Consider the following 55,197-nt stretch of genomic DNA (forward strand, 5'->3'; position numbering starts at 1 on the left):
GGCCACACCCGCCGGCGCCGATGCGGCCGCCGCCGGGTCCGGCGACGCCGCGGCACCGTCCACCGGACGCAGATCGGCATGCACGGACAGGTTGGCACGCAACGCCGAAGGGCTGAACAACTGCGGGTTGATGTGCTCGCCGTTGACGAGCAAGTGGGTAAACGGCACCTTGCCGAACGGCGTCAGGTCCGCCTCGGCGCGGCCGCGCAGGCGGTCGCCGCTGGCGTCCACTTCCGCGCGCAAGGCGGCGAGCGAGCCATGCACATTGGCGCTGATATCGAACGACTCCTTCTGCCAGCTGCCTTCGAGCAAAGCCGCGCCGCTCAGCGCGAACGGCGCCTGCGCGGCGATCTGCGCGCTGGCGGCGAGCTTGCCGTAGGGCGTGACCAGCCGGTCGATGCTGAGGCGGTGGCGCTGCCCGTCGGAATGGAGCGCGCCAGCCAGGTCGGAAAACACCATCTCGCCCGGCGTGGCCGGCGGGCCCTGCAACAGCGCCAGACGCGCCAGCGTGAGCACATCCACATCCACCGCGAGCGGCAGTTCGAGCGACTTCGGCAGCGTGGCGGGCGCGCTGTCCGGCTCGGACGGCGGCAGGCGCAGCGTCACCGCGCCGATGCGCAGCCAGTTCACGTGCAGCCGCGCCGGCGACCAGCCGAGCGACCAGTCGCCCTCGACGCGGTCCACCGTCACGCGTGTCTCGCCGCTGGCGAAGACCACATCGCGCAGGCGCAGCCCGTGCGCCACCGTGCCGCCCTCCAGCTTGCCGGACAGGGTGCCCGCCGACAGCCGCGTGGCCAGCGACCACAGCTGGCGCGTGCCGGGCTCGGTGCGCAACGCCAGCACCGCCGCCAGCACCACGGCCGCCAGCGCCAGCAACAGCAGCGCCGCCAGCCAGGCCAGCCAGCGCCCCAGGCGCCGGCGGCCCGGGCGCGGCGGCGGCGGCGCATTGTCGCGGGCGGGCACCGGAGGCATGTCGGGAATGCTCATGCGGCGGGTCCTTTGCGGCCGGGTTCGCGCATCGCCATCAGAATGCGACCCCCAGCGAGATATGCGGGCGGAACTGCTTCTCCTGGATGCCGTAGGCTACGTCGAGCTGCACCGGGCCGACCGGGCTGCGCCAGCGCGCGCCGATGCCCACGCCGTTGTAGAGCTTGACGCCGCTGAGGTTGTCGGTCGCGGTGCCGGTGTCCCAGAACACCGCCATGCCCCAGTCGTGCAGGAACCAGTACTGGTATTCCAGGCTGGCCGTGCCGAGGTACCTGGCCGGCAGCACGCTGGCACCGTTGCGGGTGCCGATGGACTGGTAGCTGTAGCCGCGGATCGAGTCCGTGCCGCCGGCGCGAAAGCGCAGCGAGGCCGGGATCTTGGTCACGTCGCCATGGGTGATGTCGGCGCCCAGCTCCAGCCGCGCCACCACCAGGTCGCGCTTGCCCACCGCGATGTACTGGCGGATGCGGCCGTAGACGCGGAAGAAGGTCTCGTCGCTGAGCACGTGCTTGGCGGCCACGCCCAGCTGCGTGTTGATGACGTTGCCGCGCCGGGGAAAGACCGGGTTGTCCACGTCGCGCCGCGCCCAGGCAAAGGCCGGCACCAGCGCATGGCTGAGCTGCTGCGGCTGGCCGAACGGCTGCAGGTTGTCGTAGTAGTAGTCCAGCGAGAGCGTGGTGTCGTACTTCTCGCGCGAGCGCGAGCGCTTGAGGCCGGTGCGCAGGCTGGTCAGGTCGGTGCTTTCCACGTCGATGGTGCGCTCGTAGCTGCCGTAGACGCTGTTGCGGTAGGTCCGGCTGTCGGGCGGCATGGCGACCTCGGCGAAGGCGTACTGGCGCTTTTGCTCGAGGCGCCCCTGGGTGTCGAGGACCCAGGCGCGGTTGAACAGGTTGTAGTACGAATAGCGGCCTTCGACCTGGGCGCCGGTATCGGTGGTGTAGCCCGCGCCGGTCGACAGCCGGTGGGCCGGATACTCGCGCACCCGCACATACACCGGCGCGACGACGCGCTCGGCGTTCTGGTCGACCTTGTTCTCCTGGCCCTGCACGGCATCGCCCTGCTCGCCGAGGTCGATCTGCACATTGGAGAAGTACGGCTGGTTCTGGATCGCGCGCTGGAACTCCAGCAGCCGCTCGACACGATAGGGCTCGCCCTCGCTCAAGGGATTGACGTTGCGGATGATCTGCTCGGGGTAGCGGCGCAGGCCGCTGATGCGCAGCGGCCCCAGGCTGTAGGCCGGGCCGCTGGCATAGCGCGCGCTCAGGTCGGCAGCCTGCTCGTCGGGGTCGACGCGCGCCTGCGAGCTGGCCAGCCGCGCGCCGTAGTACGTGTGGCTCTGCAGCTCCACGAGCGCGTCTTCCTTGGCCTTGGCCCAGTCCGCCTGGCGAAACGGCTCGCCCACCGGCAGGCCCCACTTGGCACGCAGCTCGGCCACCTGCGCGGGCGACTGGGTGGCGGCAGGGCCGCTCACGCCGACCTCCACCGCGCGGATCAGCGTGCGCGCGCCGGGATCCACGGTGAGATGGACGGTGCGCTCGTCGCCGCTGCCCTCCACCCGCGTGGTGGTGGCCGGGTCGAAATAGCCTTCGGTGGAGGTGAACTGGCGAACCTGCTCGGCCACGGTCTCGACCATGTAGTCGAACTGGTCCGGCGAGATATCGTCGCGCGTGCGGTAGCGCGAGAGATCGAGGTGCTCCTCGAGCATTTCCTTGATGGGCTTGGGCGCGTCCACCTCGACCTTGTAGCTGGCCGTGGCCGGAAGCGCGCACAGGGCCAGTGTCGCCAGCGCCGTCGCGGGCAGCAGCCGCGGCCATCCTGGCCGGCGGCACGGGGCGGACGGCTTCCCCGGCGTCTGGCCGGAGGGCGCGGCGGGCAGCGTGCGCTCGTTGCCTGGATCCATCCTCATCGATCGGTGCACAACATGCGAAGTCGACATTTGACCACACCCGCGCGCCCGGCCTGCCGCGGCAGGCGAAAAAGTCCCGCGTGCACGCCCGAAATCCGGCATCGGCGGGCAAAACCGCGCGCAAACCCCTGCCCGGGGCTGCCGATACGGTAAAATCCCGGCTGTTCTCCAATCTCACCTACTTTCCCCGCCATGGCCTACGAATCGGATATCACCCAGTTCCTGAAGTCGCTCAAGGAAGAACGTCCTTCCCTGGAGGCCGAACAGCGCCAGGGCCGCGCCCTGCTGTGGGACAAGACCCCGATCAACCTCGAGGAAAGCGAGCGCGCCGGCGCCTCGCGCGTGGCGCAAAAGCCGTACGTCTACTCGCTGGACTAAGGCACCCGGTCCGCCGCCCCCGCCCCCGATGAACCAGAGCGAGCAGGACAAGCTGTCGCCGCCGGTCGAGCTGCCCGGCGTCGCGCCCGGCCAGGACTCCACGCCGGCGGCAATCGACGGCATGGCCTTCGCCCGGCTGTACGGCGAGCCGCTGTTCAAGCTGCCGCAGGATCTCTACATCCCGCCGGATGCGCTCGAAGTCTTCCTCGAGGCTTTCGAAGGGCCGCTGGACCTGCTGCTGTACCTGATCCGCAAGCAGAACTTCAACGTCCTCGATATCCCCATGGCGCAAGTGACGCGCCAGTATCTTTCGTATATCGAGCAGATCCGCAAGAGCAACCTGGAACTGGCCGCCGAGTACCTGCTGATGGCGGCCATGCTCATCGAGATCAAGTCGCGCATGCTGCTGCCGGTCAAGAAGAGCGACAGCGACGAGGAAGCCGAGGATCCCCGCGCCGAACTGGTGCGCCGCCTGCTGGAATACGAGCAGATGAAGCTGGCCGCCCTGCGCATCGACCAGGTGCCGCAGCTCGGCCGCGACTTCCTGCATACGCAGGTCTATATCGAGCAGAGCCTGGCGCCGCGCTTTCCCGACGTGGAAATGTCGGACCTGCAGGCCGCGTGGGCGGACGTGCTCAAGCGCGCCAAGCTCAACCAGCATCACAAGATCTCGCGCGAGGAATTGTCGGTGCGCGAGCACATGAGCCACATCCTGCGCCGCCTGCAGCATGCGCGCTTCATGGAGTTCACCCAGCTCTTCGATGAGGCCGTGCGCTCAGGCAAGGGCGTGCCGGTGGTGGTGGTGAACTTCATCGCCATGCTCGAGCTGGCGCGCGAAGCGCTGGTCGAGATCACCCAGGCCGAGCCCTTTGCGCCGATTTATGTGCGATTGGCGTACATTCCCAACTAGGCCGCGCCGATAAGCGCCGTCCGAACGGCGCCACATGCTCTACAATCCGCCGACAGCGGGCGCCAAGAAGCGCGCCGGACGGGCGCGCCGGGCACACTCCTACCACGACCAGCACACCAACTTCATGAAAGTCATTTCCTCCATTCACGAGTTGCGGGACCAGTTGCGCGGACAGAACCGGGCGGCCTTCGTGCCGACCATGGGCAATCTGCACGAAGGCCACCTGTCGCTGATGCGGCTGGCGCGCCAGCACGGTGACCCGGTGGTCGCCTCGATCTTCGTCAACCGGCTCCAGTTCGGGCCCAACGAAGACTTCGACAAGTACCCGCGCACGCTGCAGGATGACATCGAGAAGCTGCAGAAGGAAGGCGTCTACGTCCTGTTCGCGCCCACCGAGCGCGACATGTACCCCGAGCCGCAGGAATACCGCGTCGAACCGCCGCACGACCTCGGCGACATCCTCGAAGGCGAGTTCCGCCCCGGCTTCTTCAAGGGCGTGTGCACCGTCGTGATGAAGCTGTTCTCGTGCGCGCAGCCGCGCGTTGCCGTGTTCGGCAAGAAGGACTACCAGCAACTGATGATCGTGCGCCGCATGGTCAACCAGTTCGCCTTGCCGATCGACATCGTGCCGGCCGAGACCGTGCGCGCCGACGACGGCCTGGCACTGTCCTCGCGCAACCGCTACCTGCAGCCCGACGAGCGTGCCGAAGCACCCGTGCTCTACAAGACCCTGCACCAGGTGCGCGACACCGTGCTGGCGGCCAACAGCGCCAGCGCCGACCTGCTCGCCATCGAGGCCGGCGCGGTCTCCGCCCTGGCAGCGCGTGGCTGGAAGCCGGACTACGTGTCGATCCGCAAGCGCGTGGACCTGCAGGCGCCCAGCCGCGACGAACTGGTCGCCGGCGAGCCGCTGGTGATCCTGACCGCGGCCAAGCTGGGCGCGACCCGGCTGATCGACAACCTCGAAATCTGAACCCGGTCCTGCCGGCACGAAAAAGGGGCGTCCTTGGACGCCCCTTTGCTTTGGCACGCTGACGCGATCGCTGCCGCGCCGGTCTCAGGCGCCCAGCTTCACCTCTTCCTTCTGCGTCGCCTTCACCCCGACCCTGGCCCGCGCCATCGTCCGCACCATGTGGCGGCGGTGGCCGCGCCGCCGCTTCCACCAGATCAGGAAGCCGGTCACGCCGAACATCAGCGGCACCAGGCCGAATACGGAGATAAACACCCGACCGGGCAGCCCGAAGGCCTCCCCGGTGTGCAGCGGATACATCCAGTTGAGGAAGGTGTCGCCGGCGGGTGCGTTCATCGGATCGCGCACCGCCACGCGCTGGCCGGTATGCGTGTCGAGCCAGAGACGGGTGGCGCCGGTGTCGCGGCGGACCTCGCCCGGCTGGCGCAGCCGCACTTCGAAAGGATCGCCGGGCTTGCGCGGGAAGCTCAGGCGGGTGACTTCCGCGGCAGGATAGAGCGCCTGCGCCGCGCTGACCGCCTGCGCCGCGCCGAGCAGCGGCGTGCCGGCCGGCGCCGGCGCCGACACCTGCTTGACGGGCGGCGTCACCGTCATCACGCTGGCCACGATGGGCGTCACCCACTTGGGCAGGTTCAGGTACCAGCCCGAGAAAGCCATGGTGGCCAGCACGGGGGCTGCGAAAATGCCGCCGGCCCGGTGCAGCGAGTAGTTGAAGCGCGACCATGAGCCGCCGTGGCTGACGCGGAACGCGTGCAGCAGCGCACGCGGCCTGAGCTTGGGCCACCACAGCGACACGCCAGCGATGATCATCACCAGCAGCATCATGCCGGTCACGCCGAGGATGGTGCGGCCGGTCTCGCCCGACAGCAGGTAGTGATGCAACTGGAACAGGGTCGGCATCAGCAGCGGGCGCGACAGGCCTGGCTCGCCCCAGACGCGTTCGCCCTTTACCGCCAGCGTGACCGGATCGACCATGACCTGGCGCGAGCGGCCCTCGCCGCCCGGTCCCTTGACCGGGTACCAGGCGATGAAAACCTGGCGCGGCGAGGATGGCAGCATCAACATGCGCGGGCGGCCGTAGTGCGGATCGGCCTCGAGGCGGTCGGTCACCGCCTTGACCGTGGCCGGGGCCAGCGGCATCGGCGCGTCGGCCGTGGCCGTGAGCAGCTCGGGGTTGATCAGCGCATCCAGTTCGTCGCGCCAGGCAATGGTGGTGCCGGTCAGGCCCAGCATGATGAACAGCAGCCCCAGCGACAGGCCGATATACAGGTGGATCTTGACGATGACGACGCGCAGGCGGCCGGTGACCATGGGAACTTGGACCAGTGTGGGGGTTGGGTACGGCGCATCGCGTGCCGGCAGAAGCACGCCGCGCGCTGCCGACAAGATGAGAATGCGAAAGATTCGCGATTCTATCAGGACGGCCCGCAGGACGGGCGTCCGCAGCGCATCAACGCCGGCCTCCACCGCGCTTGCGGCAAAATGACGATCCACGGCCCACGGCGGCCGCCAGGACTGTTGCACCGACCATGACCAAGACGATCGAACTCACGCCTGCCGGCCCGCAAGACGCCGCGCTCGTCGCCAGCCTGCATACGCGCAGCTGGCAGTACACCTACCGCGGCCTGCTGCCCGACAGCTACCTGGCGAGCGAGGCACCGGCCCAGCGCCTGCGCGCCTGGCACGCGCGCCTGGTGGAAGGGGCGGAGGCACCGCTGGAAGTCACGCTGGCGCGCGTGGACGGCGAGCCGGCAGGCTTCTCCTGCCTGCTGCCGGCGTCGGAGCCGGAATTCGGCATCTATCTCGACAACCTCCATGTGATGCCGGAGTTTCATGGCGTTGGCCTGGGCAAACGCCTGTTCGCCGCTTGCGCGCGGCGTGTCGCCGCGGGCTGGCCGGGGCAGCCGCTGTTTCTGTATGTACTGGATGGCAATGCGCAGGCGCGCGAGTTCTACCGGCGGCTCGACGGCATCGAGAGTGAACCCTTCGACGATCTGTTTCCCGGCACGGACCTGACCGTGGCAGTGCGCCGCGTCACTTGGAAAGACGTGGGCGCGCTGCTTGCCCGGCTTGGCGCCTAGCCTGCCGGCGCGTTGCGTGCGGCCGACGCACGGGCCGGCTCGAGCCAGCCGATGATCGGCTGCCATTGCTCCCAGTCGCGCGCCACGCGCGACGGCGCCACATCCCACAAGGTCAGGCCATGCGCGGCCAGCTGCACATAGTTCTGCGTGTCGCGCAGGAAGCCCAGCACCGGCAGCTCCAGTCCCGCCACGAAGCGCTGCAGCTGCTCGGCGGCGCGCGTGCGCAGGTCCACCCGCATGCCGATCACGCCGACTTCCACCTCGCCATGACGCACGCGCTTGTCGTCGGCCAGGCGCGTCAGGAAATCCTGGGTGGCAAGGATATCGAACAGGGAAGGCTGCAGCGGCACCACCACGCGGTGGGCCAGCTTCATCACGTCGTTGAAGCGCCAGCCGTGCAGGCCGGCCGGGGTGTCGAGCACGACGTGGGTGATGCCCTTGGGCGGGCGCGCGATATGGTCGGCGCCGATCTCCCAGGTCTGGATCGCGGGCGCCGTGGGCGGACGCAGGCCCAGCCAGGCGCGCGAGGATTGCTGGCGGTCCGTGTCGCCCAGCATCACCGCGTGGCCGGCGCTGGCGAAGTAGCCAGCCAGGTTGGTGGCCAGCGTGGTCTTGCCTACGCCGCCTTTGGGATTGGCGATCACGACTACGGGCATGGGCGCTCTCCGTAAGCGATTTCCATGGCGGCCGCCATGGGACGCGCCGCACCGGTTCCGCCGTGGCCGTTCTCGCGGTGGCCAGCCTGGCCGCCACTGCGCCGGGCCCGCGGCGGCGCGGGCCCGCGTGCGAGTTTAGCAGTTGCCGCCCGCCCTGTGGCTCAGCCGGCGGGTACTTGCAGCGGTGCCAGCAATGCGTCCAGGTCGAGGTGCGCGGCCAGGGTGTCGGCCAAGCGTTCCAGCGACGCCTCGCGCAGCGCGGCCAGGTCCACGCCGCCGGCGCGCGCCAGCCCGGCCCAGCGCAGCAGCGCGCCACAGGCGGCCGGCTGGTCGAACAGGCCATGCACATAGGAAGCCAGCACCTGGCCGTCTTCGGACTGCGCTCCGTCCGGGCGCCCGCCGTCGAGCCACAGTGCCGGACGCGCCAGCGCGGGGCCGCGGGTCACGCCCATGTGGATCTCGTAGCCGCCGACCACGGCGTCCTGCGCCTCCAGCGCCAGGCGCCCCGCCACCACGCGCAGCTGCTTGTGTGGTGCCAGTTCGGTGTCGTAGTCCAGCAGGCCGAAGCCATCGCTGCCGCCGGCCGGGCCTTCGTGGCCGGCCGGATCCTCCACGCGCCGCCCCAGCATCTGCATGCCGCCGCAGATGCCGATCACCTTGCCGCCATAGCGCAGGTGCCGCCGCAGCGCGGGTTCCCAGCCGTTGGCGCGCAGGAAGGCCAGGTCGGCGCGCACGCTCTTGCTGCCGGGCAGCACGATCAGGTCCGCCGGCGGAATCGGCATGCCGGGGCCGACGAAACGCAGGTCCACCTGCGGGTGCGCGCGCAGCGCGTCGAAATCGGTGTGGTTGGAAATGCGCGGCAGCACCGGCACGATCACGCGCAACAGTTCGCCCTCCTTGGCCGCCTGCGCGCCGATGATGGCGTCCTCCGCATCCAGGTGCAGGCCGTGCAGGTAGGGCAGCACGCCCAGCACCGGCTTGCCAGTGCGCGCCTCCAGCCAGTCCAGGCCCGGCTCGAGCAGCGCGATGTCGCCGCGAAAGCGGTTGATGATGAAGCCCTTCACGCGCGCGCGCTCGGAGTCGGACAGGCAATCCAGCGTGCCCACCAGGTGGGCGAACACGCCGCCCCGGTCGATATCGGCCACCAGCACCACCGGACAGTCCACCGCCTCGGCAAAGCCCATGTTGGCGATGTCGCGGTCGCGCAGGTTGATCTCCGCCGGGCTGCCGGCGCCCTCCACCAGGACCACCTCGTAGGCCTCGGACAGGCGCCGGTGCGACGCCAGCACCGCCTGCATCGCCACCGGCTTGTAGGCATGGTAGGCGCGCGCGTTCAGGTCCATGCGCGCCTGGCCGTGGATGATGACCTGGGCGCCGGTGTCGCTGCTGGGCTTGAGCAGCACGGGGTTCATGTCGGTGTGCGGCGCCAGCCCGGCCGCTTGTGCCTGCAGGGCCTGGGCGCGGCCGATCTCGCCGCCGTCGGCGGTGACGGCGCTGTTGAGCGCCATGTTCTGCGGCTTGAAGGGCGCCACGCGCACGCCGCCGCGCGCCAGTACGCGGCACAGGCCCGCCACCAGCGTGCTCTTGCCCGCGTCGGAGGTGGTGCCCTGCACCATCAGGGTACCGCGCAAGCCACCCGGCAGCCCGCCGGCGCCAGCTTTGGAGAGAGGTTTTTGCATCGCGGGATTATCGCATCGGTGCATGGCGGGCTGGCGCCATCGCAGGGCGTGCGATCCCCGGATGCGCCCGCTACAATACCCGGATGACTTCGGCCCACGCATCCGCCACCGCTACCGAGCCTGCCAGCACCTCGGCCACCACGCCGCAGGGCGAACGCTCCCCCCGTGCCGCCGCAGCGCCGCATGCGGCCGCCGCGGCCGGACCCGCGCGCCAGCTCACGCTGGTGCTGGGCGGCGCGCGCTCCGGCAAGAGCCATTTCGCCGAGCAACTGGCCGCCGACCACGCGGCGGCCACCGGCGGCCCGGTCACCTATATCGCCACCGCGCGCCATGACGACGACAGCGCCGACGAGGAAATGCAGCTGCGCATCGCGCTGCATCGCGCCCGGCGCCCGAACGAATGGGGCCTGGTGGAGGCGCCGCTGCAACTGGCCGACGCCCTCTACGCCAACGCCACGCACGACGGCTGCATCCTGGTCGACTGCGTCACGCTGTGGCTCAACAACCTGATCTTCCTCGATGCGCGCAGCTATCCCGAGCACGGCCTGGTGACGCCGCCGGCCGCCTTCACGGAGGAAATCGACGCGCTGCTGACCGCGCTGCCCACCCTGCCCGGACACGTGATCCTGGTTTCCAACGAAATCGGCTTCGGCGTGGTGCCGATGGGCGCCATCACGCGCTTCTATGTCGACGAACTGGGCCGCCTCAACCAGAAGCTCGCGGCCGCGGCCGACCGCGTGCGGCTGGTGGTGGCCGGCATTCCCATCAGCGTGAAAGGCGCCGATCTGGCGTGCTGATGCTGTCCTTGCCTGCGTTTCCCCTTGCGCTTTCGTCCTGGTGGACATTTCCCGCAATCCCCTGGCCGGCCTGCGTGGCCGCGGCCGTGGCCGGCGTGCTGCTGGACCAGTGGCTGGGCGAGCCGCGCCGCTGGCATCCGCTGGTGGGCTTCGGCAACCTGGCCGCCGCGCTTGAGCGCCGCCTGAACCGCGGAGGCGCGCCGCTGCGCCGGCGCGCCAGCGGCTTGGCAGCCTGGACACTGATGGTGGTGGTGCCTGCCGCGCTGGCCGCCGTGCTGGTGCAGGCGGCAGCGCAACTGAGCGTGGCGCTGGCCTGGCTGCTGCACGCGCTGGCGTTGTACGCGGCGCTTGGCGCGCGCAGCCTGGCCCAGCATATCGCGCCGATCGCCGAGGCCCTAGCGCAAGACGATCTCCCGGCGGCGCGCGACCTGACCGCGCGCATCGTCTCGCGCGACACCGCCGGGGCAGACGCCGAAGCCTTGGCCCGCGCGGCCTGCGAATCCGCGCTCGAGAACGGCAACGACGCCGTCTTTGGCGCGCTGTTCTGGTTCCTGCTCGGCGGCGCGCCGGCCGTGATCGCCTTTCGCCTGGCCAATACGCTGGACGCCATGTGGGGCTACCGCACGCCCCGGCTGCTGTATTTCGGCTGGGCCGCCGCCCGCCTGGACGACCTGCTCAACCTGATTCCCGCACGGCTGACCGCGCTGTCGTACGCGCTGCTGGGCCACACCAGGCAGGCCCTGCGGTGCTGGCGCGCGCAGGCGCCGGCCTGGTCGAGCCCCAACGCGGGTCCGGTCATGGCCGCCGGCGCCGGCGCCGTCGGCGTTGCGCTGGGCGGTCCCGCGCGCTACCACGGCGAATGGGAGGACCGTCCGCCGCTGGGCGCTGGCACGCGCCCCGGATGCGCCCAGGTACGCGCCTGCCTGCGGCTGGTCCAGCGCACGCTGTGGCTGTGGCTGGCCGCCGCCTGCGCCAGCGCCGCCGTCCCCTGCCTCCTGCATTACGCCATCGCATGACCACCCAGATCCGCCACGGCGGCGACCTGCTCGCCGCCGTGCGCCGCTACGGCCGGCCCGCGGCCGGATGGCTCGACCTTTCCACCGGCATCAATCCCGACGGCTATCCGGTGCCCGCCCTGCCCGCCGAGGCGTGGCAGCGCCTGCCGCAGGACGACGACGGCCTGGCCGCGCTCGCCGCGCAGGCCTATGGCGCCCCGCGCGCGCTGCCGGTGGCAGGCTCGCAGGCTGCCATCCGCGCCCTGCCGCTGCTGCTCAGGCCCGGGCGCGTAGGCGTGGCCGCGCAGGGCTACAGCGAATACGCGCCCGCCTTCGCGCGCGCCGGGCACGACGTGGTGCCCCTGGCCGAGGCGGATTTCGCCCAAGCCGGCCTCGCCGCGCGGCTCGATCACCTGGTGGTCGTCAACCCGAACAACCCGACCGCGCGCACGCTTGCCCCGGCCACCTTGCTGGCCTGGCATGCCGGGCTGGCCGCGCGCGGCGGTACGCTGCTGCTCGACGAAGCCTTCATGGATTGCACACCGGCGCTGTCGCTGGCGGCACTGTCCGGCCGGCCGGGCCTGGTGGTGCTGCGTTCGCTCGGCAAGTTCTACGGACTGGCCGGCGTGCGCTGCGGCTTCGTGCTGGCGCGAGCGGACCTGCTGGCCGCGCTGGACGCGCATCTGGGCCACTGGACCGTGGCCGGCCCTGCCCGCGCGGTGGCACGCCTGGCGCTGGCCGACACCGCCTGGCAGGACGCAACGCGCGCCCGCCTGCAGCAAGCGGGCGACCGGCTCGCAGCGATGCTGCGCGCGCATGGGCTGGTGCCGGCGAGCCATCCCTTGTTCAGCTGGGTGCCGCACGCCGACGCGGCAATCCTGCACGACGCGCTGGCGCGGCAAGGCGTGTGGACGCGGCTGTTCGAGGCGCAGGACGGTGTCCTGCCGAGCCTGCGCCTGGGCCTGCCGCCGGCATCGGCGCAAGCCTGGCAGCGGCTCGATGCCGCGCTGGCAAGCGCATGCGCCACCCACTTTTCCGACCGCACCCTGGATTCCCGATGAATGAAACCCCGCTGGCCGCCCGCATCCTGCTGACACTCATCACGCTGCTGGGCGGTGCGCACTGCGCCGACGCCGGCGCCGCCGTCTCGGTGGTCGACGATGCCGGGCAGACCGTCACGCTGGACCAGCCCGCGCGGCGCGTGATCTCGCTGGCGCCGCACGTCACCGAGCTGCTGTTCGCGGCCGGCGGCGGCGCGCGTATCGTCGGCACCGTGAGCTACAGCGACTACCCGCCGCAGGCACGCGAGATCCCGCGCGTGGGCGACAACAAGGCGCTCGACCTGGAGCGCATCGCCGCGCTCAAGCCGGACCTGATCGTGGTGTGGCGCCACGGCAATGCGCAGAAACAGACCGACCGCCTGCGCGCGCTCGGCCTGCCGCTGTTCTTCAGCGAGCCACGCAAGCTCGAAGGCATTCCCAGCAATATCGAGCGCATGGGCGTGCTGATGGGCACGGAGGCCACCGCCAGCGGCGCCGCCGCGAGCTTCCGCCAGCAGGTCGACAAGCTGCGCCAGGCCTATGCCGCGCGGCCGCCGGTGACGGTGTTCTACCAGGTCTGGCAACAGCCGCTGATGACCCTCAGCGGCCAGCACCTGATCAGCGACGTGCTGGCGCTGTGCGGCGGGCGCAACCTGTTCGCCAGCGAGTCCCTGCTGGTGCCCACGGTATCGGTGGAAGCGGTGGTGGCGGGCAATCCCGAAGTGATGATGACGGCGGCCATCGGGGCCACGCGCTCGGACCGCCCCCTGCCCGATTTCTCCATGTGGGAGCGCTGGAAGCAGGTCACGGCGGTGGCGCGCGGCAACCTGTACGCCATCGATGGCGACCTGGTCAACCGTGCCGGGCCGCGCCTGGCGCGCGGCGCGGAAATCATCTGCAAGGACCTGGACAACGCGCGAGCCAAGCGGCCGGCGCAGTAGCGCCCTGGCGGCACCTCACACGCGGTTCCACCACCGCAGGCGCGGCGCGCCCTTGCCCAGTGTGAAGCGGCAGCTGGCGCCGAACGCGAGATCCCAGCCCAGCGTGGTGGCCAGCGGCACGCCGAGCCAGTGCGCGGCCAGCATGCGCATCGGGCCGGCATGCGTGACCACCCAGATGCAATCGCGCGACTCGGCGGGCAGCGCATCGGCCCACGCCACCACGCGCGCCATGGCCGTGGCGGCGCTTTCGCCACCGTGCGGCCTTGCGTTGAGCAGGTCGGCCGCCCACGCGTCCAGCTCCGCGCGCGGCACCGCGTCCCAGGCAAGGCCTTCCCAGCTGCCGAAATCCAGCTCGCGCAGGCGCGCGTCCGGCTCGGGCACGAGCGCGGCTGCCAGGCCTTCGGCAAGCAGGGATGCGGTGGCGCGCGCGCGCGCCAGCGTGCTGCAGAGAATGCCCTGCGGCCGCAGCCCTTCCAGCGCCGCCAGCATGCGCGCAGGCGCCGGCGAGACAGGCTCGGCCAGCGCCAGGTCGAGCGCGCCGTAGCAGATGCCTGGCGCCACCTGCGGCTGCGCATGGCGGATCAGGACCAGGTCCATGCCGCCGCCACCAGGTAGATCAGGATCTCGGCCAGCTGCTGCGCCATGCCGAGGCAGTCGCCGGTATAGCCACCGATGCGCCGCACGAAATAGCGGCCCAGCAGCACGCGCAGTACCAGCAGCGCGGCCAGCGCCGACCCTGCAAAGGCGGGCGACACCAGCACCAGCGGCACCGCGCCGCACGACAAGGCAAAGACCAGCCCGATGCCGCCCAGGCGTTGCGCCACCGGCTTGGCCTTGCCCTCGGGCCGCACGTAATCGAGCGTGGCGAGATAACTCACCGCCATCGCGCGGCTGGCCGCATGCGCGGCCACCAGCACCAGCAGCAGTTCCGCCATGCCGCCGCGCGCGGCGATCGCTACCAGCAACTGCCACTTCAGCAGCAGCGCCACCACCAGGGCGATGGCGCCGAACGCACCGATGCGCGAGTCATGCATGATGCGCAGCACATCCTCGGGCCGGTAGCCGCCGCCGAAGGCGTCCACGCAATCGGCCAGGCCGTCTTCGTGGAAGGCGCCCGTGGCCAGCAGGGTCACCGCCATGCCGAGCAGCAGCGCCACGCCGGGCGGCCACCATTGCAGCGCGCCCCAGCTCGCCAGCGCGCCGAGCCCGCCCACCAGCAGGCCCACCAGCGGGAAGTAGCGCGCCGCCGCGTTCAGGTAGTGCGGCGCAAACCCGACCCAGCGTGGCACCGGCACCCGCGTGAAGTAGCCGACCGCGGTCAGGAAGTAGCGAAGTTCATCGAGCATGGGCCGGTACGAGAGAGAGGTCCGCCGCAGTCTACGCCGATGCCGTGCTGACGCCCGCGCCGCCGAAGGTGGCCATCTCGCGCAGGAAGGCAGTGGCGGACACCAGCAGCGGATAGGCCAGCGCGGCGCCGGTGCCCTCGCCCAGGCGCAGGTCCAGCGCCAGCAGCGGCTCGGCGCCGAAATGCGCGAGCAGGCTGCGGTGGCCGTGCTCGTGCGAGCAATGCGAGAACACGCAGTAGTCCAGCACCTCGGGCGCCAGGCCCTGCGCCACCAGCAGCGCGGCCGAGGCGATGAAGCCATCGACCAGGATCACCATGCGGCTGGCCGCCGCGGCCAGGAAGGCGCCGGTCATCATGGCGACCTCGAAGCCGCCGAACGCGGCCAGCGCATCGAGCGGCTCGACCGCATCGGCATGCAAGGCCAGCGCCTGCGCCAGCACCGCGCGCTTGTGCGCCAGGCCGGCGTCGTCCAGCCCGGTGCCGCGGCCGATGCATTCGTCGATCGGCGTGCCGGTGAGCCGGCTCGCCAGGCAGGCGGCGGAAGAGGTATTGGCGATGCCCATCTCGCCGAAGGCGATCACATTGGTGCCTTCCTGCGCGTGGCGCAGCACGCGCGCCATGCCGGCCGTGAGCGCGGCCTGTACCTGCCCGGCGCTCATCGCGCGCTCCTGCGCGAAGTTGCGCGTGCCCGCCGCGATGCGGCAGTTGACCAGCCCGGGCGCGGCCGGCAGCGGCGCGCGCACGCCGGCGTCCACCACCTCCAGCGACAGGCCGTGCTGGCGCGAGAACACATTGATGGCAGCCCCGCCACCGAGGAAGTTGAGCACCATCTGCGCTGTCACCTCGGCCGGATAGGCGCTCACGCCGGTGTCGGCGATGCCATGGTCGCCGGCGAAGACGATGACCGCAGGGCGCTTGAGTTCGGGCGCGGTGCTGCCGGTGATCAGGCCGATCTGCAGGGCCAGCGCCTCGAGCCTGCCAAGCGCGCCCAGCGGCTTGGTCTTGGCGTCGATGGCGGCCTGCAGGGCGGGGCGCAGGGAGGCATCCAGGGGAGCAATGACGGGAAACTGCATGATGTTCGAGACCACGGTTACGGTTGGGTTGATCGATAGCGCGAGCGGCGCCTACATTTCGATGCCGCGCTGTGCCTTGATGCCCTGCTTGAACGCGTGCTTGACCGGGGTCATCTCGGTCACGGTGTCGGCCGCGTCGATCAGCGCCTGCGGCGCGCCGCGGCCGGTGATCACCACATGCTGCATCGGCGGGCGGGCGCGCAGGTCGGCGATCACGGTGTCCACGTCCAGGTAGTGCAGCTTGAGCGCGATATTGAGCTCGTCCAGCAGCACCAGCTCGACGGCCGGGTCGCGCAGCAGCCCGCGCGCCACCTCCCACGCGGCTTCGGCCTTGGCCACGTCGCGTGCGCGGTCCTGGGTCTCCCAGGTGTAGCCCTCGCCCATCACGTGGAAGGCGCAGTGTTCCGGAAAGCGGCGCAGGAACATTTCCTCGCCGCTGGGGATCGCGCCCTTGATGAACTGCACCACGGCGGCCTGCATGCCGTGGCCGAGCGCGCGCACCACCATGCCGAAGCCGGAGCTGGACTTGCCCTTGCCGTTGCCGGTGGTGATGACGATCACGCCGCGCTCGTCCCGGGCGGCGGCGATCTTGGCGTCCACCACGTCCTTCTTGCGCGCCATGCGCGTCTTGTGGCGTTCGTCGCGGCCGGCGTCGCCGGTTGCGGGATTGGCGTCGGATGCGGCGCCGGATGCGGCGCCGGATGCGGCGCCGGATTGGGGTTCGTTCATGATGAGGTTCCGTCTTGTCCGGTAGGTCCGCCATGCAGCGGATGAAAGGCGCCGTGCGCGATCAGCGCGGTATGCCGGCCGTCGCTGACGCTGACGATGGGGGTGCGCAGCGCATGCGAGCAGTTCGCCGGCGTGAGGACGTCGGCCGCGGGGCCATGCAGGCACAGGCCGTCCTCGGCCAGCAGTAGCGCGTGGGTGGCATAGCGCCGCGCCAGGTTGAGGTCGTGCAGGATCACCACCACGGCGTGGCGGCCGGCCCGCGCCAGGCCGGCCAGCGTGTCCAGCACCATGATCTGGTGGCGCAGGTCCAGGTGCGCGGCCGGCTCGTCGAGCAGCAGCAGCGGCGCCTGCTGCGCCAGCGTGGCGGCCAGCGAGACGCGCTGGCGTTCGCCGCCGGACAGGGTCAGCACGTCGCGCGCGGCCAGCGCATCGAGATCCAGCTCGCGCATCACCGCGGCGACCACGGCGTCGTCCTCGCGGCGTGCCCAGCCCCAGCCCGAGAGATGCGGGTGGCGGCCCACCGCGACCGCATCGCGCACGGTCATCGAGAAGGTATCGCTCACCGCCTGCGGCAGGTAGGCGCGCTGCAGCGCGAGCGCCGCCGGCGCGATCTCCGGCGGCGCGCGGCCGTCGAGCAGCACGGCACCGCCGTCGGGCTTGCGCAGCCCGGCCAGCACCGACATCAGCGTGGACTTGCCGACCCCGTTCGGGCCAACCACGCACCACAGCTCGCCGGCATGCACGGACAGGCTCAGGCCATCGAGCAGCGCGCGCGCGCCCGCCCGCAGCTGCAAGGCCTGCAGCGCCAGCGTGGGACAGTTCGAGGCAGGTTCGTTCCAGGTCGGCATGAGCGTCAGCGCGGCCTGCGCAGCAGCAAGAAGAGGAAGGTGGGCACGCCCAGCAGCGCCGTGATCACGCCCACCGGCAGCTGCGCCGGCGCGATCACCGTGCGCGCCACCAGGTCGGCCGCCATCAGCAGCGCGCCGCCCAGCAGGGCCGACGCGGGCAGCAGCAGGCGCTGGTCGTTGCCCCACGCCAGCCGCACCAGGTGCGGCACCACCAGGCCGACGAAGCCGATCGAGCCGGCCGCGGTGATGGCCACCGCGATCGCCACCGAGGACAGCACGAATACCGCCATGCGCACCGCGCCCACGCGCACGCCGAGCGCCTGCGCCACGGTCTCGCCCATCAGCATGGCGTTGAGCGAGCGGGCCAGCGGCATGACCAGCAGCACCGCCAGCACCAGCGCGCCCAGCACGAGGCCATAGCTGGCGGTGCCGCCGAGATCGCCGGTGAGCCAGAACAGCATGCCGCGCAGGCGCGCCTCGGGCGCCACGCTCAGGATCAGCGTGATCAGCGCGCCCCAGCCAGCGGCCAGGATCACGCCGGTCAGCAACAGGCGCGAGCCCGCCTCGTGATGGCCGCCCTGTACCTGCGGATGCAACAGGTCGCGCCGCGCCAGCGTGGCCACCAGCACCATCGAGAACAGCGCGCCGCCGGCGGCGCCGGCCTGCACCGTCCACAGCGGCCACGTCATCAGCATGGCGCCCAGCGCGCCGGTGGCCGCGCCGCCGGACACGCCCAGCACATAGGGTTCGGCCAGCGGATTGCGCAGCAGCACCTGCATCAGGGCGCCGGTGAGAGCCAGCAGGCCGCCACAGGCGAAAGCCGCCGCCGCGCGCGGCAGGCGCAGCTCGCGCACGATGGCGCTGGCGGTATCGGTGCTGCCGCCGGCCAGCGCACCCCACACCTGGGCGCCGCTGAGCGACACGCTGCCCACTGCCAGCGACAGCAGGAACACCGCCACGCCGGCGGCGGCGAGCATCAGCCAGACGGCAAGCGCGCGCCGCATCTCAGGCCGCCGCCATCAGCGCTGGCGCCATCCCAGCGTGATAAAGCCGGCGCGCCCCTGCGTGTTGTACGGGTAGGCGAGCTGGTAGTTCTTGTCGAACAGGTTTTCCACACGGGCGGCGACGAACCATTGCTTGTCGATGTTGTAGCGGGCATTGAGGTTGACGATACCGTATCCGCCCAGGGTGCGCGAGCCGCTGTCCATGCGCGCCGACGAAATGATCCACTCCCCGCCGAAGCGGAAGTCACCGAACTGGCGGCCCACGTCGAACGCGGCATGGCGGCGCGCGCGGCGCAGCAGCTGCGTATTGCTTTGCTCGTCCACCGGGTTCTGGAACGTCACGCTGGCGCCGACATCGGTGCCCATCAGCCTGGCGCGCCACGAGGCTTCGATGCCCTGCACCTTGGCCTTGTTGATATTCTGCGCCAGGAACAGGCCGTTGGGCTGCAGCGCCGAAGTGATCAGGTTGTCGTAGCGGGTCTGGAACGCGGTCACGCGCAGCAGGCCGGCGCTGTCGGTACTGTACTGCGCGCCCAGCTCGACCGACTTGGCACGCTCGGGGTTGATGCCGGGCTGGCCAAAGTTGGGAAAATAGAGCTCGTTGAAGGTGGGCGCGCGGAATGCGTTGCTGGCATTGGCAATCAGCTTGAACGCATCGGTCAGGTTATAGCCGTAGCCCGCGAAGTAGCTGGCCTGGCTGCCGAAGTCCGAGTAGTGATCGTTGCGCACATTGAGCTGCAGCTGGTGCTTGCCCAGGCGGCCATCGTAGCCGCCAAACACCGAGGCGATATTGCGCACGGGCGCGGTGTAGGCGCTGGAATCCAGTTCCTGCTGCGCGTACTCGGCGCCGAACAGCAGCGTATGCGTGGGCGCCAGTGCGTACTCGTTCTGCCAGGTGTACTGGCGGTTGCGCGTATTGAAGCGGCTGTCGAACAGGCCGTTCTTGGTGGTGTTGCTGCGGTCCTCGCTCTGCGCCACCTTGAAATGCGTACTCCAGTCCCGGCCCAGCTTGCCGTTAACGAAACCCGATACCGTGTACAGCTCGCTGTTCATCCACCAGACGTCGGTGGGCTTTCCCGTGGTGCTGTCGTAGGACAGCTTGCTCTTTGAATAGTAGGCCGTCACTCCCGCATCCCAGTCGCTGGTGAAGCGGTGCTTGACCTGGCCCGATACGCTCTTGTTGTCGTACGGGTTGTCGTTGGGATTGGCCTTGGGCTGCTGCTGGGTGTTGACCGACGAGAAGCCGTCGGTCTTGATGGCCGAGCCGGTGATATTGAACGAGGTATCGCCGATCTGGCCGCCGTAGCCCGCCGTGCCCTGCCGCGTATTGTTGCTGCCATACTCGATCTGCGCATTGGCCGCCGGGGGCTGCCCGGCGCCGCTCTTGGTAAAGATCTGCACCACGCCGCCAATGGCGTCCGAGCCGTAGAGCGCCGACACATTGCCCCGCACCACTTCGATATGGTCGATCTGGTCGGGCAGAATATTGGCCAGCTGGGCCGTGCCGCTGCTGACCGAGGAAACGCGCACGCCGTCGATCAGGATCAGCGTCTGGTTGGAGTTGGCGCCGCGCATGAACAGGCTGGTGTTGGCGCCAAGGCCGCCGTTGGTGGCGAACTCCACGCCGGCCTGCGAGCGCAGCAGCGTGCGCAGGTCCAGCGCCTGCGAATTGACGATGTCCTGCTGCGTCACCACGGTGGTGTGCGGCAGCGCCTCGGTCAGCGACTGGGCCGTGCGGGTGGCGGTGACCACTACCGGCGTCAGCTGCGCGGCGGCAGGCTGCGCCGCGGGTTCCGGCACGGGCTCCGGGGCGGACTGGGCATGGACAAGGCCGGGCGCGCCGGCGGCGAGCAAGGCAAGCAGCGCGACGGGCAAAGGCCGTAGGACAAGTGCGTGGGTGGACTGGCGGGACGCCGGCAATGCCGGGCGGCTCGACCTGGAAGACGATGAGCGCATGATGCGAAGAGGGAGAGAGCAGCCTGGTCCGTTCCCCCGCGGACCGTCTGGCGATGAAGCGCGCCACTGCTCCTGCGGAAAGTGGCGCACTCTCGTTCAGGCCGGTATCCGGGCTGGCGACACTGGTCCGACCGCCTTCCCGGACCTTGCGGTTCAGTGGCAGATGGGCCGGCCCTGCGATTCTTGCGATCGCGGTCGCTTACCGTTGCGGGGGCAGCACAGGTTGGCACGCCTGCGCCCTGGCGGCGCAGGCTGGCTCCCTGTTTCCCGTTGAACTGCAACCCTGTAGTGAACAGAACTGCGAGCACCTGGAACGTGCGCGAGTGTAGGCAGTTTCAAGGCGAGCGTCAATGACGCCCGCCGGCATCCCCCAAGCCAGGCGCAAACGCGCGGAAGCGGGCAGAAAATGGCCGCCACGGCGCCCGTTGGGCGACGTTGCGTGCAACTTCGGCGCGCTGGCCCGGTCACACCGGGCTGCTTTCGCCATCCGCCCGATAGCGCTTGGGCTAGAATCCCAAAACCCGAGACCCTAGATATGACAGGCTCCATGCTCAACGAACTCGAACAACTCGCCGCCAAGATCGGACGCGTGCTGCACCACGCCGACACCCTTGCCGCCGAGAACCAGCGCCTGCGCGAGGAGATCGAACGCCTGCAGGCCGAAGCCAGCCAGCTGCGCGGCGATCGCGAGGCCATGGCAGCCGACCGCGAGCTGCTCAATATCAAGATCGAGGAAGCGCAGCTGCGCATCCAGTCGATCCTCGACAAACTCCCCACCGCCAGCGACGCCCGCCAGCTCGACCTGCTGGGCGACGGCGACTCGGCCGGCCACGCGGCCAGCGCCCATACCGCTGACAGCGCCCACACCAAGGCACCCGGAGAAAACGCATGAGCAACAAGCAAGTCGAAGTCAACATCGCCGGCCAGTCCTACCGCTTCGCCATCGCGCCCGACAACGAGGCCGCGCTGCTCGAGGCCGTCGCCCTGGTAGACGACCAGATGACCCGCCTCAAGGGCGGCGTTTCCGCCAAGGGCGTGGAACGTGTCGCCGTGATGGCCGCGATCAGCATCGCCTCGGACCTGCTATCGCTCAAGCGCAAGCAGCAGGAAGACGGCACCATCCCGGTGGACGCCGTGCGCGCGCGTATCCGCGAGCTCAACGAACGCGCCGACGAGGCCCTGCGCCAGTACGCCCACGTGGGCACCAACGCGCCGGTCTCGCGTGGCTGAACGCGGGTTCGGGTGCGCGCCCGCATGGCGCGGTGCCCCGCACGGCACAGGTATTGCGGCAGGAACGCCACGATGTGCCCGAGGTGCCGCGCGCGCCGGCAAAATGTAACGACGCGCCAAGACGGGCTTGGTATGAAAAGCCCAGAGGTGTATAGTGGAGCCAAGTCGCGCAAAGCCACATAGTCGCGACACCTTAGGTCGGGTTATCGCGCCTGACCGCCGTTTTCATCCCATCCAAGTTAGAAACGGCAAACGTCTGACAGCCTGCGGAAGTATCTGGTCCGGCAGCAAAAAAAGTCAGACGTTTGACAGTTTCCCTGCCTGGTTCGTCAGGATCATATTCCTTGAACCGATAAGCATTTGTTGGTGCGGGACAATGCCGTGTGGGCGAGCGCGTCGCTTGGTTCATAGTCTTCGGACTCCCTGATTCAGTGATGTACCCAAAATACGGCTTCCGCAGCCACTCTGAACCTCACTTGGGTTCAGGATGCCGATCCAGCGGCCGAGGCGGGGACCCCTACAAAGGGCGGTGGTTTCAGACCACCGCCCTTTTCTTTTTGCGTTTCCTTTTTGCGCTCTCCTTGCGCGCGGGCTCGCGATGCCGCCACGCGGCGGCATGCATTTGCGCAGGGAGCTCCGGCGCGCGCGAGAACTGCCGGCGTGCCTGGTTTTCCGCATGATTTTCCGCATCGTTTCCCGCATGGTTTTCTTTTGGCCGGGCTTGCTGCACCATAGCGCTGTCGCCAACGCCACTCCGCCGTGAGCCACAAGCCAATGAGCCGATCCTCGCAAGCCACTGCCGCCGACCGGGCCCGCCAGTACTGGCTGATGAAATCGGAACCGGACGAGGCCAGCATCGATACCCTTGCCGAACGCGGCGCCTTGCCCTGGACCGGTGTGCGCAACTACCAGGCGCGCAATTTCATGCGCGACGCCATGCGCATCGGCGACGGCGTGCTGTTCTATCACTCCTCCTGCCCGCAGCCCGGCATCGCCGGCCTGGCCGAGGTCAGCTCGCAGCCCTACCCCGACCCCACCCAGTTCGACCCCAAGAGCGATTACTACGATGCCGCCGCCAAAGCCGACGCGCCGCGCTGGATGCTGGTGGATGTGCGCTACGTCTCCAAGAGCGCGCTGATCTCGCTGGCCGACCTGCGCGCGCACGAGGAACTCGCGGACATGGCCGTGCTACGCCGCGGCAACCGCCTGTCCATCACGCCGGTGACGCCTGCCGAATGGCGCTTCATCACCACGCGGCTGATGGGTTGAGCCGCGCACAGCTACACGCACCCCCAGCCCCCGGCATCACCCGGGCCACTCAGGTCACTCAGGTCACACCCGCCACACCGGCCGCGCCCCGGCGCTTCGACGCCAGCAACACCAAAAACATCAATAACACCAACAAGGTCGAATCCGCTTCATGAGCTTCTCCCTGATTCCCGGGCTGCTGCTGCTCGGTGCCTTTACTGGCTTCTGCGCCGGCCTGCTCGGCGTCGGTGGCGGCATGCTGATGGTGCCTTTCCTCACGCTGCTGTTCACGTACATGGCCTTCCCGCACGAGGCCATCGTCCATATGGCGATCGCCACCTCGATGGCGACCATCCTGTTTACCTCGCTGTCCTCCGTGCGCGCCCACCACAAGCGCGGCATGGTGCGCTGGGGGCTGGTGCTCGCGCTGGCGCCAGGCATCCTGGTCGGCGGCATGATCGGCGGCGGCAAGGTCTTTGCCGCGCTCAAGACGAGCTGGCTGTCGCTGCTGTTCGCGCTGTTCGTCGGCTTTTCGGCGTGGCAGATGCTGCGCAACCGCAAGCCGGCGCCACACCGCCAGCTGCCCGGCACGCCGGGCATGCTCGGCGCTGGCGGCGTGATCGGCTTTCTCTCCAGCCTCGTGGGTGCCGGCGGCGGCTTTGTCTCGGTGCCGTTCATGACCTGGTGCAACGTTCCCATCCACAATGCGGTGGCCACGTCGGCCGCGCTCGGCTTCCCGATCGCGGTGGCAAGCGTGATCGGCTATGTGTGGAGCGGCCTGGGCCAGGCCGGGCTGCCGCCGGGCTCGCTCGGCTATATCTACCTGCCCGCGCTGGCGGTGATCGCAGTGGCCAGCGTGCTGACCGCGCCGCTGGGCGCGCGCACCGCGCACAGCCTGGACGGCGCAGCTCAAGAAGGTCTTCGCCGGCCTGCTGTTCTGCCTCTCGGCCTATATGTTCTGGAAGGCCTGGCACGCGTTCTAGCACGGCGCAGCGGCCCGGCGGATACATGCAGATACAACGTTGGCCCCGCGTAGCGGAACGATCACCTGCGCCACGCGTCTGATACGCATCGTCTGAACGGGAGAAACTACATGAAACAACTGCTTGCCGCCACGCTGCTCGGTACCGCCGCCATGGTCGCATCCGCCCAGGGCGGTGTCCCGACCCACGATCCGGCGCCGGCCGGCGTGCTGGCGCTGGCCGCCCAGGCCGCCACCGACGTGCCCACCGACGTGGTCCACCTGACCCTTGCCGCCGAGCAGGAAGGCGCCGAGCCGGGTGCGATCTCCTCGGCACTGTCGGCCAAGGCAAAGCAGGTGATCGAGCAGGCCAGGCGCACTTCCGGCGTCCAGGCCGAATCGGGCGGCTTCTCCATCAACCCGTCGACCGACCGCAACGGCCGTATCAGCACCTGGCGCGGGCGCGCCGAGGTGATCCTGCAATCGCGCGATTTCACCGCCGTGTCCAAGCTCGCCGGCCAGCTTTCCAGCCAGATGCAGGTGCAGAGCATCGCCTTCTCGCTCTCGCGCGAAGCACGCCAGGCAGCCGAGGCCAAGCTGACCGAGCAGGCCGTGGCCTCGTTCCGCGGCAAGGCCGACGCCACCACCAAGCTGTTCGGCTACAGCAGCTATTCGATCCGCGAAGTGCAGGTCGGCGATGTCGGCGCGGTGCAGCCGGTGCCACGCATGTATGCGGCCAAGGCCATGATGGCGGACTCGGCGCCGGTGCCGGTCGAAGGCGGCAAGGCGCAGGTCACGGTGACGGTAAACGGCTCGGTGCAGATGCTGAAGTAAGCCGTTCCACGATACGCGCGTAGTCTTCGGGCGTATCCATATCGGTAGTGAAGCGGTCGTGGCCGGCCTCGTGGACGAAGACTTCGTCCGGGTGGTCGGCGATCAGCTTGCGGCAACCCGGGTTCACGTGCCCCGCCACCACCTCGGCCGCATAGCTCGCAGAGAACGCCACCGGGTTGCCGCGCTGCCCCGCGTGCACCGGCACCACGATCGAGCCGCGCGGCATCGTCGCGAAGGCGCGTACCAGCTCCAGGTAATCGGCCGGCTCCAGCAATACCTGGTCGGCCAGGCACACCAGCACCACGCTGCATGGCATGCGCAGCGCGGCCACGCCGGCGGCCACCGATGTCATCTGTCCTTCTTCGTAGCGCGGATTCGGCTGGAAATCGACCGGCAGGCCAGCGAGCGCGCCGATGACCTCGCGGCCCTTGCATCCCGTCACCACCACGACCTCCAGCGGCCGCGCGGCCAGCACCGCGCGCACGGTGCGCCTGACTGCCGGCTCGCCGTCCAGCGGCAGCAGCAGCTTGTGTTGCCCACCCATGCGCGACGACGTGCCCGCGGCCAGTACCACCGCAGAGAAGGCGGGCAGCGCCACATCCGCATGCGCGCTCACGTCGTCTCCCGCACGCCCCGCGCCGCCGGCAGGTATTTCTCCGGTTCGCGCTCGAACTCCACCTTGCAGCCGTCGCAGCAGAAATACACGCGCTGCCCGCCATACTCGACCACATGCCGGGCCGATGCGATATCGACCGTCATGCCGCACACCGGGTTGATGTAGCGGGCCAGTGGCGGTACCGCCGACGCGCCCGGCCCGACCGGCGCCATCGATTCGCACGGCAACATCACCGGCGGCGCGTCCACGCTCGCCGCCGCGGCCCCGGCGCACTGTTCCTGTTCCAGCTGCCGGCGCAATGCCACCAGCCCCGCGACCGCGCCAAGCGCGATCTCCTGCGGCGTGCGTGCATGGATATGCGGGCCGGCCGGCGCATGCAGCGCGTCCAGCCGCTGCGGCGCGATGCCGCGCCGGCGCATGGCTTCGCGCAGGGTCTGCGCCTTGCGCTGGCTTGCCACCAGCAAGATGGCCGCGGCCGGGCTGCGCAGGGCCGCTTCCAGCGCGTCTTCGTCCGCATCGCCCTGGGTGGCCACCAGCACCAGCCGCGGCGCGAGCAAGGCGAAGGCTTCCTGGTCATAGCCGTCGATCACCCGGCTCAGGCCCAGCGCCGCCAGCGGCACGGTCACGCTCGCCGCGGCCGCCACGGCAAGCCCCATGCGCTGCGCCAGCACGCAGGCCTCCAGCGCGGTGGGCGTGGAGCCGAGTACCAGTACCACGGGCGGTGGCAGGGTCGGCTGGATGAATACGTCGAGCGTGCCGTTGCTCGCGCATGGCATGGCGTGCATCTCGATGCCGGCTTCGGCCGGGGCGGTCGCGTTGCTGATGCGCAGCAGCTTGGGCCCGCCGCTGCGGATCGTCTCGAGCGCGGCCTGGATCACGATCGCGCGCGAGCAGCCGCCGCCAACCCAGCCGTGCAGCGAGCCATCCTCCTCCACCAGCGCCTGCGCCCCCACCCAGGCCGAGGTAGGCGGCTGTGCGCGGATCACGGTGACGACCGCGAACGGACACGCGGCTTCGATCAGCCGCTGCTCGCGTTGCAGGAGCGCTTCGCAGTCGATAGCCTGCGCGGTGGCGTCTTTCGTCTCGTCTTTGCTAGCGTGGTTCATGGCGTGATCCATCATGGCGTGATCCATGGCGTCGTTCATTGCAGTACCGACAAGACCTGGGGCAGCACCTGCTGCAGGCTCGCCAGGTCGCGCGCGCCTGCCAGCAGGTCGACGTACGGCAGTGCCGCCGACATGCCGGCGCTCGCTGGCGTAAAGCCCGCCTGGCCAACCAGCGGGTTAAGCCAGACCAGCCTGCGGCAGCGCCGCCGCATCTTGTGCAAGGCCTCCTGCAGCAGCCCGGGCGGCCCCGCGTCGTAGCCGTCACTGACGATCACCACCGCCGTGCGCGAATGCAGCAGGGCCGCCCCGTGCCGGCGGTAGAACGCCTCGAGGCTTTCACCGATACGCGTGCCGCCGGCCCAGCCGGCCGACAACAGCGCCAGGCGCTCCTGCGAGCGCCATGGGTCGGGATCGCGCAGCGCCTGCCCCACGTTTTCCAGCGTGGTGTGGAAGATGAAGCAGTGCACGTCGGCCAGGCGCGCGCTCAGCACGCGCGCCAGGCGCAGGAAGAAAAAGCTGTACAGGCTCATCGAGCGGCTCACATCCAGCAGCAGCACGATGCGCGGCCGCTGCCGCCGGCGCTGCCGCCACGCCAGTTCCAGCGGCAGGCCGCCGCGCGACACGCTGCGCCGGATGGTGGTGGCCAGGTCGATGGTGCGGCCCGACATCGCGCTGCGTTCGCGGCGCGTCTGCAGGCCGCGCAGCCGCTGCGCGAAGCGCCGGATCGCGTCGTCGATGGCGAACAGCGCGTCGGGCTGGTTGAGATGGCGGAAATCCGCGTGCACCAGCGAGGCCTCCGCGCTGGCGCCGCGCGCCGCCGCGCTGCCCTCCGCCTGCGCCATGTCTGCGTCGGCACCGGCCGATGCCAGCGCGGTGCCTTCGCTGTCGTCGCCCAGGCCGGCCTCGCGCCGCGGCTCGATACGCCCGGCGCCGCCGGTCTGCGCCTGCACCAGCGCGCGGCGGTTGGGCCGCTGGAAGTAGGCATCGAACAGCGTGTCGAAGCGCCGCCACTCCTCGGCACGCGAGCACAGCAGCGCGCGCAGGCTCCAGCGCAGCAGCTCGCTGTCGAGCTGCCCCATGCGGCGCGCCACGTCCATGGCGGCGGCCATGTCCGGGCCGGCCACGCGGAAGCCATTGGCGCGCAGCCACCCCGCGAAGCCGGTGTAGCGCGACACCAGCCTATCGGCGAGGTCCTGCGGGAGCGCGCCCTGCGCGGCGCCGGGCAACGCGGTCAGCATGAGGCCGCCAGCTTCTCGACGACCGGGCGCGCCAGCCCGGCCAGGTCCGCGCGCGTCTTCACCAGCGCGGACAGCGAATCCATGATCCGCTCGGCGCCGTCGGCATCGAGCGCGCTCACGCCCAGGCGCAGCAGCGCAGAGGCCCAGTCCAGCGTCTCGGCCAGCCCGGGGCGCTTCTGCATGTCCATCTGGCGCACTGCCTGCACGAACTCGACGATCTGCCGCGCCAGCGCCTCCGGCACGTCCGGCACCTGCATGCGCACGATCATCAGTTCCTTGTCGAAGCTCGGATAGTCCACGTACTGGTAGAGGCAACGGCGGCGCAGCGCGTCCGATATCTCGCGCGTGCCGTTGGAGGTGAGCACCACGTAGGGCCGCTCGGTCGCGCGGATCACGCCCAGCTCCGGGATCGACATCTGGAAATCCGACAGCAGCTCCAGCAGGTAGGCCTCGAACGCTTCGTCGGTGCGGTCGATCTCGTCGATCAGCAGCACCGGCGCCGGCGTGGCGGTGATGGCCTCGAGCAGTGGGCGCTTGAGCAGATAGCGTTCGGAGAAAATGTCCTGCTCCTTGTCGGCCACGGAGCGCTGGTCATGCTCCAGCAGCTTGATCGCCAGCAGCTGGTGCTGGTAGTTCCACTCGTAGAGCGCCGAATGCGCGTCCAGCCCCTCGTAGCACTGCAGGCGGATCAGGCGCGTGTCGAGCAGCCGCGCCAGCGTCTTGGCCACCTCGGTCTTGCCAACCCCGGCTTCGCCCTCGAGCAGCAGCGGACGGCGCATCTCCATGGTCAGCAGCATGGTGGCGGCGAAGCTGCGCTCGGCGATATAGCCGTGCTGCGCCAGGCGCTGTTGCAGCGCGGCCACGTCAGGCATGCGGTCGACAGGCATGGCATCACCCCTGGCTCAGGCAGCCTTGCGCGAGAAGATCCCGCGCAACCAGTCGCGCAGCACCGCCCACGCCAGCGCCAGCCCGTTGAGTTCGGCGCGCGGCGGCGGCGGCGCCGCAGCAGCAGCGGCCAGTGGTGGCACCGGCGCGCGACTGGACACCGGCTGCGCGGCGTCGGCGTCGGCTTCGGCTCCATCGACGCGCCGGAAGTCCCGGTCGAGTCCGCGCCCTTGCCCGCCAGGTGCAGGCTGCGCGCCGCCGGGTCCAGGCCCAGCACTTCGATATCGCCCTTGAACGACATCGTGGCCGGCCCGAGCCGCACGACGATGGTGCCCTTGTAGTGCGTGTCGTCCACGCGCCCGGTGATGGTGGCGCCCGGCATGCAGCCGGCCACCGCCTCGATGTCCTGCAGCGACTGCCAGGCGGCATCGGCCGTGGATGCCAGCGGGAAGACCTTTTCGAGCACGACTTTCATCTGCTTGTCCTCGCATGCGTGCGCGCCACGGCGCGCGTTGGCGGGCCGGGCTTCAGCGCTGCGCCAGGCCCAGCGCGCGGCATTGCTGCCAGACGCGGTAGGCGTTGTGGGGCATGTTCATGTGCGTGACCCCGAGGTGGGCGAAGGCGTCGACCATGGCCGAGGTAAAGCACGGGATCGAGCCGACGTGCGGCGATTCGGCCACGCCCTTGGCGCCGATCGGGTGATGCGGCGACGGCGTGACGGTGAAGTCGGTGTCCCAGTGCGGCGTCTCGAGCGAGGTCGGCACGAAGTAGTCCATCAGCGTGGCGCCGAGCAGGTTGCCGGCCTCGTCGTAGGGCATCTCCTGGCCCATCGCCACCGCGAAGCCTTCGGTCAGGCCGCCGTGGATCTGCCCTTCGATGATCATCGGGTTGATGCGCGTGCCGCAATCGTCCAGCGCATAGAAGCGGCGCACGCGCGTCTCGCCCGAATAGCGGTTGATGTCGAGCACGCACAGGTAGGCGCCGAACGGGAAGGTGAAGTTGGGCGGATCGTAGTAGTCCACCGCCTCCAGCCCCATCTCCATGCCTTCGGGCACATTGTTGTAGGCGGCCCAGGCCACCTCCTTCAGGGTCTTGAACTTGCCCGGCGAGCCCTTGAGGACGAAGCGGTCGAGGTCGAACTCCACATCGTCCGGGCCGGCCTCGAACAGGTGCGCGGCGATCAGCCGGGCCTTCTCGCGGATCTTGCGCGCCGCGCGCGCCACCGCCGCGCCGGCCACCGGCGTGGAACGCGAGCCATAGGTGCCGAGCCCGTAGGGCGCGGTGGACGTATCGCCCTCCTCCACCTGGATCACCGAGGCCGGGATGCCGGCCTCCGACGCGATGATCTGCGCATAGGTGGTCTGGTGGCCCTGCCCCTGCGTGATGGTGCCCATGCGGGCGATGGCCGAGCCGTCCGGATGCACGCGGATCTCGCAGGAATCGAACATGCCGATGCCGAGGATGTCGCAAGCCTTGGACGGCCCCGCGCCGACGACCTCGGTAAAGGTGCACACGCCGATGCCCATCAGCCACTCGGCCTTGGGATCCGCGCGGCGCGCGTCCTGCTCGGCGCGCAGCGCGGGATAGTCCACCGCGGCCAGCACCTTGCGCAGCGCGGGCTCGTAGTCGCCGGAGTCGTATTCGAGCCCGAGCGGCGTGAGATACGGGAACTGGTCCTTGCGGATGAAGTTGCGCAGCCGCAGCTCCGTCTTGTCCATGCCGAGCTTGAGCGCCAGCACATCGATCATGCGCTCGATCAGGTACACCGCCTCGGTCACGCGGAACGAGCAGCGATAGGCCACGCCGCCCGGAAACTTGTTGGTGTAGACGCCGTCGACCGAGACGAAGGCGTTGGGAATGGCGTACGAGCCGGTGCACACATGGAACATGCCGGCCGGCCACTTGGTCGGATCGGCGCAGGCGTCGAAGGCGCCGTGGTCGGCGACCACGTTCACGCGCAGCGCCTTGATGCGCCCGTCGCGGTCGGCGGCCAGTTCGCCCTTCATGTGATAGTCGCGCGCGAACGCCGTGCTGCTGAGGTTCTCGGCGCGCGACTCGATCCACTTCACCGGCCGGCCCAGCACGATCGACGCCACGATCGACACCACGTAACCGGGATACACGCCCACCTTGTTGCCGAAGCCGCCGCCGATGTCCGGCGAGACAATGCGGATCTTCGACTCGGGAATCGCCGACAGCATGCCCACCACCGTGCGCACCACGTGCGGCGCCTGCGAGGTGATGTACACCGTCAGGTCACCGCGCACCTTGTCGTAGGACGCCACGCAGCCGCAGGTCTCCAGCGGGCACGGATGCACGCGCGGATACACCATGTCCTGCGTCACCGTGACCTCGGCATTGTCGAAGGCGCGGTCGGTCTTGTCCTTGTCGCCGATCTTCCAGTTGAAGATATGGTTGGGATGCCGGCGCGCGCCATGCGCGCCCACCTGCTTGTCGCGAATGTCCTCGCGGATCACCGGCGCATCCGGCGCCAGGGCCTGGTGCGGGTCCACCAGCGCCGGCAGTTCCTCGTACTCCACCTCCACCAGCTCGGCGGCGTCGGCCGCCACGTAGCGGTCGTCGGCGACCACGAAGGCCACCTCCTGGTTCTGGAAGCAGACCTTCTCGTCGGCCAGCACCGCCTGCACGTCGCCGGCCAGCGTCGGCATCCAGTGCAGCTTGAGCGGCTTGAGGTCGTCGGCGGTCAGCACCGCGTGCACGCCGGGCAGCGCCAGCGCGCGCGACTTGTCGATCTTCTTCACGCGGGCGTGCGCGTAGGGGCTGCGCACCATCGCCCCGAACAGCATGCCCGGCATCTTGATGTCATCGACATAGGTGCCCTTGCCCTGCAGGAAGCGCGGGTCTTCGCGGCGCTTGCGCGAACAGCCCATGCCCTCCAGCGCGGCGAGGCGCTCGGCTTCGGCGGTCATCGTTCCCATGGTGCGTCTCCGTGCGTCTGCTTGAGCCTCCGGGCGGGACCGGTCCACGCCCGGCGTTGCCCTCTTCCCGTCCTTGCGACCGCGTTTAGTGCGTTGCCTCGTCCATCAAGGGATGCGAGGTCTGGACCGCTTCTCCGCGCAGCTTGCGGGCGGCATACTGCACCGCTTTCACGATGTTCTGGTAACCCGTGCAGCGGCACAGGTTGCCGGCCATCCAGTAGCGGATCTCGTCTTCGTTCGGGTCGGGGTTTTCCTGCAGGAGGCGGTACGCGCGCATCAGCATGCCGGGCGTACAGAAGCCGCACTGCAGCGCATGCTCCTGCATGAAGGCTTCCTGCAACGCATGCAGCTCGCCGCCCTGCGCCAGGCCCTCGACCGTCAGCACCTGGGCACCCTCGGCCTGCACCGTGAGCACCGTGCAGGACTTGACCGACATGCCGTCCATGTCCACCGTGCAGGCGCCGCAGTGCGAGGTCTCGCAGCCGATATGCGGACCGGTGTGCAGGCATCGCTCGCGCAGCGTGTGGATGAGCAGTTCGCGCGGCTCCGCCACCACATCCGTGTCCTTGCCGTTGAGCTTGAACGACACCATCACTTTCTTGATCATGTCCGGTCTCCGCTGGGGCCTGCAATGGGTTCGACAATGGATATGGCGCTCAGTGCGCCGCCCGCGAATAAGCGACGCGCAGCGCGCGCTGCGTCATCTCGCCCGCCATGGCCGTCTTGTACGCGGCGTCGCCGCGCAGGTCCTCGGCCGGGTCGCACACCGCCATCGCCAGGCGCGCTGCCTCGGCGATGGCCGCATCGTCGAGCGGCTTGCCGCGCAGGCTCTGCTCGGCATCGCTGGCGCGGATCGCCGTGGGCGCGACGTTGGTCAACGCGATGCGCACGTCCTCCACGGTTTCGCCGCGCAGGCGCAGCATCACCGCCGCGGCGGCGGTGGCGAAATCGCCGGACTTGCGCTTGAGCTTGGCGTAGCAATAGCCCGTTCCCTGCACCGGTACCGGGATGCGGATCTCGGTCAGGATTTCGCCCGGGTCGAGCAGCGTCATGTAGGTGCCGAGAAAGAAGCCGTCTGCCGGCACCACGCGCTCGGCCAGCTTGCCGGCCAGCACGAAGGAGGCGTCCAGCGCCATCATCAGCGCCGGATGGTCATTGCCGGGATCGCCGTGCGAGATGTCGCCGCCGATGGTGCCGCGGTAGCGCACCTGCGGGTCCGAGATCAGGCGCGCGCCCTCGACCAGCAAGGGGCATTTTTCCTGCAGCAGGGGCGACCAGATCAACTCGTTCTCGGTGGTCATCGCGCCGATGCGGAGCTCGCCGCCTTCCTCGCGGATGCCCTTCAGGCCTTCGACCTTGCCCAGGTCGATCAGGTGGGCCGGCTCGGCGAAGCGCAGCTTCATCATCGGCAGCAGGCTGTGCCCGCCCGCAAGCAGCTTGGCGCCGTCGCCGTATTCTTCCAGCAGCGCTACCGCTTCAGGCAGGGTCCTGGGCGCATGGTATTCAAAGGGGCGAGGGATCACGCTGGTCTCCTTGGCTTGCGCGGCCACGTGCACCGGCATGTGCGCCGCATGTGCGCCGGCATGGGCATCGCCATGTGCGCCGGTCCGGCGGCGTGCGCGGATCGCTGTGTTTCCTGAAGCATTTCATAATGCAGCGCAGCAAAGCAATGTGGCTTCCCGAACGCAAGGCTGTGCTGCGCCAAACGCCGGGAAACTTGCACGAACCACGGCAGAGGCATACAACTGAAATGCCGCGCAGGCGCGCGATGGCCCGACGTCAGACCTGGAGACAAGCAATGGACCGCCTTGCGCCGTTCACCACGCCACCGCCGGAGGCGCGCCGCAGCGAGACGTTCCAGCACAAGCTGGAGCAGTTCAATCCCGGCATCGTCTGGCTCGACGCGCAAGGCCGCGTCACCGCCTTCAATGACGTCGCGCTGCAGATCCTCGGTCCGGCCAGCGAGCAGTCGCTGGGCGTCAGCCAGGACCGGCTGATCGGCATCGACGTGGTCCAGTTGCACCCGGAGAAAAGCCGCGAGAAGCTGCGCTTCCTGCTGCAGTCCGAAGACGCCAGCGGCTGCCCGGTGAAGTCCCCGCCGCCGCTGGCCATGATGATCAATATCCCCGACCGGGTGCTGCTCATCAAGGTGTCCAAGATGACGGACACGAGCGGTGTATGCGGCACCTGCATGATCTTCTACGACGTCACCGACATCACCACCGAGCCGCACCAGACAGCTTCGGCCGGCAGCGCCGCCTCGCCCCGGCGGCTGTTCAAGATCCCGGTGTACCGGAAGAACCGCGTGATCCTGGTGGACCTGAAGGACATCGTCCGCTTCCAGGGCGACGGCCACTACACGACCATCGTGACCAAGGACGAGCACTACCTGTCCAACCTCTCGCTGACCGACCTCGAGTCACGGCTCGACGACAGCGTCTACCTGCGCGTGCACCGCAGCCATATCGTCAGCCTGGCGCATGCGGTGGAAGTGGTGCGATCGGAGGAGCGCATACAACTCGTCATGGCCGACGCCCAGCGCACGCCGGTACCGGTGAGCCGGACGAAGATCGCGGAGTTGAGGGAGAGGTTGGGGGTGGCTTAGGGGTGGGCTCTTGGCCTTGGCCTCTTTGGATTTTTGTGTGCATTCAGGGTGCGCCTGAGTCTGTGGGCCTAGCGGCTTGGGCCTCTTTGGATTTTTTGTGTGCATTCAGGGTGCGCCTGAGTCTGTGGGCCTAGCGGCTTGGGCCTCTTTGGATTTTTGTGTGCATTCAGGGTACGCCTGGGACTGTGGGCCTAGCGGCGCGGGCTTGGTAGCCCGTTCGCACACATGTAAGTGTCACTTTTCTTTTCTCGAAAAGAAAAGTAACCAAAAGAAAGCGATTCTTGCAGAAGGCTGGGCGCTCAGACTTTATGGGGGATGGTGGTTTCGTGGTGGGCGCGTTGGCTTCGGCTGGGCTGCTGACGCTGCCGGTTTGCTCGCCTGCGGCATCGCGGGTGGTGTCCGATTCGTGGTGGCGCTGCATGATGGCGATAGCCCAGGTGGTTCAGGCTGCTGCCGCGACCGGGGTGGATGGGCACGTCATGGCAACGGCGCTGGTTTCGTGGTGGGCGCGGTGGCCCCTGCTTGAGCTCGGTGCCTCATAGCTCGTGCCTAATAGCGCCAGCTTCAGAAGTGAGCCGGCACATTTGCGTACCGGTCCACCGCGCCCACCACGAAAACACGAGGGTGCCATGTCGGGGCCGCCCGAGCCGGTAGCGGCAGCAGCTTGAATGGCCTGGGCCTGGGCCTCGGCCATCATGGAGCCGTAACGTGAAACGGCCACATCCGGGTTGGCACCGCGGCCAGCGCCGGTAGCGGGCCCAATGGCACCGGCTTGAGAAGTAACCCAGCACACCCGCGCCCCGGTCCACCGCGCCCACCACGAAAACACGAGGGTGCTACTCCGTGGCCGCCCAAGCCGGTAGCGGCAGCAGCTTGAACTACCTGGGCCTCGGCCACCATGGAGCCGTAACGTGAAACGGCCACCTTCGGGATGGCACCGCGGCCAGCGCCGGTAGCGCCAGCAGTCCAGCCGAAGCCACGAGACCCACCACGAAACCAGCCTCAGACGAGAAGTCTGAGCGCCCAGCCCTCTGCAAGAGTCGCTTTCTTTTGGTTACTTTTCTTTTCGAGAAAAGAAAAGTGACACTTACATGTGTGCGAACGGGCTACCAAGCCCGCGCCGCTAGGCCCACAGCCGCGAGCACACTCTCACGCCTCTGAATGGCCAATCGAGCCCAAGCCGCCAGGCCCACAGACGTCCGAGAACGAAGCCAAAAGCACCCCCTTAACCCCCCCCAAACTGCACCCGCAACAAATTCTTCTGCACCTTCCCCATCGTATTGCGCGGCAGTTCATCGACGAGGTGCACCCGCTTGGGCACCTTGAAATTCGCGATGCGTCCCTTGAGCGAGCCGATCAGGCTGGACTCATCCAGCGCCGAGCCGGGCTTGCCCACCACCACGGCCACCACGGCCTCGCCGAAATCCGCGTGCGGCACGCCGATCACGGCGCTCTCCGCCACGCCGGGCATTTCGTCGATGAAGCTCTCGATCTCCTTCGGGTAGACGTTGTAGCCGCCGGAGATGATGAGGTCCTTGCTGCGGCCGACGATGGTCAGGTAGTCCTCGGGCACCTTGCGCTCGCCGGCCTGGCCGGCGATGGCGCCGCCGAAGCGGCCCACGTCGCCGGTCTTGAACCAGCCGTCGGCGGTGAATTCTTCCCTGGTCTTCTCGGGCATGCGCCAGTAGCCCTTGAACACGTTCGGGCCGCGCACTTCCACATTGCCGATCTCGCCGGACGCGCAGGGCTTGCCCTCGCCGTCGAACACGCGCACCTCGACGCCAGGCAGCGGCTTGCCGACGGTGCCGCCGATGCGCTCGCCGCCATCCGCCTCGTACGGATTGGAGACCAGCATCACCGTCTCGCTCATGCCATAGCGCTCCAGGATGGTATGGCCGGTGCGCTCGCGGAAGGCATCGAAGGTTTCCATCAGCAGCGGCGCCGAGCCGGATACGAACAGGCGCATGCGGCGGCAGGTGTCGTCGTCGAAGCGCGGCTCCTGCAGCATGCGCACGTAGTACGTGGGCACGCCCATCATCACCGTCGAGCGCGGCAGGAATTTCAGCACCTGCGCCATGTCGAGCCTGGGCGCCCAGATCATCTTGGCGCCGGCCAGCAGCGCGCCGTGCGAGGCCACGAACAGGCCGTGCACGTGGAAGATCGGCAGCATGTGCAGCAGCACGTCGTCGCTGCGCCAGCCCCAGTATTCGTGCAGCGTCTTCGCGTTCGATGCGAGGTTGCCGTGCGTGAGCATGGCCCCCTTGCTGCGGCCCGTGGTGCCCGAGGTGTACAGGATGGCGGCGAGATCGTCGGCACCGCGCGCCACCGTGCCAAAGGTGTCCGGCTTGGCGGCGGCACGCGCCAGCAGCGAGCCCGAGCGGTCATCGTCCAGCGTGAACACATGCCTGGTGCCGTGGCGGAACGCAACCTTGGAAACCCAGCCGAAGTTGGCGCTGCTGCACACCACCACCGCCGGCTCGGCGTTGCCGATGAAGTAGTCGATCTCGGCTTCCTGGTAGGCGGTGTTGAGGGGCAGGTAGACATAGCCGGCGCGCAGCGTGGCGAGGTACAGGAACAGCGCCTCGGGCGATTTTTCCACTTGCACCGCCACGCGCGCACCCTCGGGCAGCTTGAGCGAGGTCAGCAGGTTGGCCAGCTTGGCGGTGGCGCGATCGAGATCGTCCCAGCTGTAGTAGAGGCCATCGTGGGTTTCGATGCAGCAGGCGCTGCGGTCCGCCGGGAAGCGGGATTCGAACAGGGCGAACAGGTTAGCGTTCATGTTGCGGAAGATGTAGAACGGGATCGTCAATAACATTGGCAATCGATAGCCGAGGGCCAGGGCCGATAGCTCGAAAGATCAATGAAGCAAGATGAATGGGGAAATCAACAGCCGGCCATGATAGAGCCGCGGCTAGTGCCCGGTAAAGCGCGGCGCGCGGCGGGCCAGGAAAGCGGCCACGCCTTCGGCGTGGTCGGCGCTGTCGCCATAGCGAAAGTGCGCTTCCAGCTCCTGCGGGCCCAGCGGCGCCGGGGCGGGCGCGAGGCGCCGGATGCTCTCCTTGTTGATGCGCGCGGCCAGCGGCGCGCCGGCGGCGATGCGCGCGGCCGTTGCCGTCACTTCCCCGGCCAGCGCGGCAGCCGGCACCACGCGCGTAAGCAAGCCTTTCTCGCGTGCCTCGGCGGCATCGAACACCCGCCCTTCGAGCAGGATCTCCAGGGTCGTCGCGCGGCCGGCCAGCGCCAGCAGGCCGGTCAGTTCGCCCGGCGCCATCGGAAAACCGAGCCGGTTGATGGGCACGCCGAAACGGCTGTCGTCGGCGGCGATGCGCAGGTCGCAGTGGCAGGCGATCTCCAGTCCGCCGCCCACGCAAACCCCTTCGATCATCGCCACCGTGGGATGGACGCAGCCCGCGATGGCGGCCAGCGCCGGCGCGATCACCTCCACGTGATAGCGGCGCAGCGCGGCGGCATCGCCGCGCTCCTGCGGAAACTCGGCAATGTCGGCGCCGGCGGCAAAGTTGCCGTGCGCGCCGCGCACCACCACGCAGCGCACCGAGTCGTCCGCCGACAGGCCCGCGAAACCCTGCGCCAGCGCGCGCCACATCGCTACCGAGATCGCATTGAGCTTGCCTGCGTTCGCCAGCGTGACGGTGGCGACATCGCCGTCGCGCGTGAACTCCACCGTGCCGCTCATGCCCGTGCTCCAGCCATCGCCGTCCCCATCAGTCGATCTTGGCGCCGGACTGCTGCACCACCTGGGCCCAGCGCTTGATCTCGGCGCGCTGGAACTGGGCAAACTGTTCCTGCGTGTAGGCCGGCGTATCGGAGCCGTTGGCCAGCCAGATCTGCTTCATCTCGGGCGTGTTGAGCGCCTTCTCCACTTCGGCGTAGAGCCTGTCGACGATGTCCTTCGGCGTACCCTTGGGCACCCAGATCGCGTACCAGGTGGAGACATCGTAGTTGGGCACGCCGGCTTCGGCGGCGGTCGGCACGTTGGGGAAGGCGGCCGAGCGCTTGTTCGATGCGACCGCCAGCGCCTTGATGCGGCCGGCGCGGATATGCTGGGCCGACGAGCCCAGGCCGTCGAACACCAGGTCGACCTGGCCGGCGATCAGGTCCGACAAGGCCGGGCCCGCTCCCTTGTAGGGAATATGCGTGATGAAGGTCTTGGTCTGCAGCTTGAACAGCTCGCCCGCCAGGTGGTGGGAGGAGCCGTTGCCGGCCGAGCCGTAGTTGAGCTTGCCGGGATTCTTCTTGGCGTCGGCGATCAGTTCGCCCAGCGTGTTGGCCGAGACCTTGGTCGGGTTCACCACCACCACCTGCGGCGGCTGCGCGATCACCGTGACGGGAATGAAGTCCTTCTCGATGTCGTAGTCGAGCTTCTTGTAGAAGGACGGCGCGATCGCATGATGGGCGCCGCCGATGAAGACCGTGTAGCCGTCCGGCGCGGCCTTCGCCGCGATGCTCGCGCCCACCGTGCCGCCGGCGCCGCCCCGGTTGTCGATCACGAACTGCTTGCCCAGCTGCTTGGAGAGCTGCGCGGTCAGCGGGCGGGCGAAGGCATCGGTGCCGCCGCCGGCCGGGAAAGGCACGATCACGGTGATCGGCTTGGACGGCCAGGTATCGGCCTGCGCCGCGGACGCGGCCACGCCAAGGCTCGCGCCCAGTGCGCAGGCCAGCCCTGCCAGTTGGAACTGACGACGATTCATTGCTCTGTCTCCTCTCTCTTCTGCTGCGGAAAGTCAAACGATAGAACTGCGAAAAACTGCGGGGAAGTGCTGGATGGCCCGACGAAGAAAACCTTGTTCACGACCTGACCAGGGTCACAACAGCTTGCCGACGGATCTGCTGATGCGCGGGTTGCCATTGCCAAGGCGAGCTAGATTGTCGTCGAGCGCCTCGGGCACGTAAAGGTAATTCACCATCATGCCGCACGACTGCGCGCGGCCCTTGCGCGAGAGGTCGGCGGCCCAGTTCAGGCGCTCCACGCAGGCGCCGTTGCCAAGGTGGAAGCGCGCCACGGGATCTGCCGGCAATGCCTGGTGGCGCTCGCGCACCAGGAAATGCGCGGCCAGCGCCAGCGCGGTATCGCGCTGCACCGCATCCTCCCTGGCGTGCTTGCCATCCACGGACTGCGCGGCGTCGGCGTCCGCTCCGGGCGCCAGCGCCGCCAGCCAGCCGGCGCCGTCCGCCGGCGGCTCGCCGTGGCGCTCGCGCCAGCGCGCCAGGCGTTTGTCGCCCAGCACCTTGGCCACCGCCGCGCCGTCGCGCTTGCGCAGCCAGTCGGCAAAGCCGGGAATCGGCGACAAGGTGGCAAACTGCTTGAGCTTGGGAAACTCGCGCTGCAGTTCCTCGATCACGCGCTTGAGCAGGAAGTTGCCGAAGCTCACGCCGCACAGCCCCGCCTGCGTATTGGAGATCGAATAGAAGATGGCCCATTTCACGCGGCGCAGGTCTTCCACCGGCGCGGCTTCGTCAAGCAGCGCATGCACGTTGGCCGCCATCTCGGGCACGAAGGCCACCTCGACGAAGATCAGCGGCTCGCGCGGAATGCGCGGGTGGAAGAAGGCGTAGCAGCGGCGGTCGGAATCGAGCCGGTTGCGCAGGTCGGCCCACGAGGAGATCTCGTGCACCGCCTCGTAGCGGATCAGTTTCTCCAGCAGCGAGGCCGGCGAGTCCCAGGTGATCGGCTGCAACTCCAGCAGCCCCACGTCGAACCAGTTGGAGAACAATGCCTCGAGATCGTCGTCGAGCGGGCGCAGGCCCGGCATGCGCTTGTGCCAGCGCAGCATGTCGGCGCGCAGGCCGATCAGGAAATGCAGCCCGCACACGCTGGCGTCCTGCTGCTGCCCGTGCAAGGCGGCCAGCCGCTTGAAGAAGCGGATGCGCGCATTGGACAGCGCCTGCGACAAGCCCGACGCGGCGCCGGCATTGCCGCCGGCCTCGCCGGCCTCGCTGCCGCTGGCGGCCACTTCGGCCAGCACGCCGAGCATGGCCTGCCGCGCCTCGTCGCCCGCCGCCTCGTACTCCGCGCGCCACGACTGCGCGGCGGCATTGGCGGCGCCATCGGTCAGGCGCGCGTCGAAGCACTGGCGCAGCTGCTCGCGCTGCCGGCGCAGCACGCGCGCCGGCAGCGCCGCCGGGGTGGCACCGGTCCTGGCGTCGGCCCTGGCGCCTGGCTTGGCGTTGCCCGCGGTATCGCGATCGCCCTTGCGGCCCCACCAGCGGCCGAAGCGCGACAACAGGGTTTCGCCCGAAGGCTCGGGACCGGCAAGAGGCGCACTGACTTTCTGTTCGCTGCTGAGGGCATCCATGGCGTACCTGCTATCGAACTGTCAAATGGTCAGACTTCGGGGGATCGGGCGATGGCAGGCTTGCCCGGCACCGCATCGGCGATGCCGGCCGCATCCTTGCCGGCAAGGCGCAAGCCGCCGCGACGCGACGCGCCGGCCGCGGCCGGTTCGGCCGGCGCGGTGCCGGCCTGCTGCTCCGCCACGTCGAGCGCCCTGAGCGCGCCGCGCTGGCGCAGCAGATGGGTCTTCATCAGCGCCTCCGCGCCCTCGGAGTCGTGCGCCTTGAGCGCCGAGAACACCGACAGGTGCTCGGCGCAGGACTCGCGGATGCGGCCAGGCAGCTTCAGGCTCTTGTGGCGCGACAGCCGCAGCACCTTGCGCAAGTCGCTGATCAGGCCGGACAGCCAGCGGTTGCCCGCCAGCCTCTGGATCGCTTCGTGGATCTGGTAGTTGGTTTCGTAGTAGGCGTCGATATTGCCGGCCTGCGCGTATTGCGCCAGCTCGGCGTGGAGACTTTCGAGCGCCTCCAGGTCGGCGGCGCCGGCATTGCGTGCGGCCTCGAAGGCGCAGCGCCCTTCCAGCAGCGCCATCAGCGGGAAGATTTCGTCGAGATCCTGCTCGGACAGCGCATTGACGAAGCAGCCGCGGCGTGGTTCCAGCCGCACCAGGCCCTCGGCCGCCAGCACCTTGAGCGCTTCGCGCATCGGCGTGCGCGAGATCCCCATCGATTCGGCCACGCTGGCCTCGTCGATCCACGCGCCGGGCATCAGCGCATGCTCGTCGATCATGGTGCGCAGGCGCTCCGCGACTTCGAGATACAGGGCCTGCTGGATGATGCGCATGAAACGCTCCGGCGGGAAAAGGGCGATGGCATCGGGGTCACGGCAACGCCATGCGTGGCGGGGCTCAGCCGTCCCAATAATTCATAATTATGAATAATAGGGGCGTGAAGACAACAAAAATCGATGTTGCATAGCCGCATGCAGGATAGGCTTCGTCAGCGGAGGGATCGACGGCCGGGCGCCGGCCCCTCGGCCGCGGGTGCCACCGCGCACTCGAAATCGACGAAGACCGCATCCAGGCCCGGACCGGCCGCGCGGCCGATGCGCGCCGGCCCCTCGCCGGCAGCGGGCGCGCTCAGACCGCGCCCGCGCCCTGCAGCGCCTGCACCTGGCCGGGGGTCCAGCCCAGTTCAGCCAGCACGGCGGCGGTGTGCTCGCCAACCGCCGGCACCGGGTCCATGCGTGCATCCTGCGTGCCGGGCGGCAGCAGCGCGGGCACCGGGCCCGCGGGCGTGGCGACCTGGCGCCAGCGCTGGCGCGCCGCAAGCTGCGGATGCGCCCAGACATCGGCCATGGTGTTGACCCGCGCATTGGCGATGCCGGCCGCATCGAGGCGCGCCGTGACCTGCTCGGCGCTCAGCGCGGCGAAGGCCTGTATGATGCGCGCGCGCAGCGCGGCACGGTTCGCGCTGCGCCGGGTGTTGTCGGCATAGTCGGCATGCGTGGCGAGCGCGGGATCCTCCAGCACGCGCTGGCAGAACGTACTCCATTCGCGCTCGTTCTGCAGGCCCAGCATCACGGTCTTGCCGTCGCCGGTGGGGAACGGGCCATAGGGATAGATGGTGGCATGCGCGGCACCGGCGCGCGCAGGCGGCTCGGCGCCATCGAACGCGTAGTAGAGCGGAAAGCCCATCCACTCCACGGTGGATTCCAGCATCGAGATATCGATGCGCTTGCCGCGACCGGTCTGGCCGCGCTCGATCAGCGCCGCCAGGATATTGCTGTAGGCATACATGCCGGCCGCGATATCGGCCACCGAGGCGCCGGCCTTGGCGCCTTCCTCCGGCGTGCCGGTCACCGAGACAAAGCCCGATTCGCTCTGCACCAGCAGGTCGTATGCCTTCTTGTCGCGGTAGGGGCCGTCGGCGCCATAGCCCGAGATATCGCAGACGATCAGGCGCGGGAAGCGCGCGCTCAGCGCCTGGTAGTCGAGCCCGAGCCGCGCCGCCGCGCCCGGCGCCAGGTTTTGCACCAGCACGTCGGCGCGCGCCAGCAGTGCATCCAGCACCGGCGCGGCGAGCGCATGCTTGACGTCCAGCGTCACGCTTTCCTTGGAGCGGTTGGTCCACACGAAATGCGAGGACAATCCGCGCACGCGGCCATCGTAGGCGCGCGCGAAATCGCCCGTGCCGGGGCGCTCGATCTTGATCACGCGCGCGCCGAGGTCGGCCAGCTGGCGGGTGCAGAATGGCGCGGCGATCGCCTGCTCCAGGGAAACAACGGTGATGCCTTGCAGCGGTTGGGACATGGCTGGATGCGTGGGTGCGCTGGTACGTGGATGAATGCCGGCGCGCGAACATGCGAACCCGGCCGGCCAGCCCACAATCTAGCCTTGGCTGCGCCCCTTGGGAAATAGGGAATGCCGAGGCGGCCATAAGTGGAATGAATACCTCACACCCGTAACGCAGAAGCAAGGGACACCCGATGGATATCCGCTCCATGCGCTACTTCGTAGCCATCGTCGACCATGGCAGCCTGACCCGCGCGGCCGAAGTGGCGTGCGTGGCGCAGCCCGCGCTGAGCCAGCAACTGGCCGCGCTCGAGGCAGAGTACGGCGTGCCGCTGGTGCACCGCGGCCCCAAGGGCGTCAAGCCCACCGAAGCCGGCAAGACCCTGTACCGGCACGCGCGCACCATCCTCAAGCAGGTGGAGAGCGCCGGGGCCGACGTGCGGGCTGCGGGCGCCGAAGTCACCGGCGCGGTCGCCATCGGCCTGCCTACCACCGCCGCCGCGGCCTTTGGCATGCCGCTGATCAGGGCGGTGCGGGCGCGCTATCCGCAGGTGCGCCTGCAACTGTTCGAAAGCATGAGCGGCTACATCTCGGAGCTGCTCAACAACAACCGGCTCGACTTCGCCATCCTGTTCCGCGACACCGCCTCCCGCGCGGTCGAGCCGGAGATGCTGGCGAGCGAAGCGCTGTACCTGGTCGGTACCCCGCCCGGGCCCGCCGGACCGGTGCAAGGCGCCGCCGGCAGCGGCCGCCGTCCGGCACGCACGCGCCGCGACACCATCGCGCTCAGACAACTGGCCGGCGTGCCGCTGGTCCTGCCGAGCGGCTCGCAGGGCTTGCGCGAGGTGATCGAACGCAGCTTCGCGCAGGCAGGCCTCGCGCTGAACGTGGTGGCCGATCTGGATTCCCTGCCCTTCCTGCTGGCCTGCGCGCGCGAAGGGCTGGCCTGCACCATCCTGCCGGCCTCGGCGGTGGACCCCGGCGACGCCGCCATGCCCACGCGCCTGATCGTGCCCGAACTGCGCCGCACGCTGTCGCTGTGCTGGCCGCGCGCGCTGCCGCGCACGCGCGCGGCGCAAGCCGTGGCGGAGATCCTGCGCGAGATCGTCGACGCGCGCATCGCCCAGGGCGGCTCGCTCAAGCTCGCGCCGGGCACCTTTGAGCCAGGCGTGCCGGAATAAATAAAACTTATGGCGGTAGTCGGCGATTGAATTTCCCCGGCACATTCCCCTGATGTAGAGTCGTTGCCAGCAAAGGCAAGGCGCAGCCGTCAGCCCTGCGAAGCGAAAAGCAGAACGCAGAAGGCAGAGGCAGGCGCGCCGCCATCACAACAATGAGGAGACACCATGCAACGCACCCGCCATGTCCTGGCCGGCATCGCCGCGGCGATTTCGCTGTTCGCCGGCACTGCCGCGCAAGCCGAGGGCTACCCTGCCAAACCCATCCAGATGATCGTGCCCCTCGGCGCCGGACGGCTACACCCTGCTGATGACCATCAGCAGCACCCAGGCCATCAATCCCTCGTTGTACCGGCAGGTGCCGTTCGACCCGGTGCGCGATTTCGAGCCGATCTCGCCGGTGGCGAGCGTGCCCAATGTGCTGGTGGCCAATCCCGCCTTCCCCGCCAGGACCCTGCCCGAGCTGATCAGCATGGCCAAGGCCAAGCCCGACTTCTACCGCTATGCCTCGGCCGGCAACGGCACGCTCAACCACCTGCTGGGCGAGATGCTCAACAGCATGGCCGGCATCAAGCTGGAGCACGTGCCCTACAAGGGCGTGGCGCCCGCGCTCAACGACGTGCTCGGCAACCAGGTGCCGCTGGCCTTCGCCAGCCTGCCCTCGGTGCTGGCGCATATCAAGGCCGGCAAGGTGCGCGCGCTCGGCGTCAGTTCGGCCAGGCGCTCGCCGTTCGCGCCGGACATTCCGGCCATCGGCGAGACCGTGCCGGGCTATAGCGGCGACCTCTGGGTCGGCCTGTTCGCGGTCAAGGGCACGCCCAGGGAAGTCACGCAGAAGCTCGCGCAGACCATGCAGGCCGCGCTGGCCGACAAGACCCTGCGCGACAAGCTGGCGGCGCAAGGCGCCGAAGTGCTCTCCGGCACGCCGCAGCAGTTCGCCGCCATGCTCAAGGCCGACCTCGACAAATGGGCGGTGATCGTGAAGAAGTCCGGGGCCCAGGTGGACTGAGCCCCGGCAGCCACGCTGCCGGTCCGGCTAGCGCGCGGACAGCACCACCCGCAGCGCCGTCGGCATCATCGTAAAGACAAAGGCCTCTCCCACCGGCCCAGATCCGGGCGCATGCCTGACGTCAAAGCGCTGGCAGACCATGGAGATGGCCGCCTTGGCCTCCAGCAAGGCGAGGTTGCGCCCCGGACACAAGCGCGGTCCCGAGCCGAACGGCACGAAGCCGCTGCGATGCCGGGCCGCGGCCGCCGTGCCTTGCAGCCAGCGCTCTGGCCGGAACTCGCGGGCGGCGGGGAAATTGCGCTCCTGCAGCACGCCCGGACGGTTCAGCAGCACCAGCAGCGTTCCGCGCGGCACGCGCACGCCGCCGATCTCCACGTCTTCGTTGGGTTCGAGAAAGAAGAACGGCGCCACCGGCTTGAGCCGCAACGATTCGTGCGCGACCGCCTCCACGTACACGAGCCTGGCGGCATCGCCCATGTCTTGCAGGATGTCGGCCTGCCCCAGCACTGCCGCCACTTCCTCCTGCATCCTGCGCTGGACGTCCGCATGGCAGCACATGAAATGCATCATCCAGGCCACCGTGTTGGCGGTCGTATCCTCGCCCGCCACCAGGATCGTGAAGATATTCGCGAACAGCTCCTCGTCATCCAGTGGCGCCTGTCCCGCGGCCTGGGCCACCAGCATCGCTTCCAGGAAGTTGGACGGGCGTCCGGCCAGTTCGGGCGCCTGCGCCAGGCGCTGGCGGGCCGCGGCCACGAACTCGCCGATGGTCTGGCGGATCTCGGCCCTTGCCCGGTCGAAGGCGCGGTCGGCCGGCAGGCGGAGATAGTGCCAGTACGGAAATGGCGCATTGATGCGCCGGTTCACCATCGGCAGGATCTGCTCGAGATGCCGCTGGATGACCTCGCCTTCGCGCTCCAGCGTATTCATGTCGTAGCCGAAGGCCAGTGCGGTCGTCACATCCACCGTGTACAGCATCAGGTCCTGCTGCACGTCGACCGCGCGCCCCTGCGCAGCGGCGGATTCCCAGCGCCGCTGCAGCCTGCGCGTGACCTTGGCCAGCATGGGGAAGAAATCGCGCAGCCGGTGCGCATCGAGCGCCTGCGCCACCGGCCGGCGCTGCCTGCGCCACGCTTCGCCCTCGGCGGCGAACACGCCGAGCGCGCCCATCTCGGAGGCCACCGCCTCGAGCGCGCCGAGGCGACGATAGGTCGCGGGCCTGTCGCGCAGGATCTTGTCGATCCATGCCCCCTCGGCGATCACCAGAGCCGGGCGGTTCATCAGGCGGATGCGGTAAAGCGGGCCAAACTCGTCGCACCACCGCTCGAACACCAGGTGCATCCGCCGCTGCGCCCACAGCAGCTGCAGCGTGCTGCCCAGCAAGGGCAGGCCCTTCGGCCCGGGAAGCGCCGAGAGCGGCCGCGGGCCAGCGCCTGGCGCCGCGGATGGCGGCGCCACCTGCCGGTCAGCCTGCCCGTCCGCCTCCCTGTCTGCCTCCCTGTCTGCCTCCCGGCATTGCCAGGCAAGAACCTCGTCGCGGTCCACGCTGACCCCGCCGTCCTCGACGAAGGCGGCGAACCGCTTCAGGCAGACCCCGGGCTGGTCCACGGCATTTCCCGAGGCGCAGTCGAAGCGCCAGCCGTGCCCGCGGCAGGTCAGCACGCCGTTGTCGATGACGCCCTCGGCCAGCAGCGTGCCCCGGTGCGGGCAGTGCCCCTGGTAGACCGCCGCGCCGCCGCCATGTCCGATCACGACCAGATCCACGCCGTCCACCCGGGCGGGCAGCACGGCATCGTCCCGCAGGTCCGCCGTGGCAGCAAGGCGCACCCGCTTCGCAGACGCCGCCGGTGCCGCCGCCTCACGCGCCATTTCCATCGCTGTCTCCCCTGGCCCCGCCTCGGGCCGGACGGCGTGCGCCGCTGGCCGGGGTGTGGCAGACGGCGCGCCTGAAGGCAAGCATATACACCGCCGGCGGCCCCGCCCAGGGGCCGTTGGCGCGCAAGCCGGAGCCGCCCTGTCGACATCGCGCGGCCATCACATCCGCGCCGTCCACGCCGTCGCAAGCGACGGCTCTTGCCTGGACGAACATGGGGGAGCCCCATGAAAAAAGCGGGCCGAAGCCCGCTTTCTCCAGTCCGCGGCCGGCGCTTACCGCACCTGGGCCCGCGCCGCATCGCCCCGGCGATTGGCCCACACCAGTATCCCCACGCCCGCCAGGATCATCGGCAGGCTGAGCCACTGCCCCATCGAGAAATTCAGCGCCAGCAGGCCGAGGAAGTTGTCCGGCTCGCGCGCGAACTCGGCCAGGAAGCGGAAACCGCCGTAGCCGATCAGGAACACGCCCGAGACCGCGCCCATCGGGCGGGGCTTCCTGGCGAACAGCCACAGGATGATGAACAGCGCCACGCCTTCGCCGGCGAACTGGTACAGCTGCGACGGATGGCGCAGGATGTTGTCGCCGGCCTGCGGGAAGACCATGCCCCACGGCAGGTCGGTGGGCCGGCCCCACAGCTCGCCGTTGATGAAGTTGCCGATGCGCCCGGCCGCCAGGCCGCACGGGATCATCGGCGCGATGAAGTCGGTCACTTCCATCCAGTGCCGGCCGCGCAGCCTGGCGAACAGCCACATCGCCACGATCACGCCGAGAAAGCCGCCGTGGAAGGCCATGCCGCCTTCCCATACCTTGAGGACTTCGAGCGGGTGCGCGAGGTAGTAGTCGGCCTTGTAGAACAGCACGTAGCCCAGCCGCCCGCCCAGGATCACGCCCAGCACGCCGAAGAACAGCATGTCGTCGAGGTCCTTGACGGTCCAGCCTTGCGCGGCGATATGCGGCTGGCGGATGCGCAGGCGGCCGAACCACAGGAACATGATGAAGCCGGCCAGGTACATCAGCCCGTACCAGCGGATGGCGAGCGGACCGAGGTGAATGGCGACCGGGTCGAATTGCGGGTGAATCAGCATGTTTGCCGTGAATTAGGGTTGTAGGTTCGCGCCGCGCACGCGCGGCGCGTGGCCGCGCCAGGATCAGGCGGCGGCCGCGTCCGGCTTTATGCCAGCCTTTTGCGTCACAGTCATGGCAGACGCGAGCGCGCCGGCGATCTCGATGAAGGAGCTCAGCACCGGGCTCACGCTGCCGGCGCCGGCCTCGCGCCAGACCAGCCCGGTCTCGATATCCGGCCCGGCGTCGCGCAACGGCAGGTAGGACACACCGGTGCGGCGAAGGTTGCACAGCGAAGCCGGCACCAGCGCCACCCCCATGCCGGCGGATACCAGGCTGACGATGGTCTGCATCTGGATGGCCTCCTGGGCAATCACCGGCGTCAGGCCTTCGCGCGCATAGCAGCCCGTAATGATGTCATAAAACGCCGGCGCGCTTCTGCGCGGGAAGATGATGAGCGGCTCGCCAGCCGCCTCGCGCAGCGAGATGCCCTGCCCCGCGTCCCTGCCGTCGTGGGCCGCGCCCTGCGCTCGCCAGCCCTGCGGCACGGCCATCACCAGCGGCTCGCGCACCAGTGGCAGGTAGGACACGCCGTGCGGCATGGCCGGCAATTGCGGGCGGATCACCAGGCCGGCGTCGATGGCGCCTTCCATCAGCGCCTCGAGCTGGATATCGCTGGTGGCTTCGCGCAATTGCAACTGCACATTGGGATGGCGCGCGCGGAAGCGCCGCAGCAGGTCCGGCAGGATGCCGTAGTCGGCGGTGCTGACAAAGGCCAGCGAGAGCGTGCCCGCCTCGCCGCGCGCCAGGCGCTGGGCCAGCCCGGGCAGCGCGGCGGCATCGGCCAGCACGCGGCGCACCTCGGGCAGCCATTGCTGGCCCGCGGGGGTGAGCGCCACCGAGCGGCGCGTGCGCAGGAACAGTTGCACGCCGATCTCCTCTTCCAGCGCCTGGATCTGCTGGGACAGCGGCGGCTGGGTCATGGCCAGGCGCCGCGCGGCGCGGCCGAAATGCAACTCTTCCGCCACCGTGACGAAGTACCGCAACTGGCGCAGGTCCAATTGGTCTCCTGATATGTTTTTCGACTCAATAGAGGTTGAATAATATATTTGACACGATAAAACGCAAGCGGCATGCTGTCGCCCACAACATGGCAGGCGCCTGCCCGGCGCTCAGTCAGCTGAGCGGCCCCCGCAGGCCGGCACCCCATCCCCCGGAGATTCCCATGGCATACAACAAACGCTCGCAAAACATCACGCAAGGCGTGGCGCGCTCCCCCAACCGCTCGATGTACTACCGCGACGCAGGGCCAGTGGATGGACGGCGTGGTCGTGATCGGCGGCTGCGACAAGAACATGCCGGGCGGCATGATCGCGCTGGCGCGCACCAATGTGCCGGGCATCTATGTCTACGGCGGCACCATCAAGCCGGGCAACTGGAAGGGCAAGGACCTGACCATCGTGTCCTCGTTCGAGGCCGTGGGCGAATTCACCGCCGGCCGCATGAGCGTGGAAGACTTCGAGGGTGTGGAGAAGAACGCCTGCCCGTCGTCCGGTTCGTGCGGCGGCATGTACACCGCCAACACCATGAGCTCCTCGTTCGAGGCGCTGGGCATGTCGCTGCTGTACTCGTCGACCATGGCCAACCCCGACCAGGAAAAGGTCGACAGCGCCGCCGAATCGGCTCGCGTGCTGGTCGAGGCCATCAAGAAGGACATCAAGCCGCGCGACATCATCACGCGCAAGTCGATCGAGAACGCGGTCTCGCTGATCATGGCCACCGGCGGCTCGACCAACGCCGTGCTGCACTACCTGGCGATCGCCCACTCGGCGGAAGTCGAATGGACCATCGACGACTTCGAGCGCATCCGCCGCAAGGTGCCGGTGATCTGCAACCTGAAGCCGTCGGGCCAGTATGTGGCCACTGATCTGCACAAGGCCGGCGGCATCCCGCAGGTCATGAAGATCCTGCTCAAGGCCGGCCTGCTGCACGGCGACTGCCTGACCATCACCGGCCGCACGCTGGCCGAGGAACTGGAAAACGTGTCCGACACCCCGCGTGCCGACCAGGACGTGATCCTGCCGATCGAAAAGGCGCTCTACAAGGAAGGCCACCTCGCCATCCTGAAGGGCAACCTGGCCGAGGAAGGCGCGGTCGCCAAGATCACCGGCCTGAAGAACCCGGTCATCACCGGCCCGGCCCGTGTGTTCGAAGACGAGCAGAGCGCCATGGACGCCATCCTGGCCGACAAGATCAACGCCGGCGACATCCTGGTGCTGCGCTACCTGGGCCCCAAGGGCGGCCCCGGCATGCCCGAGATGCTGGCCCCCACCTCCGCCATCATCGGCAAGGGCCTGGGCGAATCGGTCGGCTTCATCACCGACGGCCGCTTCTCCGGCGGCACCTGGGGCATGGTGGTCGGCCACGTCGCGCCGGAAGCGCACGTGGGCGGCAATATCGCCCTGGTGCAGGAAGGCGACTCGGTCACCATCGACGCGCACAAGCTGCTGCTGCAGCTCAACGTGAGCGACGAAGAACTGGCCAAGCGCCGCGCCAGCTGGAAGCAGCCGGCACCGCGCTACACGCGTGGCGTGCTGGCGAAGTTCGCCAAGCTGGCGTCGACGGCAAGCAAGGGCGCGGTGACGGACTGAGTCCGCGCAGACTGCCCCAGGCCTGAAGAAAAAAGCCCGCGAGAGATCGCGGGCTTTTTTTCGACTTCCGTTTGTTCTGCTCCCCCTGAGTCGGGAGAGTGTAAAACGTCGGGCAATCCGTCGCCCGCGCTCAGACCCCGCCCGGATCCCGTTCGATCTCTTCCAGCGTGGCGTCCAGCCATTCCACCAGCCGCGCCTCCAGCGCCTGCGTCAGCTCGGCGGCCAGCTGCGCGGTCAGCGGGGCCAGCCGCGATTGCAGCGTGGCTTCGGTGTGCGCCTCCACCACCTGCGGCCACTCGGTGCGAAAGCGCATCATCACGCGGGTCAGCAGTTCGCTGCGCACCGCGCGCAGTTCCTCGTCGCTCGGCGGCGCCGGCACGGCAGCATGGCCTGCCGCCGGCGGCAAGCCATGCCAGGCGGAATACGCACCCTCGAGCGCCGACGGGCTGGGCTGGCCCAGCAACGGCACTTCGGGTGCGGGCGTGGCCGCACCGGCTTCGCGCGGCACCACCACATGGGTGGCCGGGCCGGGCCAGGATGGTTCGTGGTCAATATGCGGCTGGGTCGCGCGATCGGCGACGGGGTGCGCGGGCACAGCTTGCGCGGTTTCGGCAGCAGCCTGCCGGGATGCATCGGCGGGAAGGTCGATGACCTCCGTGAGCAGGGGAATGCTGTCGTTGGGCCCGATGCGCGGGATCACGCGCGAGGTGGTGCGTTCGGTCATGCTGCCTCTCCCTTGCCCTGGCTGGCCTGCGCGATATCGTGGTGCGCCAGCGGATAGCCGCGCTCGCGATAGAGGCGGAAGCGCTCGCGCCCGGCGTCGCGGTCGGCGGCTTCGCTGCCCACCACTTCGATCATGCGCTCGAAACTGGCGAACTGCGCGGGCGGCTGCGTATCGAGGTTGATCAGCAACTGGTGGTGCGGCGCCTGGTCCAGCGTGGCGGCCAGCACGATCGGCGTCATCGCGGCTTGCGGGTGATCGACGCCGCAGTGCGGCAGGAAATCCAGCGCGGAGAATGTCCACAGGAGCGCATCGAGCTGCGCCAGCTGCTCCGGCGCGCCATGCACCACCAGCTTCTGGCCGGCGCCGTAGGCCTTGCGGATCAGGCGGCAGGCGTAGCCGAGCTTGTCGGGCACGTTGCTGTGGAAATCGATGCGCGTCATGGTCAAGGGCAATCCTCTTAATGCGGGAGGGGCGGCACGGTCCGGCGCCCGCAGGCACCGGACCGTGCCCGCCTCAGCCTGCGCGGTCCATCAGGAACTGCGCCAGCAGGGGCACCGGACGGCCGGTCGCGCCCTTGGCCGCGCCGCTCTTCCATGCCGTGCCGGCGATGTCCAGGTGGGCCCAGTCGTACTTCTCGGTATAGCGCGCCAGGAAGCAGGCCGCGGTCACGCTGCCGGCCGGGCGGCCGCCGATATTGGCCATGTCGGCGAAGTTGGACTTGAGCTGGTCCTGGTAGTCGTCGTCCAGCGGCATGCGCCAGGCGGTGTCCATGGCCTTGCGGCCCGCCTGCAGCAGCTGGTCGGCCAGGCCGTCGTTGCGCGCGTACAGGCCGCTGTTGACGTGGCCCAGCGCGATGATGCAGGCGCCGGTCAGCGTGGCCACGTCGATCACCGCCGCGGGCTTGAAGCGCTCCACGTAGGTCAGCGCGTCGCACAGGACCAGGCGGCCTTCGGCGTCGGTGTTGAGGATCTCGATGGTCTGGCCGGACATGCTGGTGACCACGTCGCCCGGCTTGGTGGCGTTGCCCGCGGGCATGTTCTCGCAAGTGGGCACCACGGCGATCACGTTCAGCTTGAGGCCCATCTCGGCCACCGCCTGCAGGGTGCCCAGCACGGAAGCCGCGCCGCACATGTCGTACTTCATTTCGTCCATGCCCTCGCCGGGCTTGAGCGAGATGCCGCCGGTATCGAAGGTGATGCCCTTGCCCACCAGCACCACCGGCGCCTGCTTGGCCGAGGCGCCGTCGTAGCGCAGCACGATGAACTGGGGCGGCTCGACCGCGCCCTTGGTCACGGCCAGGAAGGCGCCCATCTTGAGCGCTTCGATCTGCTTGCGGCCCAGCACTTCCACCTTGAGCTTGTGGCGCTTGGCGATGCCGCGCGCGGTGTTGGCCAGGTAGGTGGGCGTGCAGATATTGGAAGGCAGGTTGCCGAGGTCCTTGGTCAGCTCCATGCCGCTGGCGATGGCAGCGCCGCGCACCACAGCCTGGGCCGCTGCCTTGGCGTCGGCCGCATCCACGGTCAGCACCACCTTGCGCAGGCCGGTGGCCTTGTCCTTGCCATTGGCGGCGGCGCCGGCGCGCTTGAGCCCGGGATGGCGCTCCAGCAGGCGGTAGCCCGCCTCGCGGATCAGCGTGACGGTGGTGATCAGGCGCCAGGACAGGTTGGCGGCGTTGCCGGCCTGCTGGGGCGCCTGCTGCTGGGCCAGGCACCACAGCACATTGGACGCACGCGTGCCGGACAAGGCACGCAGCGCGGTGCGCACGGCCTCGGCGAAGGCCTTGTCGTTGAACTCGCCCTCCTTGCCCAGGCCCACCAACAGCACGCGGGCCGCGCCCACGCCGGCCACCTCGTGCAGCATCAGCTGCGTAGCGCGCTTGCCCTCGAAATCGCCGAGCTTGACGAGCCGCGACACCAAGCCCTTGGTGGCCACGTCGAGCGCCTTTGCCACACCGGCCAGGCTCTGTCCTTCAAACAGGCCCACCACGAGGCAATCGGTCTTGGTCGCCAGGAAACCATTTTGGCCAGCTTTGCTCCAATCCAAGGCTTTTGTGCTAAATTCCATCGCGCTTCCTTCCAGGGGCTCGTCCAAAGAAAGCTCCTATTATCCGCGATTTGCCGCCGCCGGTCCGCTATGCTGACTAGCAAGCCCACCGGCGCACCATCGCCCGCGCCGGCCGGCAGCCCGGAACCGACAACGCATGATCTTTCAACAAGCCTTGCGTCGCGAGCTCGCCTACACCGCCGGGGCGGTGTTCCTGGTCATGCTGACCTTCATGCTGACCTCGCTCGTGATCCGCATCCTTGGCATGGCCGCCAATGGCCAGGCCAGCCCGAACGACGTCCTGATGCTGATCGGCCTGGCCACCATCGGCTACCTGTCGATCCTGCTCTCCGCCACGCTGTTCATCTCCACCCTGATCGTGCTCACGCGCTGGTACAAGGATTCGGAGATGGTGGTGTGGTTCTCGGCCGGCATCTCGCTGCGCGACCTGGTCAAGCCCGTGCTGCAGTTCGCCGCGCCGTTCATCGTCATGTCGCTGCTGCTGGGCATGTTCGCGTGGCCGTGGGCCAACCAGCAGAGCGCCCTGTTCCGCGACCGCTTCGAGCAGCGCGGCGTGCTGTCCATGATCGCCGCCGGGCGCTTCATCGAGCCGGCCAAGGGCAACTACGTGCTGTTCATCGAAAGCATCGACGCCGACATGAGCCACGCGCGCAATGTCTTCGTGGCCAGCGCCGAAGCCGGCAAGATCGGCGTGTCGCTGGCCCACCAGGGCCAGTTCCGCACCATGCCCAACGGTGACCGCCTGGTCGTGATGGAAAACGGCCGCCGCTATACCGGCACCCCCGGCAAGCTCGATTACCGCATCGTCGAATTCGACCAGTACGCGGTCAAGGTGGACAACAAACCACCCGAGTCCGACGCCAGCCTGCCCACCAAGAGCCGCGACACCATCGACCTGCTGCGCAACCGCACCAATGAGAACCTGGGCGAATTGCTGTGGCGCATGTCGCTGCCGCTGCTGGCCTTCAACTTCGTGCTGATCGCCATTCCCCTGGCCTACGTCAACCCGCGCCTGGGCCGCTACACGCCGCTGGTGTTCGCGGTGCTGATCTACCTGACCTACAGCAACCTGATCAATCTCTCGCAATCCTGGGTGCGCTCCGGCTCCATCCCCTTCGCCATGGCCTGGTGGCCGTTCCACCTGATCGCCCTGCTGGGCGCGGTGATGCTGTTCCGTTATCGCCAGAACATCAGCCTGGGCGGCTGGCGCGCCGTGCTGGGGCTGCCGCGCAAGGCCGCCAAGGGTGGCCAGGCATGAGGGTATTGCGCGTCTACGAGCGGTATTTCGGCCGCCTGATCTACGGCGTCTTCTCCTTCATCCTGTTCGCCGTGCTGGCGCTGTTCGTGTTCTTCGACATGCTCAGCGAACTGGAAAGCGTGGCCGGGCGCTACACCTCGCTGGTGGCATTTTTCCACGTCATCCTGCAGGCGCCCACGCGCATCTACGAGGTGCTGCCGATCGCGGTGCTGATCAGCGCGATCTACGTGTTCTCGCAGCTGGCCAGCCAGTCCGAGTACACCATCTTCCGCGTGGCCGGCCTCAACACGCGGCAGGCGCTGTTCTCGCTGTTCAAGCTGGCGGTGCCGCTGGCCATCGTCACCTTCATATTCGGCGAGTTCATCGGCCCCAAGGCCGAGCAGTACGCGCAGAAGGTCAAGCTCGAGGCGCTCGGCGCCACGGTGTCGTCCGGCTTCCGCTCCGGCGTGTGGGTCAAGGACCGCGACCGCGACGCCGGCAAAGGCCACGAGGTCACCCGCTTCGTCAACGTGGCCGGCCTGCGTCCCGACCAGAGCATCACCGGCGTCACCATCTACGAGTTCGACGACCAGTACCGTCTCGGCGTGATCCGCGTGGCCAAGGAAGGCCGCTACCAGGGCAGCCAGTCCTGGCAGCTCAGCGACGTCACCGAGACGCACTTCCTGGAGCTGCCGCGCGGCGAGCCCGGCAAGGCCGATGCCCTGGCCCCGGTCTTCCGCGGCGAGCAGAAGAGCGTGGCTAGCATGACCATGCGCTCGGAACTGACGCCGCAGATCCTGTCGGTGCTGCTGGTCGAGCCGGAGCGCATGTCCACGCTGGACCTGTTCCGCTAT

The 55,197-nt window shown here is 69.0% G+C and carries 48 protein-coding genes, 1 other RNA gene, 4 pseudogenes and 1 riboswitch (1 of these 54 only partly in view); of the genes and pseudogenes, 20 read left to right on the forward strand and 33 right to left on the reverse strand.

The features are described from left to right. Nucleotides 1-987 (reverse strand): annotated as a pseudogene (locus tag AC1DO7_RS20545) (translocation/assembly module TamB domain-containing protein); the annotation flags it as partial. Nucleotides 988-1,024: 37 nt separating this feature from the next. Beyond that, nucleotides 1,025-2,887, reverse strand: a complete 1,863-nt coding sequence (locus tag AC1DO7_RS20550) for an autotransporter assembly complex protein TamA (RefSeq protein ID WP_441650044.1) — start codon at nucleotides 2,885-2,887, stop codon at nucleotides 1,025-1,027. 198 nt (nucleotides 2,888-3,085) lie between these two features. Here AC1DO7_RS20550 and AC1DO7_RS20555 point away from each other — a divergent pair, with 198 nt between their 5' ends. The 3 genes from AC1DO7_RS20555 (at nucleotide 3,086) to panC (ending at nucleotide 5,154) form a co-directional block, all read left to right on the forward strand. Next, nucleotides 3,086-3,271, forward strand: a complete 186-nt coding sequence (locus AC1DO7_RS20555; RefSeq protein WP_441623169.1) for a DUF3460 family protein — start codon at nucleotides 3,086-3,088, stop codon at nucleotides 3,269-3,271. Nucleotides 3,272-3,299: 28 nt separating this feature from the next. Beyond that, complete coding sequence (locus AC1DO7_RS20560; protein WP_441623171.1) at nucleotides 3,300-4,181, forward strand: segregation and condensation protein A; 882 nt, start codon at nucleotides 3,300-3,302, stop codon at nucleotides 4,179-4,181. A gap of 124 nt (nucleotides 4,182-4,305) precedes the next feature. Then, complete coding sequence (gene panC / locus AC1DO7_RS20565; protein WP_441623227.1) at nucleotides 4,306-5,154, forward strand: pantoate--beta-alanine ligase; 849 nt, start codon at nucleotides 4,306-4,308, stop codon at nucleotides 5,152-5,154. 84 nt (nucleotides 5,155-5,238) lie between these two features. Here the strand turns inward: panC and AC1DO7_RS20570 are convergent, their stop codons facing one another. Continuing rightward, a complete protein-coding gene (locus AC1DO7_RS20570) occupies nucleotides 5,239-6,462 on the reverse strand; it encodes a PepSY-associated TM helix domain-containing protein (RefSeq protein WP_441623173.1) in 1,224 nt (407 codons plus the stop codon). Between the two features lie 218 nt (nucleotides 6,463-6,680). Between AC1DO7_RS20570 and AC1DO7_RS20575 the strand changes: the two genes are divergently transcribed. Continuing rightward, nucleotides 6,681-7,232: a GNAT family N-acetyltransferase gene (locus tag AC1DO7_RS20575; protein ID WP_441623175.1), complete on the forward strand. Its 552-nt coding sequence runs from the start codon at nucleotides 6,681-6,683 to the stop codon at nucleotides 7,230-7,232. On the opposite strand, the gene AC1DO7_RS20580 is transcribed toward AC1DO7_RS20575, so the two are convergent. Both AC1DO7_RS20580 and AC1DO7_RS20585 read right to left on the reverse strand, forming a co-directional pair. Then, the gene (locus AC1DO7_RS20580) at nucleotides 7,229-7,888 is read right to left on the reverse strand and encodes a nucleotide-binding protein (RefSeq protein ID WP_441623177.1); all 660 of its coding nucleotides are present in this window, start codon (nucleotides 7,886-7,888) and stop codon (nucleotides 7,229-7,231) included. The genes AC1DO7_RS20575 and AC1DO7_RS20580 overlap by 4 nt on opposite strands. A gap of 161 nt (nucleotides 7,889-8,049) precedes the next feature. Continuing rightward, nucleotides 8,050-9,504: a cobyric acid synthase gene (locus AC1DO7_RS20585; RefSeq protein WP_441623229.1), complete on the reverse strand. Its 1,455-nt coding sequence runs from the start codon at nucleotides 9,502-9,504 to the stop codon at nucleotides 8,050-8,052. A 146-nt stretch (nucleotides 9,505-9,650) separates the two neighbouring features. Between AC1DO7_RS20585 and cobU the strand changes: the two genes are divergently transcribed. The 4 genes from cobU to AC1DO7_RS20605 are packed head-to-tail and all read left to right on the forward strand — an operon-like array spanning nucleotide 9,651 to nucleotide 13,340. Then, nucleotides 9,651-10,364 (forward strand): bifunctional adenosylcobinamide kinase/adenosylcobinamide-phosphate guanylyltransferase, encoded by a 714-nt coding sequence (gene cobU, locus AC1DO7_RS20590; RefSeq protein ID WP_441623179.1) that lies wholly within the window; start codon nucleotides 9,651-9,653, stop codon nucleotides 10,362-10,364. Further along, nucleotides 10,364-11,380 (forward strand): adenosylcobinamide-phosphate synthase CbiB, encoded by a 1,017-nt coding sequence (cbiB, locus tag AC1DO7_RS20595; RefSeq protein ID WP_441623181.1) that lies wholly within the window; start codon nucleotides 10,364-10,366, stop codon nucleotides 11,378-11,380. Before cobU ends, cbiB begins: the two co-directional genes overlap by 1 nt. Beyond that, entirely contained in the window at nucleotides 11,377-12,420 is a 1,044-nt protein-coding gene (gene cobD / locus AC1DO7_RS20600; RefSeq protein ID WP_441623183.1) for a threonine-phosphate decarboxylase CobD, read from the forward strand. Before cbiB ends, cobD begins: the two co-directional genes overlap by 4 nt. Next, complete coding sequence (locus AC1DO7_RS20605; protein WP_441623185.1) at nucleotides 12,417-13,340, forward strand: cobalamin-binding protein; 924 nt, start codon at nucleotides 12,417-12,419, stop codon at nucleotides 13,338-13,340. The genes cobD and AC1DO7_RS20605 overlap by 4 nt, the downstream gene beginning before the upstream one ends. Nucleotides 13,341-13,355: 15 nt before the next feature. Here AC1DO7_RS20605 and cobC read toward each other — a convergent pair whose 3' ends face one another. From cobC to AC1DO7_RS20640, 7 genes are read right to left on the reverse strand one after another with little or no spacing between them, the layout of a single operon-like run. Beyond that, nucleotides 13,356-13,937: an alpha-ribazole phosphatase family protein gene (gene cobC, locus AC1DO7_RS20610; RefSeq protein WP_441623187.1), complete on the reverse strand. Its 582-nt coding sequence runs from the start codon at nucleotides 13,935-13,937 to the stop codon at nucleotides 13,356-13,358. Then, entirely contained in the window at nucleotides 13,922-14,686 is a 765-nt protein-coding gene (locus AC1DO7_RS20615; protein ID WP_441623189.1) for an adenosylcobinamide-GDP ribazoletransferase, read from the reverse strand. Before AC1DO7_RS20615 ends, cobC begins: the two co-directional genes overlap by 16 nt. 31 nt (nucleotides 14,687-14,717) lie before the next feature. Then, nucleotides 14,718-15,758 (reverse strand): nicotinate-nucleotide--dimethylbenzimidazole phosphoribosyltransferase, encoded by a 1,041-nt coding sequence (gene cobT / locus AC1DO7_RS20620; protein WP_441623191.1) that lies wholly within the window; start codon nucleotides 15,756-15,758, stop codon nucleotides 14,718-14,720. A 51-nt stretch (nucleotides 15,759-15,809) separates the two neighbouring features. Continuing rightward, nucleotides 15,810-16,487, reverse strand: a complete 678-nt coding sequence (cobO, locus tag AC1DO7_RS20625; protein WP_441643596.1) for a cob(I)yrinic acid a,c-diamide adenosyltransferase — start codon at nucleotides 16,485-16,487, stop codon at nucleotides 15,810-15,812. Then, nucleotides 16,484-17,335, reverse strand: coding sequence for an ABC transporter ATP-binding protein (locus AC1DO7_RS20630; RefSeq protein WP_441623195.1), 852 nt, complete (start codon nucleotides 17,333-17,335; stop codon nucleotides 16,484-16,486). Before AC1DO7_RS20630 ends, cobO begins: the two co-directional genes overlap by 4 nt. A 5-nt stretch (nucleotides 17,336-17,340) precedes the next feature. Beyond that, entirely contained in the window at nucleotides 17,341-18,339 is a 999-nt protein-coding gene (locus tag AC1DO7_RS20635; RefSeq protein ID WP_441623197.1) for a FecCD family ABC transporter permease, read from the reverse strand. Between the two features lie 15 nt (nucleotides 18,340-18,354). Continuing rightward, a complete protein-coding gene (locus AC1DO7_RS20640) occupies nucleotides 18,355-20,295 on the reverse strand; it encodes a TonB-dependent receptor plug domain-containing protein (RefSeq protein WP_441623199.1) in 1,941 nt (646 codons plus the stop codon). 82 nt (nucleotides 20,296-20,377) lie between these two features. Beyond that, a riboswitch (cobalamin riboswitch) is annotated at nucleotides 20,378-20,623 on the reverse strand. A 219-nt stretch (nucleotides 20,624-20,842) separates the two neighbouring features. Between AC1DO7_RS20640 and AC1DO7_RS20645 the strand changes: the two genes are divergently transcribed. The 3 genes from AC1DO7_RS20645 (at nucleotide 20,843) to ssrS (ending at nucleotide 22,043) form a co-directional block, all read left to right on the forward strand. Further along, the gene (locus AC1DO7_RS20645; RefSeq protein ID WP_441623231.1) at nucleotides 20,843-21,187 is read left to right on the forward strand and encodes a hypothetical protein; all 345 of its coding nucleotides are present in this window, start codon (nucleotides 20,843-20,845) and stop codon (nucleotides 21,185-21,187) included. Then, nucleotides 21,184-21,525 carry a cell division protein ZapA gene (locus AC1DO7_RS20650; RefSeq protein ID WP_441623201.1) on the forward strand — a complete coding sequence of 114 codons (342 nt, stop codon included), beginning with the start codon at nucleotides 21,184-21,186 and terminating at the stop codon, nucleotides 21,523-21,525. The genes AC1DO7_RS20645 and AC1DO7_RS20650 overlap by 4 nt, the downstream gene beginning before the upstream one ends. A 311-nt stretch (nucleotides 21,526-21,836) precedes the next feature. Continuing rightward, a non-coding RNA gene (gene ssrS, locus AC1DO7_RS20655) (6S RNA) lies at nucleotides 21,837-22,043 on the forward strand. A gap of 17 nt (nucleotides 22,044-22,060) precedes the next feature. On the opposite strand, the gene AC1DO7_RS20660 is transcribed toward ssrS, so the two are convergent. Further along, nucleotides 22,061-22,258 carry a hypothetical protein gene (locus AC1DO7_RS20660; RefSeq protein WP_441623203.1) on the reverse strand — a complete coding sequence of 66 codons (198 nt, stop codon included), beginning with the start codon at nucleotides 22,256-22,258 and terminating at the stop codon, nucleotides 22,061-22,063. Nucleotides 22,259-22,299: 41 nt separating this feature from the next. On the opposite strand from AC1DO7_RS20660, the gene AC1DO7_RS20665 reads away from it, so the two are divergent. The 3 genes and pseudogenes from AC1DO7_RS20665 to AC1DO7_RS20675 all read left to right on the forward strand — a co-directional run bounded on the left by AC1DO7_RS20665 (nucleotide 22,300) and on the right by AC1DO7_RS20675 (nucleotide 24,568). Then, a complete protein-coding gene (locus AC1DO7_RS20665; RefSeq protein WP_441623205.1) occupies nucleotides 22,300-22,794 on the forward strand; it encodes an EVE domain-containing protein in 495 nt (164 codons plus the stop codon). A 151-nt stretch (nucleotides 22,795-22,945) separates the two neighbouring features. Further along, a pseudogene (locus AC1DO7_RS20670) lies at nucleotides 22,946-23,756 on the forward strand (sulfite exporter TauE/SafE family protein). A gap of 110 nt (nucleotides 23,757-23,866) precedes the next feature. Then, on the forward strand, nucleotides 23,867-24,568 hold the full coding sequence (locus AC1DO7_RS20675) for an SIMPL domain-containing protein (RefSeq protein ID WP_441623207.1): 702 nt from the start codon (nucleotides 23,867-23,869) through the stop codon (nucleotides 24,566-24,568). Here AC1DO7_RS20675 and AC1DO7_RS20680 read toward each other — a convergent pair. From AC1DO7_RS20680 to AC1DO7_RS20715, 8 genes are all read right to left on the reverse strand, one after another. Continuing rightward, nucleotides 24,528-25,184: a nucleotidyltransferase family protein gene (locus AC1DO7_RS20680; protein ID WP_441623209.1), complete on the reverse strand. Its 657-nt coding sequence runs from the start codon at nucleotides 25,182-25,184 to the stop codon at nucleotides 24,528-24,530. The genes AC1DO7_RS20675 and AC1DO7_RS20680 overlap by 41 nt on opposite strands. Then, nucleotides 25,181-26,290 carry an XdhC family protein gene (locus AC1DO7_RS20685; RefSeq protein WP_441623211.1) on the reverse strand — a complete coding sequence of 370 codons (1,110 nt, stop codon included), beginning with the start codon at nucleotides 26,288-26,290 and terminating at the stop codon, nucleotides 25,181-25,183. Before AC1DO7_RS20685 ends, AC1DO7_RS20680 begins: the two co-directional genes overlap by 4 nt. Before the next feature lie 35 nt (nucleotides 26,291-26,325). Continuing rightward, complete coding sequence (locus AC1DO7_RS20690) at nucleotides 26,326-27,528, reverse strand: vWA domain-containing protein (protein WP_441623213.1); 1,203 nt, start codon at nucleotides 27,526-27,528, stop codon at nucleotides 26,326-26,328. Beyond that, the gene (locus AC1DO7_RS20695; protein WP_441623215.1) at nucleotides 27,522-28,415 is read right to left on the reverse strand and encodes an AAA family ATPase; all 894 of its coding nucleotides are present in this window, start codon (nucleotides 28,413-28,415) and stop codon (nucleotides 27,522-27,524) included. Before AC1DO7_RS20695 ends, AC1DO7_RS20690 begins: the two co-directional genes overlap by 7 nt. Then, on the reverse strand, nucleotides 28,316-28,888 hold the full coding sequence (locus tag AC1DO7_RS20700; RefSeq protein ID WP_477116521.1) for an SRPBCC domain-containing protein: 573 nt from the start codon (nucleotides 28,886-28,888) through the stop codon (nucleotides 28,316-28,318). The genes AC1DO7_RS20695 and AC1DO7_RS20700 overlap by 100 nt, the downstream gene beginning before the upstream one ends. Before the next feature lie 52 nt (nucleotides 28,889-28,940). Then, nucleotides 28,941-31,352: an aerobic carbon-monoxide dehydrogenase large subunit gene (locus AC1DO7_RS20705; RefSeq protein WP_441623219.1), complete on the reverse strand. Its 2,412-nt coding sequence runs from the start codon at nucleotides 31,350-31,352 to the stop codon at nucleotides 28,941-28,943. An 85-nt stretch (nucleotides 31,353-31,437) separates the two neighbouring features. Beyond that, nucleotides 31,438-31,959 carry a (2Fe-2S)-binding protein gene (locus AC1DO7_RS20710; RefSeq protein WP_441623221.1) on the reverse strand — a complete coding sequence of 174 codons (522 nt, stop codon included), beginning with the start codon at nucleotides 31,957-31,959 and terminating at the stop codon, nucleotides 31,438-31,440. Nucleotides 31,960-32,008: 49 nt separating this feature from the next. Then, complete coding sequence (locus AC1DO7_RS20715) at nucleotides 32,009-32,875, reverse strand: FAD binding domain-containing protein (RefSeq protein ID WP_441623223.1); 867 nt, start codon at nucleotides 32,873-32,875, stop codon at nucleotides 32,009-32,011. A gap of 275 nt (nucleotides 32,876-33,150) precedes the next feature. On the opposite strand from AC1DO7_RS20715, the gene AC1DO7_RS20720 reads away from it, so the two are divergent. After that, nucleotides 33,151-33,957 carry a LytTR family DNA-binding domain-containing protein gene (locus AC1DO7_RS20720; RefSeq protein WP_441623225.1) on the forward strand — a complete coding sequence of 269 codons (807 nt, stop codon included), beginning with the start codon at nucleotides 33,151-33,153 and terminating at the stop codon, nucleotides 33,955-33,957. 1,225 nt (nucleotides 33,958-35,182) lie between these two features. On the opposite strand, the gene AC1DO7_RS20725 is transcribed toward AC1DO7_RS20720, so the two are convergent. From AC1DO7_RS20725 to AC1DO7_RS20750, 6 genes are all read right to left on the reverse strand, one after another. Next, entirely contained in the window at nucleotides 35,183-36,736 is a 1,554-nt protein-coding gene (locus AC1DO7_RS20725; protein WP_441618728.1) for a malonate--CoA ligase, read from the reverse strand. 132 nt (nucleotides 36,737-36,868) lie between these two features. Further along, a complete protein-coding gene (locus tag AC1DO7_RS20730; protein WP_441618687.1) occupies nucleotides 36,869-37,651 on the reverse strand; it encodes an enoyl-CoA hydratase/isomerase family protein in 783 nt (260 codons plus the stop codon). A gap of 28 nt (nucleotides 37,652-37,679) precedes the next feature. Next, the gene (locus AC1DO7_RS20735) at nucleotides 37,680-38,666 is read right to left on the reverse strand and encodes a Bug family tripartite tricarboxylate transporter substrate binding protein (RefSeq protein WP_441643597.1); all 987 of its coding nucleotides are present in this window, start codon (nucleotides 38,664-38,666) and stop codon (nucleotides 37,680-37,682) included. Between the two features lie 114 nt (nucleotides 38,667-38,780). Then, on the reverse strand, nucleotides 38,781-40,271 hold the full coding sequence (locus AC1DO7_RS20740; RefSeq protein WP_441618690.1) for a malonyl-CoA decarboxylase domain-containing protein: 1,491 nt from the start codon (nucleotides 40,269-40,271) through the stop codon (nucleotides 38,781-38,783). A 29-nt stretch (nucleotides 40,272-40,300) separates the two neighbouring features. Next, on the reverse strand, nucleotides 40,301-41,092 hold the full coding sequence (locus tag AC1DO7_RS20745) for a GntR family transcriptional regulator (protein WP_441618692.1): 792 nt from the start codon (nucleotides 41,090-41,092) through the stop codon (nucleotides 40,301-40,303). A gap of 295 nt (nucleotides 41,093-41,387) precedes the next feature. Further along, nucleotides 41,388-42,560: a CaiB/BaiF CoA transferase family protein gene (locus AC1DO7_RS20750; protein WP_441618693.1), complete on the reverse strand. Its 1,173-nt coding sequence runs from the start codon at nucleotides 42,558-42,560 to the stop codon at nucleotides 41,388-41,390. A gap of 176 nt (nucleotides 42,561-42,736) precedes the next feature. On the opposite strand from AC1DO7_RS20750, the gene AC1DO7_RS20755 reads away from it, so the two are divergent. Together AC1DO7_RS20755 and AC1DO7_RS20760 are read left to right on the forward strand one after the other, a co-directional pair. After that, nucleotides 42,737-43,723 carry a LysR substrate-binding domain-containing protein gene (locus tag AC1DO7_RS20755; protein ID WP_441618695.1) on the forward strand — a complete coding sequence of 329 codons (987 nt, stop codon included), beginning with the start codon at nucleotides 42,737-42,739 and terminating at the stop codon, nucleotides 43,721-43,723. 165 nt (nucleotides 43,724-43,888) lie between these two features. After that, a pseudogene (locus AC1DO7_RS20760) lies at nucleotides 43,889-44,729 on the forward strand (Bug family tripartite tricarboxylate transporter substrate binding protein). A 27-nt stretch (nucleotides 44,730-44,756) separates the two neighbouring features. Here the strand turns inward: AC1DO7_RS20760 and AC1DO7_RS20765 are convergent. From AC1DO7_RS20765 to AC1DO7_RS20775, 3 genes are all read right to left on the reverse strand, one after another. Beyond that, nucleotides 44,757-46,604: a cytochrome P450 gene (locus AC1DO7_RS20765; protein ID WP_441618699.1), complete on the reverse strand. Its 1,848-nt coding sequence runs from the start codon at nucleotides 46,602-46,604 to the stop codon at nucleotides 44,757-44,759. Between the two features lie 273 nt (nucleotides 46,605-46,877). Next, complete coding sequence (gene lgt / locus AC1DO7_RS20770) at nucleotides 46,878-47,690, reverse strand: prolipoprotein diacylglyceryl transferase (protein WP_441618700.1); 813 nt, start codon at nucleotides 47,688-47,690, stop codon at nucleotides 46,878-46,880. A 63-nt stretch (nucleotides 47,691-47,753) separates the two neighbouring features. Then, on the reverse strand, nucleotides 47,754-48,728 hold the full coding sequence (locus AC1DO7_RS20775; protein ID WP_441618702.1) for a LysR family transcriptional regulator: 975 nt from the start codon (nucleotides 48,726-48,728) through the stop codon (nucleotides 47,754-47,756). A gap of 234 nt (nucleotides 48,729-48,962) precedes the next feature. On the opposite strand from AC1DO7_RS20775, the pseudogene ilvD reads away from it, so the two are divergent. Beyond that, nucleotides 48,963-50,318: pseudogene (gene ilvD, locus AC1DO7_RS20780) on the forward strand (dihydroxy-acid dehydratase); the annotation flags it as partial. Between the two features lie 130 nt (nucleotides 50,319-50,448). Here ilvD and AC1DO7_RS20785 read toward each other — a convergent pair. The 3 genes from AC1DO7_RS20785 to AC1DO7_RS20795 all read right to left on the reverse strand — a co-directional run bounded on the left by AC1DO7_RS20785 (nucleotide 50,449) and on the right by AC1DO7_RS20795 (nucleotide 53,106). Then, nucleotides 50,449-51,042 carry a hypothetical protein gene (locus tag AC1DO7_RS20785; RefSeq protein ID WP_441618706.1) on the reverse strand — a complete coding sequence of 198 codons (594 nt, stop codon included), beginning with the start codon at nucleotides 51,040-51,042 and terminating at the stop codon, nucleotides 50,449-50,451. Next, nucleotides 51,039-51,482 (reverse strand): DNA polymerase III subunit chi, encoded by a 444-nt coding sequence (locus AC1DO7_RS20790; protein ID WP_441618708.1) that lies wholly within the window; start codon nucleotides 51,480-51,482, stop codon nucleotides 51,039-51,041. Before AC1DO7_RS20790 ends, AC1DO7_RS20785 begins: the two co-directional genes overlap by 4 nt. A 73-nt stretch (nucleotides 51,483-51,555) precedes the next feature. After that, nucleotides 51,556-53,106, reverse strand: a complete 1,551-nt coding sequence (locus AC1DO7_RS20795; protein ID WP_441618710.1) for a leucyl aminopeptidase — start codon at nucleotides 53,104-53,106, stop codon at nucleotides 51,556-51,558. A gap of 136 nt (nucleotides 53,107-53,242) precedes the next feature. On the opposite strand from AC1DO7_RS20795, the gene lptF reads away from it, so the two are divergent. Both lptF and lptG read left to right on the forward strand, forming a co-directional pair. Next, complete coding sequence (gene lptF / locus AC1DO7_RS20800; protein WP_441618712.1) at nucleotides 53,243-54,364, forward strand: LPS export ABC transporter permease LptF; 1,122 nt, start codon at nucleotides 53,243-53,245, stop codon at nucleotides 54,362-54,364. Continuing rightward, nucleotides 54,361-55,197, forward strand: partial view of an LPS export ABC transporter permease LptG gene (gene lptG / locus AC1DO7_RS20805; protein WP_441618714.1) — the 5' portion only. It continues 318 nt past the right edge of the window; 837 of the gene's 1,155 nt are visible here — the first part of the coding sequence; its start codon is at nucleotides 54,361-54,363; its stop codon lies off the right edge, out of view. Before lptF ends, lptG begins: the two co-directional genes overlap by 4 nt.

Source organism: Cupriavidus sp. 05N40, assembly GCF_056397305.1.

Coding starts and splice junctions, on each gene's coding strand:
- AC1DO7_RS20660 (WP_441623203.1), bottom strand. CDS start 22,258: ATGGTGCAGCAAGCCCGGCCAAAAGAAAACCATGCGGGAAACGATGCG.
- AC1DO7_RS20615 (WP_441623189.1), bottom strand. CDS start 14,686: ATGCTCGATGAACTTCGCTACTTCCTGACCGCGGTCGGCTACTTCACG.
- AC1DO7_RS20795 (WP_441618710.1), bottom strand. CDS start 53,106: ATGGAATTTAGCACAAAAGCCTTGGATTGGAGCAAAGCTGGCCAAAAT.
- AC1DO7_RS20700 (WP_477116521.1), bottom strand. CDS start 28,888: ATGAAAGTCGTGCTCGAAAAGGTCTTCCCGCTGGCATCCACGGCCGAT.
- AC1DO7_RS20735 (WP_441643597.1), bottom strand. CDS start 38,666: ATGAATCGTCGTCAGTTCCAACTGGCAGGGCTGGCCTGCGCACTGGGC.
- AC1DO7_RS20785 (WP_441618706.1), bottom strand. CDS start 51,042: ATGACCGAACGCACCACCTCGCGCGTGATCCCGCGCATCGGGCCCAAC.
- AC1DO7_RS20640 (WP_441623199.1), bottom strand. CDS start 20,295: ATGCGCTCATCGTCTTCCAGGTCGAGCCGCCCGGCATTGCCGGCGTCC.
- AC1DO7_RS20570 (WP_441623173.1), bottom strand. CDS start 6,462: ATGGTCACCGGCCGCCTGCGCGTCGTCATCGTCAAGATCCACCTGTAT.
- AC1DO7_RS20710 (WP_441623221.1), bottom strand. CDS start 31,959: ATGATCAAGAAAGTGATGGTGTCGTTCAAGCTCAACGGCAAGGACACG.
- cobD (WP_441623183.1), top strand. CDS start 11,377: ATGACCACCCAGATCCGCCACGGCGGCGACCTGCTCGCCGCCGTGCGC.
- AC1DO7_RS20740 (WP_441618690.1), bottom strand. CDS start 40,271: ATGGATGCCCTCAGCAGCGAACAGAAAGTCAGTGCGCCTCTTGCCGGT.
- AC1DO7_RS20585 (WP_441623229.1), bottom strand. CDS start 9,504: ATGGTGCAGGGCACCACCTCCGACGCGGGCAAGAGCACGCTGGTGGCG.
- lptF (WP_441618712.1), top strand. CDS start 53,243: ATGATCTTTCAACAAGCCTTGCGTCGCGAGCTCGCCTACACCGCCGGG.
- cobO (WP_441643596.1), bottom strand. CDS start 16,487: ATGAACGAACCCCAATCCGGCGCCGCATCCGGCGCCGCATCCGGCGCC.
- AC1DO7_RS20695 (WP_441623215.1), bottom strand. CDS start 28,415: ATGCCTGTCGACCGCATGCCTGACGTGGCCGCGCTGCAACAGCGCCTG.
- AC1DO7_RS20555 (WP_441623169.1), top strand. CDS start 3,086: ATGGCCTACGAATCGGATATCACCCAGTTCCTGAAGTCGCTCAAGGAA.
- lgt (WP_441618700.1), bottom strand. CDS start 47,690: ATGCTGATTCACCCGCAATTCGACCCGGTCGCCATTCACCTCGGTCCG.
- AC1DO7_RS20765 (WP_441618699.1), bottom strand. CDS start 46,604: ATGGAAATGGCGCGTGAGGCGGCGGCACCGGCGGCGTCTGCGAAGCGG.
- cbiB (WP_441623181.1), top strand. CDS start 10,364: ATGCTGTCCTTGCCTGCGTTTCCCCTTGCGCTTTCGTCCTGGTGGACA.
- cobT (WP_441623191.1), bottom strand. CDS start 15,758: ATGCAGTTTCCCGTCATTGCTCCCCTGGATGCCTCCCTGCGCCCCGCC.
- AC1DO7_RS20605 (WP_441623185.1), top strand. CDS start 12,417: ATGAATGAAACCCCGCTGGCCGCCCGCATCCTGCTGACACTCATCACG.
- AC1DO7_RS20550 (WP_441650044.1), bottom strand. CDS start 2,887: ATGGATCCAGGCAACGAGCGCACGCTGCCCGCCGCGCCCTCCGGCCAG.
- AC1DO7_RS20790 (WP_441618708.1), bottom strand. CDS start 51,482: ATGACGCGCATCGATTTCCACAGCAACGTGCCCGACAAGCTCGGCTAC.
- AC1DO7_RS20755 (WP_441618695.1), top strand. CDS start 42,737: ATGGATATCCGCTCCATGCGCTACTTCGTAGCCATCGTCGACCATGGC.
- cobC (WP_441623187.1), bottom strand. CDS start 13,937: ATGGACCTGGTCCTGATCCGCCATGCGCAGCCGCAGGTGGCGCCAGGC.
- panC (WP_441623227.1), top strand. CDS start 4,306: ATGAAAGTCATTTCCTCCATTCACGAGTTGCGGGACCAGTTGCGCGGA.
- AC1DO7_RS20665 (WP_441623205.1), top strand. CDS start 22,300: ATGAGCCGATCCTCGCAAGCCACTGCCGCCGACCGGGCCCGCCAGTAC.
- AC1DO7_RS20720 (WP_441623225.1), top strand. CDS start 33,151: ATGGACCGCCTTGCGCCGTTCACCACGCCACCGCCGGAGGCGCGCCGC.
- AC1DO7_RS20630 (WP_441623195.1), bottom strand. CDS start 17,335: ATGCCGACCTGGAACGAACCTGCCTCGAACTGTCCCACGCTGGCGCTG.
- AC1DO7_RS20730 (WP_441618687.1), bottom strand. CDS start 37,651: ATGAGCGGCACGGTGGAGTTCACGCGCGACGGCGATGTCGCCACCGTC.
- AC1DO7_RS20580 (WP_441623177.1), bottom strand. CDS start 7,888: ATGCCCGTAGTCGTGATCGCCAATCCCAAAGGCGGCGTAGGCAAGACC.
- AC1DO7_RS20705 (WP_441623219.1), bottom strand. CDS start 31,352: ATGGGAACGATGACCGCCGAAGCCGAGCGCCTCGCCGCGCTGGAGGGC.
- AC1DO7_RS20560 (WP_441623171.1), top strand. CDS start 3,300: ATGAACCAGAGCGAGCAGGACAAGCTGTCGCCGCCGGTCGAGCTGCCC.
- AC1DO7_RS20745 (WP_441618692.1), bottom strand. CDS start 41,092: ATGCGCATCATCCAGCAGGCCCTGTATCTCGAAGTCGCGGAGCGCCTG.
- AC1DO7_RS20635 (WP_441623197.1), bottom strand. CDS start 18,339: ATGCGGCGCGCGCTTGCCGTCTGGCTGATGCTCGCCGCCGCCGGCGTG.
- AC1DO7_RS20645 (WP_441623231.1), top strand. CDS start 20,843: ATGCTCAACGAACTCGAACAACTCGCCGCCAAGATCGGACGCGTGCTG.
- AC1DO7_RS20575 (WP_441623175.1), top strand. CDS start 6,681: ATGACCAAGACGATCGAACTCACGCCTGCCGGCCCGCAAGACGCCGCG.
- AC1DO7_RS20650 (WP_441623201.1), top strand. CDS start 21,184: ATGAGCAACAAGCAAGTCGAAGTCAACATCGCCGGCCAGTCCTACCGC.
- cobU (WP_441623179.1), top strand. CDS start 9,651: ATGACTTCGGCCCACGCATCCGCCACCGCTACCGAGCCTGCCAGCACC.
- AC1DO7_RS20675 (WP_441623207.1), top strand. CDS start 23,867: ATGAAACAACTGCTTGCCGCCACGCTGCTCGGTACCGCCGCCATGGTC.
- AC1DO7_RS20685 (WP_441623211.1), bottom strand. CDS start 26,290: ATGAACCACGCTAGCAAAGACGAGACGAAAGACGCCACCGCGCAGGCT.
- AC1DO7_RS20690 (WP_441623213.1), bottom strand. CDS start 27,528: ATGCTGACCGCGTTGCCCGGCGCCGCGCAGGGCGCGCTCCCGCAGGAC.
- AC1DO7_RS20725 (WP_441618728.1), bottom strand. CDS start 36,736: ATGAACGCTAACCTGTTCGCCCTGTTCGAATCCCGCTTCCCGGCGGAC.
- AC1DO7_RS20750 (WP_441618693.1), bottom strand. CDS start 42,560: ATGTCCCAACCGCTGCAAGGCATCACCGTTGTTTCCCTGGAGCAGGCG.